The sequence below is a fragment of the Streptomyces galbus genome (assembly GCF_005280195.1).
GTDB lineage: Bacteria > Actinomycetota > Actinomycetes > Streptomycetales > Streptomycetaceae > Streptomyces > Streptomyces galbus.
In genome coordinates this window covers 57,415-114,871 of the sequence record NZ_SZPR01000008.1, presented here as the reverse complement: position 1 = coordinate 114,871, position 57,457 = coordinate 57,415, and the positions used below count along the sequence as shown (strand labels likewise).

The 57,457-nt window shown below is 73.3% G+C and carries 48 protein-coding genes (1 of these 48 cut by a window edge); 27 read left to right on the top strand and 21 right to left on the bottom strand.

Annotated features, from left to right (window positions below):
- Nucleotides 1-168 precede the first annotated feature (168 nt).
- Nucleotides 169-1,242 carry a zinc metalloprotease gene (locus E4U92_RS36515; protein WP_229861984.1) on the top strand — a complete coding sequence of 358 codons (1,074 nt, stop codon included), beginning with the start codon at nucleotides 169-171 and terminating at the stop codon, nucleotides 1,240-1,242.
- 9 nt (nucleotides 1,243-1,251) lie between these two features.
- Complete coding sequence (locus E4U92_RS04975; protein ID WP_229861989.1) at nucleotides 1,252-1,653, top strand: DUF6281 family protein; 402 nt, start codon at nucleotides 1,252-1,254, stop codon at nucleotides 1,651-1,653.
- Nucleotides 1,654-2,094: 441 nt separating this feature from the next.
- On the opposite strand, the gene E4U92_RS04970 is transcribed toward E4U92_RS04975, so the two are convergent.
- The gene (locus E4U92_RS04970; protein WP_137299023.1) at nucleotides 2,095-3,888 is read right to left on the bottom strand and encodes a thiamine pyrophosphate-requiring protein; all 1,794 of its coding nucleotides are present in this window, start codon (nucleotides 3,886-3,888) and stop codon (nucleotides 2,095-2,097) included.
- A 277-nt stretch (nucleotides 3,889-4,165) separates the two neighbouring features.
- Here E4U92_RS04970 and E4U92_RS04965 point away from each other — a divergent pair, with 277 nt between their 5' ends.
- From E4U92_RS04965 to E4U92_RS04950, 4 genes are all read left to right on the top strand, one after another.
- Complete coding sequence (locus tag E4U92_RS04965) at nucleotides 4,166-4,978, top strand: SigB/SigF/SigG family RNA polymerase sigma factor (RefSeq protein WP_137299022.1); 813 nt, start codon at nucleotides 4,166-4,168, stop codon at nucleotides 4,976-4,978.
- Nucleotides 4,979-5,218: 240 nt separating this feature from the next.
- A complete protein-coding gene (locus E4U92_RS04960; RefSeq protein WP_137299021.1) occupies nucleotides 5,219-6,304 on the top strand; it encodes a hypothetical protein in 1,086 nt (361 codons plus the stop codon).
- Nucleotides 6,305-6,458: 154 nt separating this feature from the next.
- Nucleotides 6,459-7,703, top strand: coding sequence for an aminotransferase class I/II-fold pyridoxal phosphate-dependent enzyme (locus E4U92_RS04955; protein WP_137299020.1), 1,245 nt, complete (start codon nucleotides 6,459-6,461; stop codon nucleotides 7,701-7,703).
- A complete protein-coding gene (locus E4U92_RS04950) occupies nucleotides 7,700-8,920 on the top strand; it encodes an MBL fold metallo-hydrolase (RefSeq protein ID WP_137299019.1) in 1,221 nt (406 codons plus the stop codon). Before E4U92_RS04955 ends, E4U92_RS04950 begins: the two co-directional genes overlap by 4 nt.
- 164 nt (nucleotides 8,921-9,084) lie before the next feature.
- Here the strand turns inward: E4U92_RS04950 and E4U92_RS04945 are convergent, their stop codons facing one another.
- Complete coding sequence (locus tag E4U92_RS04945) at nucleotides 9,085-9,708, bottom strand: DedA family protein (protein WP_137299018.1); 624 nt, start codon at nucleotides 9,706-9,708, stop codon at nucleotides 9,085-9,087.
- Nucleotides 9,705-10,478, bottom strand: coding sequence for an MBL fold metallo-hydrolase (locus E4U92_RS04940; protein ID WP_168725032.1), 774 nt, complete (start codon nucleotides 10,476-10,478; stop codon nucleotides 9,705-9,707). Before E4U92_RS04940 ends, E4U92_RS04945 begins: the two co-directional genes overlap by 4 nt.
- Before the next feature lie 83 nt (nucleotides 10,479-10,561).
- Between E4U92_RS04940 and E4U92_RS04935 the strand changes: the two genes are divergently transcribed.
- The 6 genes from E4U92_RS04935 (at nucleotide 10,562) to dnaK (ending at nucleotide 18,765) form a co-directional block, all read left to right on the top strand.
- Entirely contained in the window at nucleotides 10,562-10,963 is a 402-nt protein-coding gene (locus E4U92_RS04935; protein ID WP_137299017.1) for a hypothetical protein, read from the top strand.
- Nucleotides 10,964-11,102: 139 nt separating this feature from the next.
- Nucleotides 11,103-13,214 (top strand): phage holin family protein, encoded by a 2,112-nt coding sequence (locus E4U92_RS04930; RefSeq protein WP_137299016.1) that lies wholly within the window; start codon nucleotides 11,103-11,105, stop codon nucleotides 13,212-13,214.
- 114 nt (nucleotides 13,215-13,328) lie between these two features.
- The gene (locus E4U92_RS04925) at nucleotides 13,329-14,390 is read left to right on the top strand and encodes an ATP-binding protein (protein ID WP_137299015.1); all 1,062 of its coding nucleotides are present in this window, start codon (nucleotides 13,329-13,331) and stop codon (nucleotides 14,388-14,390) included.
- Nucleotides 14,387-16,186 (top strand): vWA domain-containing protein, encoded by a 1,800-nt coding sequence (locus E4U92_RS04920; RefSeq protein ID WP_137299014.1) that lies wholly within the window; start codon nucleotides 14,387-14,389, stop codon nucleotides 16,184-16,186. The genes E4U92_RS04925 and E4U92_RS04920 overlap by 4 nt, the downstream gene beginning before the upstream one ends.
- A gap of 140 nt (nucleotides 16,187-16,326) precedes the next feature.
- Nucleotides 16,327-16,755, top strand: a complete 429-nt coding sequence (locus E4U92_RS04915; protein WP_137299013.1) for an OsmC family protein — start codon at nucleotides 16,327-16,329, stop codon at nucleotides 16,753-16,755.
- Between the two features lie 129 nt (nucleotides 16,756-16,884).
- Nucleotides 16,885-18,765: a molecular chaperone DnaK gene (gene dnaK, locus E4U92_RS04910; protein WP_137299012.1), complete on the top strand. Its 1,881-nt coding sequence runs from the start codon at nucleotides 16,885-16,887 to the stop codon at nucleotides 18,763-18,765.
- On the opposite strand, the gene E4U92_RS04905 is transcribed toward dnaK, so the two are convergent.
- The 6 genes from E4U92_RS04905 to E4U92_RS04880 all read right to left on the bottom strand — a co-directional run bounded on the left by E4U92_RS04905 (nucleotide 18,762) and on the right by E4U92_RS04880 (nucleotide 24,117).
- A complete protein-coding gene (locus tag E4U92_RS04905) occupies nucleotides 18,762-19,973 on the bottom strand; it encodes an SGNH/GDSL hydrolase family protein (RefSeq protein WP_137299011.1) in 1,212 nt (403 codons plus the stop codon). The two genes, dnaK and E4U92_RS04905, sit on opposite strands and share 4 nt — an antisense overlap.
- A gap of 86 nt (nucleotides 19,974-20,059) precedes the next feature.
- Entirely contained in the window at nucleotides 20,060-20,638 is a 579-nt protein-coding gene (locus E4U92_RS04900) for a TetR/AcrR family transcriptional regulator (RefSeq protein ID WP_137299010.1), read from the bottom strand.
- Nucleotides 20,639-20,756: 118 nt separating this feature from the next.
- Nucleotides 20,757-21,251: a nitrate reductase molybdenum cofactor assembly chaperone gene (gene narJ, locus E4U92_RS04895; RefSeq protein WP_137299009.1), complete on the bottom strand. Its 495-nt coding sequence runs from the start codon at nucleotides 21,249-21,251 to the stop codon at nucleotides 20,757-20,759.
- 119 nt (nucleotides 21,252-21,370) lie between these two features.
- On the bottom strand, nucleotides 21,371-22,186 hold the full coding sequence (locus E4U92_RS04890; RefSeq protein ID WP_137299008.1) for an SAM-dependent methyltransferase: 816 nt from the start codon (nucleotides 22,184-22,186) through the stop codon (nucleotides 21,371-21,373).
- 64 nt (nucleotides 22,187-22,250) lie between these two features.
- Nucleotides 22,251-23,114, bottom strand: a complete 864-nt coding sequence (locus E4U92_RS04885; protein WP_137299007.1) for a helix-turn-helix domain-containing protein — start codon at nucleotides 23,112-23,114, stop codon at nucleotides 22,251-22,253.
- A gap of 109 nt (nucleotides 23,115-23,223) precedes the next feature.
- A complete protein-coding gene (locus tag E4U92_RS04880) occupies nucleotides 23,224-24,117 on the bottom strand; it encodes a helix-turn-helix domain-containing protein (RefSeq protein ID WP_137299006.1) in 894 nt (297 codons plus the stop codon).
- Nucleotides 24,118-24,291: 174 nt separating this feature from the next.
- Between E4U92_RS04880 and E4U92_RS04875 the strand changes: the two genes are divergently transcribed.
- On the top strand, nucleotides 24,292-24,597 hold the full coding sequence (locus E4U92_RS04875; protein ID WP_137299005.1) for a 4a-hydroxytetrahydrobiopterin dehydratase: 306 nt from the start codon (nucleotides 24,292-24,294) through the stop codon (nucleotides 24,595-24,597).
- Between the two features lie 33 nt (nucleotides 24,598-24,630).
- A complete protein-coding gene (locus E4U92_RS04870; protein WP_137299004.1) occupies nucleotides 24,631-25,410 on the top strand; it encodes a class I SAM-dependent methyltransferase in 780 nt (259 codons plus the stop codon).
- Here E4U92_RS04870 and E4U92_RS04865 read toward each other — a convergent pair.
- Both E4U92_RS04865 and E4U92_RS04860 read right to left on the bottom strand, forming a co-directional pair.
- Complete coding sequence (locus tag E4U92_RS04865) at nucleotides 25,400-25,855, bottom strand: hypothetical protein (RefSeq protein ID WP_137299003.1); 456 nt, start codon at nucleotides 25,853-25,855, stop codon at nucleotides 25,400-25,402. The two genes, E4U92_RS04870 and E4U92_RS04865, sit on opposite strands and share 11 nt — an antisense overlap.
- Nucleotides 25,852-26,331, bottom strand: a complete 480-nt coding sequence (locus E4U92_RS04860; protein ID WP_137299002.1) for a hypothetical protein — start codon at nucleotides 26,329-26,331, stop codon at nucleotides 25,852-25,854. The genes E4U92_RS04865 and E4U92_RS04860 overlap by 4 nt, the downstream gene beginning before the upstream one ends.
- A 40-nt stretch (nucleotides 26,332-26,371) precedes the next feature.
- Here E4U92_RS04860 and E4U92_RS04855 point away from each other — a divergent pair, with 40 nt between their 5' ends.
- Nucleotides 26,372-27,328 carry a helix-turn-helix transcriptional regulator gene (locus E4U92_RS04855; RefSeq protein ID WP_137299001.1) on the top strand — a complete coding sequence of 319 codons (957 nt, stop codon included), beginning with the start codon at nucleotides 26,372-26,374 and terminating at the stop codon, nucleotides 27,326-27,328.
- A gap of 65 nt (nucleotides 27,329-27,393) precedes the next feature.
- On the opposite strand, the gene E4U92_RS04850 is transcribed toward E4U92_RS04855, so the two are convergent.
- Nucleotides 27,394-30,066 (bottom strand): cellulose binding domain-containing protein, encoded by a 2,673-nt coding sequence (locus tag E4U92_RS04850; protein ID WP_137299000.1) that lies wholly within the window; start codon nucleotides 30,064-30,066, stop codon nucleotides 27,394-27,396.
- A gap of 155 nt (nucleotides 30,067-30,221) precedes the next feature.
- Nucleotides 30,222-33,137: a glycoside hydrolase family 48 protein gene (locus E4U92_RS04845; protein ID WP_137298999.1), complete on the bottom strand. Its 2,916-nt coding sequence runs from the start codon at nucleotides 33,135-33,137 to the stop codon at nucleotides 30,222-30,224.
- A gap of 263 nt (nucleotides 33,138-33,400) precedes the next feature.
- Here E4U92_RS04845 and E4U92_RS04840 point away from each other — a divergent pair, with 263 nt between their 5' ends.
- From E4U92_RS04840 to E4U92_RS04825, 4 genes are all read left to right on the top strand, one after another.
- Complete coding sequence (locus E4U92_RS04840) at nucleotides 33,401-34,927, top strand: cellulose binding domain-containing protein (RefSeq protein WP_137298998.1); 1,527 nt, start codon at nucleotides 33,401-33,403, stop codon at nucleotides 34,925-34,927.
- 39 nt (nucleotides 34,928-34,966) lie between these two features.
- On the top strand, nucleotides 34,967-36,730 hold the full coding sequence (locus E4U92_RS04835; RefSeq protein ID WP_137298997.1) for a glycoside hydrolase family 6 protein: 1,764 nt from the start codon (nucleotides 34,967-34,969) through the stop codon (nucleotides 36,728-36,730).
- Nucleotides 36,731-37,003: 273 nt separating this feature from the next.
- Nucleotides 37,004-37,945, top strand: coding sequence for a class I SAM-dependent methyltransferase (locus tag E4U92_RS04830; protein ID WP_137298996.1), 942 nt, complete (start codon nucleotides 37,004-37,006; stop codon nucleotides 37,943-37,945).
- 106 nt (nucleotides 37,946-38,051) lie between these two features.
- A complete protein-coding gene (locus E4U92_RS04825) occupies nucleotides 38,052-38,756 on the top strand; it encodes an SDR family oxidoreductase (RefSeq protein WP_137298995.1) in 705 nt (234 codons plus the stop codon).
- A gap of 91 nt (nucleotides 38,757-38,847) precedes the next feature.
- Here E4U92_RS04825 and E4U92_RS04820 read toward each other — a convergent pair whose 3' ends face one another.
- The 3 genes from E4U92_RS04820 to E4U92_RS04810 all read right to left on the bottom strand — a co-directional run bounded on the left by E4U92_RS04820 (nucleotide 38,848) and on the right by E4U92_RS04810 (nucleotide 43,415).
- Entirely contained in the window at nucleotides 38,848-39,684 is an 837-nt protein-coding gene (locus tag E4U92_RS04820; protein ID WP_137298994.1) for an aldo/keto reductase, read from the bottom strand.
- A 123-nt stretch (nucleotides 39,685-39,807) separates the two neighbouring features.
- Entirely contained in the window at nucleotides 39,808-41,637 is a 1,830-nt protein-coding gene (locus E4U92_RS04815) for an AMP-dependent synthetase/ligase (RefSeq protein ID WP_137298993.1), read from the bottom strand.
- A gap of 278 nt (nucleotides 41,638-41,915) precedes the next feature.
- On the bottom strand, nucleotides 41,916-43,415 hold the full coding sequence (locus tag E4U92_RS04810) for an MFS transporter (RefSeq protein WP_137298992.1): 1,500 nt from the start codon (nucleotides 43,413-43,415) through the stop codon (nucleotides 41,916-41,918).
- 139 nt (nucleotides 43,416-43,554) lie between these two features.
- Here E4U92_RS04810 and E4U92_RS04805 point away from each other — a divergent pair, with 139 nt between their 5' ends.
- On the top strand, nucleotides 43,555-44,571 hold the full coding sequence (locus E4U92_RS04805; RefSeq protein WP_137298991.1) for an Lrp/AsnC family transcriptional regulator: 1,017 nt from the start codon (nucleotides 43,555-43,557) through the stop codon (nucleotides 44,569-44,571).
- 15 nt (nucleotides 44,572-44,586) lie between these two features.
- Here E4U92_RS04805 and E4U92_RS04800 read toward each other — a convergent pair whose 3' ends face one another.
- The gene (locus E4U92_RS04800) at nucleotides 44,587-46,047 is read right to left on the bottom strand and encodes an MFS transporter (protein ID WP_137298990.1); all 1,461 of its coding nucleotides are present in this window, start codon (nucleotides 46,045-46,047) and stop codon (nucleotides 44,587-44,589) included.
- Between the two features lie 175 nt (nucleotides 46,048-46,222).
- Between E4U92_RS04800 and E4U92_RS04795 the strand changes: the two genes are divergently transcribed.
- The gene (locus tag E4U92_RS04795) at nucleotides 46,223-46,873 is read left to right on the top strand and encodes a TetR/AcrR family transcriptional regulator (protein WP_137299481.1); all 651 of its coding nucleotides are present in this window, start codon (nucleotides 46,223-46,225) and stop codon (nucleotides 46,871-46,873) included.
- A gap of 42 nt (nucleotides 46,874-46,915) precedes the next feature.
- On the opposite strand, the gene E4U92_RS04790 is transcribed toward E4U92_RS04795, so the two are convergent.
- Nucleotides 46,916-47,779 carry a LysR substrate-binding domain-containing protein gene (locus E4U92_RS04790; protein WP_137298989.1) on the bottom strand — a complete coding sequence of 288 codons (864 nt, stop codon included), beginning with the start codon at nucleotides 47,777-47,779 and terminating at the stop codon, nucleotides 46,916-46,918.
- A 186-nt stretch (nucleotides 47,780-47,965) separates the two neighbouring features.
- Here E4U92_RS04790 and E4U92_RS04785 point away from each other — a divergent pair, with 186 nt between their 5' ends.
- Together E4U92_RS04785 and E4U92_RS04780 are read left to right on the top strand one after the other, a co-directional pair.
- Nucleotides 47,966-49,006, top strand: coding sequence for a bile acid:sodium symporter family protein (locus E4U92_RS04785; protein WP_137298988.1), 1,041 nt, complete (start codon nucleotides 47,966-47,968; stop codon nucleotides 49,004-49,006).
- Nucleotides 49,003-49,539 (top strand): isochorismatase family protein, encoded by a 537-nt coding sequence (locus E4U92_RS04780; RefSeq protein ID WP_137298987.1) that lies wholly within the window; start codon nucleotides 49,003-49,005, stop codon nucleotides 49,537-49,539. The genes E4U92_RS04785 and E4U92_RS04780 overlap by 4 nt, the downstream gene beginning before the upstream one ends.
- 52 nt (nucleotides 49,540-49,591) lie before the next feature.
- Here the strand turns inward: E4U92_RS04780 and E4U92_RS04775 are convergent, their stop codons facing one another.
- Nucleotides 49,592-50,311 carry an SDR family oxidoreductase gene (locus tag E4U92_RS04775; RefSeq protein WP_137298986.1) on the bottom strand — a complete coding sequence of 240 codons (720 nt, stop codon included), beginning with the start codon at nucleotides 50,309-50,311 and terminating at the stop codon, nucleotides 49,592-49,594.
- Nucleotides 50,312-50,443: 132 nt separating this feature from the next.
- On the opposite strand from E4U92_RS04775, the gene E4U92_RS04770 reads away from it, so the two are divergent.
- Entirely contained in the window at nucleotides 50,444-51,358 is a 915-nt protein-coding gene (locus tag E4U92_RS04770; protein ID WP_137298985.1) for a LysR family transcriptional regulator, read from the top strand.
- Nucleotides 51,359-51,382: 24 nt separating this feature from the next.
- Here the strand turns inward: E4U92_RS04770 and fdhD are convergent, their stop codons facing one another.
- A complete protein-coding gene (gene fdhD, locus E4U92_RS04765) occupies nucleotides 51,383-52,231 on the bottom strand; it encodes a formate dehydrogenase accessory sulfurtransferase FdhD (protein WP_137298984.1) in 849 nt (282 codons plus the stop codon).
- Between the two features lie 307 nt (nucleotides 52,232-52,538).
- Between fdhD and E4U92_RS04760 the strand changes: the two genes are divergently transcribed.
- Nucleotides 52,539-53,486, top strand: coding sequence for a beta-ketoacyl-ACP synthase III (locus tag E4U92_RS04760; protein ID WP_137298983.1), 948 nt, complete (start codon nucleotides 52,539-52,541; stop codon nucleotides 53,484-53,486).
- A 282-nt stretch (nucleotides 53,487-53,768) separates the two neighbouring features.
- Here E4U92_RS04760 and E4U92_RS04755 read toward each other — a convergent pair whose 3' ends face one another.
- Nucleotides 53,769-54,242 carry a DUF4231 domain-containing protein gene (locus tag E4U92_RS04755; protein ID WP_137298982.1) on the bottom strand — a complete coding sequence of 158 codons (474 nt, stop codon included), beginning with the start codon at nucleotides 54,240-54,242 and terminating at the stop codon, nucleotides 53,769-53,771.
- Nucleotides 54,243-54,483: 241 nt separating this feature from the next.
- On the opposite strand from E4U92_RS04755, the gene E4U92_RS04750 reads away from it, so the two are divergent.
- Both E4U92_RS04750 and E4U92_RS04745 read left to right on the top strand, forming a co-directional pair.
- Complete coding sequence (locus E4U92_RS04750; RefSeq protein ID WP_137298981.1) at nucleotides 54,484-55,665, top strand: ROK family transcriptional regulator; 1,182 nt, start codon at nucleotides 54,484-54,486, stop codon at nucleotides 55,663-55,665.
- A gap of 272 nt (nucleotides 55,666-55,937) precedes the next feature.
- On the top strand, nucleotides 55,938-57,457 hold the 5' portion of the coding sequence (locus tag E4U92_RS04745; protein WP_137298980.1) for a sugar ABC transporter ATP-binding protein. Its footprint extends 4 nt past the window's final position; only the first 1,520 of its 1,524 coding nucleotides appear in the window; it begins with the start codon at nucleotides 55,938-55,940; its stop codon lies off the right edge, out of view.

The window sequence follows — 57,457 nt, the reverse complement described above, 5'->3', positions numbered from 1 at the left end:
ACGGCTCGGCACGCGGGAAATCACGCCTGTGCCGATCCGGATCACTGACCGGAAATCACCTTATTGGGATCCGATCTCGCGATGCGAGAATGCCTGTTCGATCACCGTCCCGTGCAAGGGGACTGAATCACAGGGGGTGGGGGAGTGGCTGGACGCCGTCCAGGACTCGTGGGAAGAACCAGCGCAGCGCTCGCGTTGACCGCATCGCTCGCTGTCGCCGGGAGCAACGCACAGGCCGACGCGAGCGCCATACCGATATGTCCGACCGCGGAAGAGTTGTCGGTATACGAATTGCCGACCGGCCTGAACGTGCATAGCTGCGATGTGGAGGGTCTCGTCGTCACCTATGACGGCACCGGAATAGAGATACCGGAGGCCGACACCGCGGTAAGTGTCGACGTGCTGGCCGAAGACGGTACGGAGCACGGATTCACGCTGACCGTCACCTCGGACGGCAAGGTCTCCTATGACCTGTCCGAGGCCAACACGGAGTCGCCCACCGCAGGCGAGGACCGTGCCGATGTCGTGAGCCCGCGGCTGACGGCGGGCGATCTGACGCAGGAGTCGGACTCACCGGTGTCCGAGCCGCCCGCACCCGACGGCCTCGAAGTGGCCGAGACGGACGCCGCGAGCTCCCCCGGCGAGTGCCAGGACGGCGCATACTCGACATTGGACCGGAAAGAGTACGGCATCTACAACTGGTACTTGGGGGACGGCGCCTATCCAGCGGGTATGACGCATTCTCAAGCGCTGGAGTACTTCGAAGGTTCGATCGGACGGATCACGGCCAGCACCAATAACTGTGGCCTGGCCGATCAAGTGCCCGCCAAGAGTCACTACGCGGGTACGACCACGTATGAAGCGGACGTGAGCGCCAACGGGACGTGCACCGCCCGGGATGGCAAGAGCACGTGGGACGCCGGTGACCTGGCCGCCGGGACCGTCGCCTCGACATGCGCATGGACATGGCCCAACCCGGTCGGCAAGAACGACCTCCGGGAAGCGGACGTGAGGTTCAACATCGCGGACTTCGACTTCACGAGGAATCCGACGAGCACCTGCAACGGCCTGTACCACGATGTGCTCAACACCGGCACGCACGAGGCCGGTCACGTCTTCGGGCTGGGCCACGTGGGTTCCGGGCACGCGAATCTCACCATGTACACCAAGGCGGACCGCTGCGAAGTGAAGAAGAGGACACTCGGTAAGGGCGACGTCATGGGGCTTCGCAGCATTTATTAGGAGGACTCCGTGAGCTGGGTCGGATCACGTGCGATCGCGGTGGGGCTGACAGCCGTGGCGTTCACCGCGGTCGGGTGTGGGTCAAAAGGGTCCGAAGGTGTCGGCGCGAACAGCGAGAGTGTGTGCGCGAGCGACGTCATCTACGAAGGTCGCACGTACATCAGGCTCTCGGATGTCGAGTTCACGGCCGGACAGAAGCTCGGTACCGCCACGAGTCCGCCGTGCCGTGACACCAATGACCAGGGCGCCGAAGTGCCGGAGACCTCGGAGAACGCCTATGCGGTGAGCGGCATCTCCCCGGACCTGGCCATAGCGATCGGGTCATCTCCCGAACAGGCGGAAGTTTTCAGGGTCCTCCGCTCCGACAAACGGATCCCCCCCGAGGTGCAAGAGCTGATCGACGGGTCGTGAGGTGAGGTGCGTGAACGGGCTTCGCCCGGCCCGCGCCTCCCTGTCACGGTTCCCCCCCCACGGAGCGCGTCAAGCCGACCTCCACAGCGACGCCGGAACCTGTTCCGGCGGGCGCTGGCCGATTTGTCGATGTGAAGCCCCGGGGCGAGTGTCCCGGGGCTTTTCCCTGTGCGGCGCACATCTCCCTCACCCGTACTTACCCAGCTCTCCCGCGTGATCGGGATCTGTCCGGATGCATTCGGCGAGACCGAGGGACGGTCAGGGGTCTTCCGCCCGTACGCGCGGTCGCAGCGCCTGGGTTGAAGGAGCTCGTCGGGGACGTGCTCGACCGAGGGGATCGTTTCCAGCACGCCGTCCCGTAACCCACCACCCACCTCACACCAACAGAGCCGGGCGACTGTCGTCGCCCGGCTCCGCGTTGCTCCGTTCTCCCCGGCCTACTTACTTGTCCCGCCCCGGCAGGAACTCCTGGACCTTGGCCTTGATGCCCTGCTTCATCAGGTGGGCGCTCTCCGGGTCGCCCTTGAGGATCGCCTCGGCCGTCGACTCCATCTGGTCCCAGGAGGCGTGCGGGGGGATCGGGGGGACCGACGGGTCGGTGAGGAACTCCAGGACCACCGGGCCGTTCGCGGCCAGCGCCGAGCGCCAGCCGGCCTCGACGTCCTCCGGCTTCTCGACCCGGATGCCCGTCAGGCCGAGCGAGCGTGCGAAGTCGGCGTAGCGCACGTCGGGCAGTTCCTGCGACGGCAGGAAGGACGGGGCGCCGCCCATCGCGCGCAGCTCCCAAGTGACCTGGTTGAGGTCGCGGTTGTTCCACACTGCCACGACGAGCCGCTTGTCCTCCCACCGGTCGGCGTACTTCGCCGCCGTGATCATCTCCGCCAGGCCGTTCATCTGCATCGCCCCGTCGCCGACCAGCGCGATCACCGGCCGGTCCGGGTGCGCGAACTTCGCGCCGATCGCGTACGGCACACCGCAGCCCATCGTCGCCAGCGTCCCGGACAGCGACCCGCGCATCCCCGGCTTGAACGTCAGGTGCCGGGCGTACCAGTTGGCCACCGAACCCGAGTCCGACGTGACGATCGCGTCGGCCGGCAGCAGCGGGTCCAGGGCGCGGGCCACGTACTCCGGGTTGATCGGGTCGGCCGACACGTTCGCCCGCCGGTCCATCACGTCGCGCCAGCGGCTGACGTTGTCGCACACCGTCTCGTACCACTCGCGCCCGCGCTCCTCGCCCCGGATCTTCGGGATCAGCCGGCGCAGCGTCTCCTTGGCGTCGCCCACGAGGTTCACCTCGTACGGGTACCGCATCCCCACCATGTGCGGGTCGATGTCGATCTGCACGCCCCGCGCCTTGCCGAACTCCGGCAGGAACTGCGTGTACGGGAAGGACGACCCGATCGTCAGCAAGGTGTCGCAGTCCCGCATCAGCTCGTACGACGGGCGCGTGCCCAGCAGCCCGATCGACCCGGTGACGTACGGCAGTTCGTCGCTCAGCACGTCCTTGCCGAGCAGGGCCTTGGCCACCCCGGCGCCCAGCGTCTCGGCGAGCGTCTCGACCTCCTCGCGGGCCCCGGCCGCGCCCTGCCCGACCAGGATCGCCACCTTGTCACCGGAGTTGAGCACCTCGGCCGCCCGCTCCACCGACTCCTGCGAGGGGACCGCGGTGTACTCCTCGGTGCCCAGGCTGGAGGGCACCATCTTGAACGCGTGCGTGGGCGGCGAGTAGTCCAGCTCCTGCACGTCGCCCGGGACGATGATCGCGGTCGGGCAGCGGCGCGCGTACGCCGTGCGGATCGCCCGGTCCAGCACGTTCGGCAGCTGCTCCGGGACGGTCACCGTCTCCACGAACTCCGAGGCCACGTCCTTGAACAGGCTGTGCAGGTCGACCTCCTGCTGGTACGACCCGCCCATCGCCGTACGGTGCGTCTGCCCCACGATCGCCAGCACCGGCACGTGGTCCAGCTTCGCGTCGTACAGGCCGTTCAGGAGGTGGATGGCGCCGGGCCCAGAGGTGGCCACGCACACGCCGAGCCGGCCGCTGAACTTCGCATAGCCGACGGCCTGGAACGCCGCCATCTCCTCGTGCCGGGCCTGCACGAAACGCGGCTGGTCCTCGGCCCGGCCCCACGCGGCCAGCAGACCGTTGATGCCGTCGCCGGGGTAGCCGAAGACCTGGTCCACCCCCCACTCGCGCAGCCGCTGGAGGATGTGGTCGGCGACCTTCGTGCTCATGTGTGGCCTCCCGGTGGTGGGGAACGTCTGGGGCTACGGCGGCAGGGCGTGGTCGGGTACGCGTCCGCCCTTCACGTGTCACCCCGCGGGCCCCGCGAAAACCTCCGGCCGTGTTTGGGCACCGGGCTCAGGGGGACGCGGAGAGCCGGTGCTTCGGACCGGAGGCACGTCCGTGGAGACCGCCCACACGGCCCTACGGCCACCTCGCGTCCGGCCGCTCTGCGCTCCCCACGCAACCGTCCGGCCCGGAGCATGTCCGAGGGAGTTGCGACGCACCATGCGAGACGGAGCGAGCCCGAGACACCACCCCCACCACGACGCCCCCGACACGGCGGACCGGTTCCGCAGGCTGGCCGCACTGCCGCCGGGACCCGAGCGCGAGGCCCTGCGCAGCGAACTCGTCGAGGCGTGGCTGCCCATGGCCGACCGGATCGCCGGGCGCTTCCGCGACCGCGGCGAGAGTTTGGACGACCTGCGCCAGGTCGCCGCCCTCGGCCTCGTCAAGGCCGTCGACCGCTACGACCCCGACCGCGGCCACGCCTTCGAGAGCTACGCCGTGCCCACCGTCACCGGCGAGATCAAACGCCACTTCCGCGACCACCTGTGGACCCTGCACGTCCCGCGCCGGGTCCAGGAGCTGCGCAACCGGGTCCGCGCCGCCGGCCAGGAACTCGCCGGCACCGCGGGCGGGCAGCGGCCCACCGTCGCCGACCTCGCCGCGCAGGCCCACCTGAGCGAGGACGACGTACGGGCCGGCCTGGAGGCGCTGGAGAGCTTCGCCGCGCTCTCGCTGGACGCCGGAATGCCGGGCAGCGAGGACGGCTACAGCCTGGCGGACGCGCTCGGCTCGCCGGACCCCGCCCTCGACACGGTCGTGGACCGCGAGGCCGTCAAGCCCCGGCTCGCCGCGCTGCCCGAACGCGAGCGGGCGATCCTGTACCTGCGCTTCTTCGGCGACATGACCCAGAGCCGGATCGCCGAACAGCTGGGCATCTCGCAGATGCACGTCTCCCGCCTGATCATCCGCTGCTGCGGTCGCCTGCGCGACGAGATCCTGCGGGACGAGATCCTGCGGGACGAGGCGCCGTAGGGGGACGAGGCGCCGCCGAGGGGCGAGGCGCCGCCGGGCCGCGTGCTCCGGGACGTGGCGGAGCGCGACCGAGCCGTGCGGGGCACCTCCTAGGGGGTGTCTCGCCCCGGCCGTCACCCGGACGGACGGCCCGGTGCCGCCAATGGGGGGCCGTCGCGCGCGTGGCTCCACGCGCCGGGCTGTGATGGGCCCTGGGGCACCACTCCCCGTCCCGCAGCCGTCGGCCGAAGGAGCCCTCCCATGGTGCGCACCGCACACGTCCTGTCCGTTGCCGCGCTGACCGGCGCCGTCCTCGTCGCCGGTCCCACCGCGCGGGCGGACCCGGCGGTGGAGGTCGGCCCGGCGAGCGTCGACGCGGGCGGCACGGTGACCGTCTCCGTCACCTGCGACCCCCTGGGCGCCCCGGCCCCGCAGACGCTGGACGCCACGTCGGACGCGTTCGCCGACGGCACCGCACACCTGCGCAAGGTGAGCGGGGACGGCGACGAGCTGTCCGGGCCCGCCTACCGCGGCACGGCCCGCGTTTCCGCCCCGGCGGAGGAGGACCTCGACGACGCGGGGGACGTGGGGGACCCGGGGGACGAGAGCGACCCGGACGACACGGACGACACGGGGGACACCGGCGTCGGTGACGCCGCCGAGGAACCCGGTGCCACCGGCGCGGACGCCGCCTGGACCGTCGACGGCACCTGCCCGGCGCCGCCCGGCGGCCGGCCGAGCCCCTGGAGCGCCCCCCTGCACGTCACCGCCCCCGGCGCGGGCGACGCGTCCCCGTGCGCCCACCCGGCCGCCGGCGCCGGACATCCGTGCGGCGGGGTCACCCCGACCGCCGGGCCCGTCCCACCCCCCCCGCACCCCGTGCCGACCCCCTGCGGCCACCGAGCCGACCCCGTGGAGCCCGGGACGGGCAAGGAGCGGGGGGCAGCGGCCGGGGGGCCGGGAGGCGCCGCCAGGGGGCCCGGGGCCGCGGAGGAGGAGCCGGGCGACACCGCACCGGACCTCGCGGAGTCCCTGGGCCCCGTGCCGCCCGCCGAGCCCCCCGTGCCGGTCGAGCCGCCCGAGCGGGTCGCGCCTCCCGAGCCGGTCGAGCCCGTCCGGCCGGGCCGGCAGACCGAGCCCGTCACGCCGGTCGGCCCCGAGGCACCCGCGACCGGCTGGGACAGCTCCTGCGGCGACGCCCCCGTCCAGCACGGCGTACGCGGCGGACAGGGCGGTGCCTTCACCGACTCGGTGCCCGCCCTGGCCGCCGGCGGACTACTGATCGCGGGCGCCCTGGGCGCCGCCGTCCACCGGGTGCGGCGGCGCGGCGGCACCGGCCGTATGTGATCACGTTCCGGGCCATGGACGGCGGCCGCACGGGGTACTCACAGTGCGTGGGGCACAACAGGCCCCGTACGAGACACCGGACACCACGGACCCCGTGCGCCACGGTCGGCGGCGGCACCCGACAGCACCACGGACGGACTGCGCGGAGGACCCGATGCGGCGGACGCGAGCGGAAGGGCACGGCCCCGTCCGCTATGGGCCGCCGCTGCCCGCCGACGGCCTCCCGGTGCTCCCCGAACTCGCCGACGTGCTCGCCCGCGCCGCGCACCGCGCCGACGCGGAGCCGGTCGGCGGGGGACCGGCCCTGCTGGACGCGGCCCGCGGCTACTGGGAGCGGCGCGGTCTGCCCGCCGGTGCCGACCGGGTCGTCGCGGGACCCGGCGCCCCCGCCCTGCTGCTCGCGCTGACCGCCGTGCTCGGCGGCGACCTGCTGGTGCCGCGCCCGTGCGCCGCCTGGTGGGCGCCGTACGCGCGGGCGCTGGGCCGGCCCGTCTTCCACGTCGCCACCCCCGCCGAGTGCGGCGGCGTGCCCGACCCGTACGCCCTGCTGGAGACCGTGCGCCGGGTGCGCGACGAGGGCGGCGACCCGCGCCTGCTGGTGCTGTCCGTCGCCGACGACCCCACCGCCACCGTCGCCCCGCCCGAGGTGCTGCACGAGGCCGTCGAGGCCGCGGCCGGCGCGGGACTGCACCTGGTGAGCGACGAGACCTGGCGCGACACCCTGCACGACGTCCACGACACCGTGCCGCTCAGCCCCGCCGAGATGCTGCCCGAGCACGTCACCGTCGTCACCGACCTGGCCGGCGCGCTGCTGCCGCCCGGCTGGCCCGCCGCCGTCGCCCGCTTCCCCGCGGGCCCGGCCGGTGACGGCCTGCACGCGCGCGTGCTCGACGTCCTCACCGCGCTCGGCGCGCGCGTCGCGGCCCCCGTCGCCGCGGCCGCCGCCCACGCCCTGGACGAGCCCGGGCCCGTCACCGCGCGCGTGGCCACCGCCGTACGTCTGCACGCGCGCGTGGCCGAGGCCGTGCACGGCGCGGTCGTCGGCGCGGGCGCGCTGGCCCTCCCGCCGCGCGCCGGCCGTCACGTGTACGTCGACCTCGGGCCGCTGCGTCCCGCGCTGTCCGCGCAGGGCGTCGGCGACGCCCAGGACCTGGAGGACCTCCTCGGCGCCCGGCTCGGCATGCCCGCGCCGGGCGGCCACCGCTTCGGGGACGACCTCGGGGCGCTGCGGGTACGGCTGTCCACCGGTCCGCTGCTCGGCACCACGGACACCGAGCGCACGGAATGCCTCATGTCCCCCGCACCGTTGGAACTGCCACACGTGCACCGCGCGTTGTTCCACCTGAGGTCGGTCTTCGACGATCTCCGCGACGCTCAGCGATGGGAGCCTCCTCGATGACGCAGCAGTCCGAGACGACCACCCCCCAGCCGGCCGCACCGGAAGCCGCCCCCACGTCGGCCGCTGCCACACCGGCCGCGGCGACGGTCACCACGGCGGCCACCGCTGTCGACACCGCCGCCACCGGGACCGCCCCCGGCACCGGCCTCGTCCCGGACACCCCTTCCGGCAGCCCCCTCGCGCCCCTCGACGCCCCCGGCACCGACGCTCCGGCCGCCCCCGCCGCGGGGCCGCTCGCGCAGCCCTTCCCGCCGCTCGCCGAGCCCCGCCCGCTGGGCGAGCGACGGGTGTGGCCGCGCACCTTCCACGACCGGCTGACCGCCCCGCTGCCCGGCCTCAAGGCCATCGCCCGGTTCGCCCGCGAGGGCTCCGTACGCCCCGGCAAGGACGGCCTGGCCGACATCCCCCGGCTGCCGTACGCGCCCGCGCCGCTGCCCCGCGTCGACGCCCGCACGGTCGCCGTCACCTGGGCCGGGCACGCCAGTTGGGTGCTGCGCGTCGGCGGCCTGACCGTGCTGACCGATCCCGTCTGGTCGCGCCGCATCCTCGGCACGCCCGCGCGCATCACACCGGTCGGCGTGCCCTGGGAGTCGCTGCCGCCCATCGACGCGGTCGTCATCAGCCACAACCACTACGACCACCTGGACGCCCCCACGCTGCGCCGACTCCCGCGCGACACCCCGGTGTTCGTGCCGGCCGGGCTCGGCGGCTGGTTCCAGCGGCGCCGGTTCACCCGCGTCACCGAGCTGGACTGGTGGGAGGCGGCCGAACTGTCCGGCGTCCGCTTCGACTTCGTGCCGGCCCACCACTGGTCCAAGCGCAGCCTCACCGACACCTGCCGCAGCCTGTGGGGCGGCTGGGTGCTGACCGCACCGGACGGCCGGCGCGTGTACTTCGCGGGCGACACGGGATACGGCCACTGGTTCTCCCGCATCGGCCGCCGCTATCCCGGGATCGACCTGGCGCTGCTGCCCATCGGCGCCTACGACCCCCGCTGGTGGCTCAGCGACGTCCACTGCGACCCCGAGGAGGCGGTCCGCGCGGCGCAGGACCTTGGCGCCCGCCGGATGGCGCCGATGCACTGGGGGACGTTCGTCCTGTCGGCCGAGCCGGTCCTGGAGCCCCTGACCCGGGTGCGTACGGCCTGGGCGCAGGCGGGCCTGGCCCGCGAGGACCTGTGGGACCTGCCGGTGGGCGCTTCCCGCGTACTGGAGTGACCCAGGTCCGGCGCCGCACCACCGCGACGCCTGCAGCCGTCGGTCCGGCCCCGGGCCCTCGCGGTCCTGCAGCCGTCGGACCGGCCCCTGACCCTCGCGGTCCCGGAGCCGTCAGACCGGTCCCTGACCACCGCGAGCCCCGCAACCGCCGCACCGGCCCCGCGCTACCGCGACGCCCCCCGCAGCCGTCGGACCACCCCAGGCACCGCGCTGACCACCACGGTCAGCGCGATCGCCGCCACCACGCCCTCCCACGGCTCCGGGAACAGCGAACCGCCGAGTATCCCGATCACCTGGTACGTCACCGCCCAGGCCAGGCACGCGGGCAGGTTCCCCCGCGAGAACCGCCGCAGCGGCCACTCGGCCATCAGACAGGCCAGCATCACGGGTATGCGCCCGGCGGGCACCAGCCGGGACAGCACCAGCACCGCCACCCCGTGCTCGGCCAGCTTCTCCTGGGACTGTTCCAGCCGGTCCTCGGGCGCGCGGGAGCGTATCGCCTCCAGCCAGCGCGAGCCGTTCTTCGACTTCATCCCGCGCCGCCCCAGCCAGTACAGCGTGGCGTCCCCGAGGAACGCCGCGAGCGACGCCGTCACGAACACCAGCGCCAGCGAGAACGGCGCGGTCTGGTGGAACGCCACCACCGCCGCGGAACTCACCAGCGCGCCCGTCGGCACGACCGGCACCAGCGCCCCGAACAGCACCAGCAGGAACAACGAGGGGTAGCCGAGCGCCTGCTGCGTGGACTGGGTCGGCAGGGTCGTCGCGGTGACGGCCAGCCAGTTCACCGGGCGACCTCCAGGCGCACGCTCTCCCCGTGCCCGAGCCGGTGCACGTCCACCTGCGGCGCCAGCGACGCGGCGTGCCGGACGAAGTCGTCACCGGGCGCGTGGAACTCGTGGGGGCGCACCCCGTCCATCCCGATCGGCCAGTACGTGCCGTAGTGCACCGGCACCGCGCTGCGCGGCGCCAGCCGGGCGAGCGCCCGGGCGGCGCGCTCGGCGTCGAGGTGCCCCTCGCCGAGGTGCGGGCCCCAGCCGCCCACCGGCAGCAGCGCCACGTCGACCGGTCCGACCTCGTCGGCCATGGTGTCGAACAGGCCCGTGTCCCCGGCGAAGTAGGTGCGGGCCTCGCCCTGCAGGACGTAGCCGAGGGCGGGGGAGCGGTGCGGTCCGAACGGCAGCCGGCGCCCGTCGTGCCGCGCGGGCACCACGCGGATGCGCAGGTCGCCCACGGACGTCTCGTCGCCCGGGACCACCTCGGTCAGGTCCAGGTGCGCCAGGCGCCTCAGGCCGGGGACGGCGCGCGGCGCGCCCCGGGGCACCAGCACGCGCGTGCCGGGCGCGAGGCGCGCCAGCGAGGGCACGTGGAGGTGGTCGGCGTGCAGGTGGGAGACGAGCGTGAGGTCGGCCCGCCAGGCGGCGGGCGGGGGGAGTTCGCCGCGGCGGCGGCGCAGGTGGGCGAGGCGGCGGGCGAACAGGGGATCGGTGAGCACACGTATGTTCGAGTCCTCGACCGTGGCGGTGGCGTGCCCCCACCAGGTGATCTCCACCGGCACCTCTTTGCCTCCTTCGCGCGACTCCCCGAAGCCTACGGGCAGGAGTAGGGTCGCTGGCGAAACCCGGAGGTGAGGGGGACGCCATGGGACCGGTCCGCGTCACGGCGATCGCGAGTCTGACGCCGTTGCAGGAGCTGGACGCCGATCCCTTCCTGGTGGACTCCCGCACCCAGCACGCGATGTGCGCGCGGTGGGCGCAGGAGCAGGGCTACGTCGTCGCGCGGGAACTGGTGGTCTGCGCGCTGCGGCCGGACCACTGCGTGCTCTGGGACGGCGTGCGGCCCGGCGTCGACCTGTTCGTCGCGCCCAGCCGGCGGGTGCTGGAGAGCGCGCTGTCGTCGGTGGACGACTTCACGGCCGAGTGCGCCCGGCGGGGCGTGCGGGTGGAGACCGTGGGCGGCGCGGAACCGGCGTACGACGCGCAGATGAAGGCCCGGGTGCACCGCAGGCTGTCGATGCCGACGGCCGGCTACGACGGCCGCTGAGGCCGCGCCGGCGCCGTGGGAGCCCCGGTCGCCCAGGAGGGCCGCGGTGCCCGGCGGCCGGCGGCCGGTGTGACAGTCTGGGGGCGATGAACAGGCCCCCCTCCACGGGCGGGCCGGGGACGTGCGAGGTGGGCAGGGCGTGCTTGGAGGGCGGTGGCGGCGGGCCGTGTCCCAGATCGGGCGGAGCGCCGCGGTGTGGGGCGTCTCGACGGTCACGATGCTCGTGCTGGCGGGCATCCTGCCGGACTTCCGGCTGCAGTCCGCCGACGGCGACAGCGCCACCACCATAGCCGTGACGGCCGCCGTCGCCGCCGGTGTCTTCGGTCTGCTGTCGGCGCTCGTCTGGCCGCTGCTCGTGCGGTTCCTGCTACTGGTCCCGGCCCTCGTGCTGGGCCTGCTGGTGTTCTTCCTCAACGGCTCCCTGCTGCTCGTCGCGCTGCGCCTGAACCCGTCCGGACAGAGCGAGGCGGCGCCGGAGACCGCCGTGATCGTCGCCGCCGTCATGTCCGCCGTGGCCTCCGCGACCGGCGGTGCGCTGGTCGTGCGCGACGACGACGCCTACCGGCGCCGCCTGTACCGCCTCGCCGACCGCCGCCGGCGCACCGCGCCGACCTGCCCGCCCACCCACGGCACCCTGTTCCTCCAGCTCGACGGCGTCGGCCACGACGTCCTGCTCACCGCCGTCGGCAAGGGCCTGATGCCCACCGTCGCCCGCTGGCTCGGCCACCCCGACGGGCCCGTGCGGCGGCAGCCCGGGGCCACCCACCGGCTCACGCCCTGGCGCACCGACTGGTCCAGCCAGACCGGCGCCAGCCAGCTCGGCATCCTGCACGGCTCCAACCACGACGTCCCCGCCTTCCGCTGGTACGAGAAGGACCGCGGCGAGGTGATGGTCTGCAACCGGCCGACCGGCGCCGCCGAGCTGCAACGCCGCGCCACGGCGCACACCGGCGACGGCGGACTGCTGACCGCGGACGGCGCCAGCCGCGGCAACCTCTTCGGCGGCGGCGCCGACGAGCAGGCCCTCGTGCTGTCCATCGCCATCGGCCGCCGCGGACGCGACACCCGCTCCCGGGCCGGGTACTTCGCCTACTTCTCCGACCCGGCCAACGCCGTGCGCACCGCGCTGTCCTTCGTCGCCGAGGTCGCCCGCGAGATCGGCCAGTCCACCCGCGCCCGCCTGGAGAAGCGCCGCCCGCGGGTCTCCCGCGCCGGCCTCTACCCGCTGGTCCGGGCCTTCGCGACCGTCGTCGAGCGGGACGTCGTGGTGGCCGCCGTCATGGGCGACCTGCTCGCCGGCCGCACCGCCGTCTACGCCGACCTGGTCGCCTACGACGAGGTCGCCCACCACTCCGGACCGCTCAGCCGGGACGCCGAGAGGGTCCTCGCCCGCCTCGACCGCTCGCTCGCCCTCATCGAGAAGGTCGCCGAGCACGCGCCCCGCCCGTACCGCGTCGTCGTGCTGTCCGACCACGGGCAGAGCCCGGGCGAGACCTTCCGCTCCCGCTACGGCCTGACCCTCGGCGACCTGGTGCGGGCCGGCTGCGGACTGCCCGTGCCGCGCCGGGCCGAGCGCACCCGCAGCGGCACCGAGGCCCGCGCCGCCGTCCGCGCCGCCCTGCGCCGGTGGCCCGTCAAGGACCGCGAGGAGCGCCACCGGCTCTCCCGCCGCTCCGAGCCCGTCGTGCTGGCCTCCGGCAACCTCGGCCTGGTGTCCTTCCCGGACGTGCCGCACCGCATGAGCAAGGAGGAGATCGACGCCCGCCACCCCGCGCTGCTCACCACCCTCGCCCACCACCCCGGCATCGGCTTCCTGCTGGTGCGCAGCGAGGTGCACGGCGGGCTGGTGCTGGGCGCGCACGGCGCGCAGATCCCGGTGGCCGACCTGGAGGACGGGCAGGGGCCCCTCGCGCCGTTCGGGCCGGGCGCCGCCGACGCGGTGCGCCGTACGCACTCCTTCCCGCACACCGCCGACATCATGATCAACTCCTTCTACGACCCGGCCGACGGCGAGGTCCTGGCGTTCGAGGAGCAGATCGGCTCCCACGGCGGCCTCGGCGGCGCCCAGGCCCGCCCCTTCCTGCTCTCCCCGCTGGAGCTGTCCGCGCCGGTGGCCGACGGGGAGGAGCTGGCCGGGGCCGAGCAGGTCCACCGCGTGCTGCGCCGCTGGCTGCGCGAGTCGAACGGGCCGCAGGTGCCGGTGCAACCGGTGCGGGAGGCGGAGACGGAGCGGGAGGAGCACGCGGCCTGAGCGAGGCCGGCCCGGCTTCCGTGCCGCCGCCCGAAATTCGGCTGCGCCCGCCAGGACCCGCGCACACACTGGTCCGGAACGAACGTCGCCGAACCCCAGCAAGGAGCACCTGCGTTGCAGGCCGCCGTCACCGTCACGCCCTCCCGCATGCCCGAACTCCTCCTCGGCCTCGCCACCGTGCGGCCGGTGTTCGTGTGGGGAGCCCCCGGGATCGGGAAGTCCTCCCTGGTGCGGGAGTTCGCCGAGTCGCTGGGCCTGGAGTGCGTGAGCCTGCTGGGCACGCAGCTCGCCCCCGAGGACCTGATCGGCGTGCCGCAGATCCGCGACGGGCGCTCGGTGTTCTGCCCGCCCGAGGCCATCGCCCGCGACGAGCCGTACTGCCTGTTCCTGGACGAGCTGAACGCGGCCACGCCCGACGTGCAGAAGGCGTTCTACTCCCTGATCCTCGACCGCCGCATCGGCAGCTACGAACTGCCGAAGGGCTCCATCGTCATCGGCGCGGGCAACCGCGCCACCGACAACGCCCTCGCCCGCCCCCTGGCCTCCGCCCTGGTCAACCGGCTCACCCACGTCCACCTGGAGGCGTCCCCCCAGGACTGGCTCGCGTGGGCCGCGGCCAACGGCATCCACCCGTGGGTCGTGGACCACCTCACCGACCGCCCCGACCACCTGTGGTCCAAGCCGCCCAAGACCGAGGAGCCGTTCTCCACGCCCCGCTCCTGGCACATGCTCTCCGACGCGCTGCACTCCTTCGGCCCGGACCTCGACGAGGACACCCTCAAGGTCCTCGCGCACGGCACGCTGACCCCCGCCCACGCCTCCGCGTTCTGCGGCTACGTCAAGATCGTGCGCAGCCGGTTCGGCATCGAGGCCGTCCTGCGCGGCGACGCCCGCTGGCCGCACCGCCTGGAGGACCGTGACCTGCTGTACTACCTCGCGGACTCCTTCCGCGGCCGGCTGGTCAAGGAACTGCCCGCCGACAAGGAGCACATGTCGGCGAACGGCCGCCAGGTCGCCCACCGCGCCAAGTCGTTGCTGGTGCAGCTCGCCGAGATCTCCGTCGAGGTCGCCCAGACCGTGATCGCCTCCGACGCCGACGGCAACCCCGTGCTGCCCGCCTGGTTCCTGGTTGAGGCCGCCCGGGACATGCCCCGCCTGGTGGAGGCCCGCCGGTGAGCCCCGCCCCGGCGAAGAAGGGCAAGAAGCGGGACGTCGCAGCCGAGGCGTTCGCCGAGGGCCTGCGGCTGGTGCGGGCCAACCCGGCGCTGGCAGCTGTGGAGTTCGGCACCTGCCGCGCCGAGGGGTGCGAACTCGCCCCGCGCGACGGCCTGGTCGTCGTCGACTCCGACGGCACCCTGCACGCCCACCCGGACCGTCTCGCCGACCCGGCCGCCTGGGCCTGGGCCCTCGCCCACGCCGTGCTCCACCTGGGCTTCGGCCACGTCCCGTCCGCCCGGGGCCGGCGCGTCCAGCCCGACCGCGCCGACCTGGCCGCCCGCTGCGCCGTCGTCAACCGCTTCCTGCTGGGCTTCCCCGTCGGCCGCGCCCCCGACCACCTGCCGACGGGCTACCCCGACGGCGACGAGGAGCGCCTCGCCGCCCGCTGGCGGCGCGACGGCGTCCCGTCCGCGTACGAACGCTGCGGCACCGCCGGGAGCGCACCCGACCAGGTGCTCCTCGAGTGGCTGCCGTGGCGGGGCGCACTGCCCGACTGGCAGCTCGCGTTCGCCGCCGCGCTCACCCGCACGGTGTCCGCCGCGATGGACATGGCGGGCGGGCGGCGTACGTCGCTCGACGGCGAGGAGCCGGAACAGCGGCCCTGGCAGCGGGCGTTGAGCTGGGTCGTCTCCTCGTACCCCCTGCTCGGCGGCATCGCGGCCGGGATCACCCTGGTCGCCGACGCCGAACTCGCCCGCGCCCACGGCATCTCCGTCGCCGCCGTGAACCCGGAGGCCGGCGAGATCTACGTCAACCCGCTGCGCACCCTGGACGACGAGGAGTGGCGGTTCGTCCTCGCCCACGAGATGCTGCACGCCGCCCTGCGCCACGGCGACCGCTGCGGCACCCGCGACCCGTACCTCTTCAACGTCGCGTGCGACTACGTCGTCAACGGCTGGCTGCGCGAGATGCAGGTCGGCACGATGCCGGAGGGGCTGCTGCACGACCCGGAGCTGGCCGGGCTGTCCGCCGAGGAGGTCTACGACCGCATCGCCGGCGACCTGCGCCGCCTGCGGCGCCTGGCCACTCTGCGCGGCAGGGGCCTGGGCGACGTCCTCGGTGCCCCGCTCGGCGCGCCCCGCGACTACGTCGACCTCGACGGCTTCTACCGCCGCGGCCTCGCCCAGGGCCTGGACCTCCACCAGCACCACGAGCGCGGCCTGCTCCCCGCCGGCCTGGTCGAGGAGATCCGCGCCCTGGACCACCCGCCCCTGCCGTGGGACGCGCAACTCGCCCGCTGGTTCGACGAGTTCGTCCCCCGCCCGGAGGCCCTACGGTCCTACGCGCGTCCCTCGCGCCGGCAGGCCGCCACGCCCGGCATCCCGCGCGCCGGACGGTACTTCCCGCCCGAGGAGGTCGCCCGGTGCACCTTCGGCGTCGTCCTGGACACCTCCGGTTCCATGGACCGGACGCTGCTCGGCAAGGCGCTCGGCGCGATCGCCTCCTACGCCGCCGCCCGCGACGTCCCGGCCGCCCGGGTGGTGTTCTGCGACGCCGCGCCGCACGACGCCGGCTACCTGCCGGTCACCGAGATCGCGGGCCGGGTCCGGGTGCACGGGCGCGGCGGTACGGTCCTGCAGCCCGGGATCGACCTGCTGCAGCGCGCGGACGACTTCCCGCCCGGCGCGCCCGTCCTGGTGATCACGGACGGCTGGTGCGACACGCTCCGGGTGCGGCGCGAGCACGCCTACCTCGTCCCGCAGGGCCGCCTGCTGCCCTTCACCCCGCGCGGGCCGGTGTTCCGGGTCCGGTGAGGCGGGCGGCACGGCCACCGGACCGACGGCCGGCTGTTCGCCGTACGGGGGCCCGGATGTGATCGGATGGGGTACGGGTCCCGACGACGGGACCCGGAGACCGACCGACGACCGACGATCCAGGGAAAGAAGGAAGAATCGTGGCTACCACGCGCTCCGCACACACCGTCTGGGAAGGCGACCTGCTCGAGGGCAACGGCGTCGTCACCTTCGACTCCTCCGGCGCCATCGGCGAGCAGCCGGTCACCTGGGCCTCCCGCGCCCAGGACGCGAACGGCAGGACCAGCCCCGAGGAGCTGATCGCGGCCGCCCACTCGAGCTGCTTCTCCATGGCCTTCTCCAACATGCTCGCCAAGGCCGGCACCCCGCCCACCCGGCTGGTCACCTCCGCCGACGTGACGTTCCAGCCGGGCGAGGGCATCACCGGCATCCACCTCACCGTCGAGGGCACCGTCCCCGGCATCGACGGCGACACCTTCGCCTCCGTCGCCGAGGAGGCCAAGACGGGCTGCCCGGTCAGCCAGGCCCTCAAGGCCGTCCCGATCACGCTGTCGGCGAAGCTGGCCTGAACCGCGTCTTCGCGGGCCGTCCCCCGGGGGCGGCCCGCGGCGGGCCGGCCGTCCCATTGACAAGCACCCCCGCGCGTCCTGTGCTGGAACGGGAAGCTGTCTGGTCGGCCCGGGCGGAAGGGGACAGCGATGGGACGCGCGGTCGGGATCGATCTGGGGACCACCAACTCGGTGGTGGCCGTCCTGGAGGGCGGCGAACCCACCGTGATCGCCAACGCGGAGGGCGCGCGGACCACCCCGTCCGTCGTCGCCTTCGCCAAGAACGGCGACGTGCTGGTCGGGGAGGTCGCCAAGCGGCAGGCGGTCACCAACGTCGACCGCACGGCCCGCTCCGTCAAGCGCCACATGGGCGACGCGCACTGGCGCTTCCCCGAGCGGGAGCCGGCCGACGGCACCCGCTACCGCGCCCAGGAACTGTCGGCCCGGGTCCTGCAGAAGCTCAAGCGGGACGCCGAGTCCTACCTCGGCGAGGACGTCACGGACGCCGTGATCACCGTGCCCGCCTACTTCGACGACACCCAGCGCCAGGCCACCAAGGAGGCCGGTGAGATCGCCGGCCTGAACGTGCTGCGCATCATCAACGAACCGACGGCCGCCGCCCTCGCCTACGGCCTGGACCGCGGCGAGGAGCAGACCGTCCTGGTCTTCGACCTCGGCGGCGGCACGTTCGACGTGTCGCTGCTGGAGATCGGCGACGGCGTCATCGAGGTCAAGGCGACCAACGGCGACACCCACCTCGGCGGCGACGACTGGGACCAGCGGATCGTCGAGCACCTCGTGCAGCGCTTCGAGGCGCAGTACGGCATCGACCTGGCCGGCGACCGGATGGCCGTGCAGCGGCTGCGCGAGGCCGCCGAGAAGGCCAAGATCGAGCTGTCCTCGTCCTCCGAGACCGCGATCAACCTGCCGTACGTCACCGCCTCCGCCGAGGGACCGCTGCACCTGGACGAGAAGCTGACCCGCGCCCGGTTCCAGGAGCTGACCGCCGACCTGCTGGACCGCTGCCGGACGCCGTTCCACCAAGCGGTCCAGGACGCCGGAGTGAAGGTGTCCGCGGTCGACCACGTGATCCTGGTCGGCGGCTCCACCAGGATGCCGGCGGTGACCGACCTGGTGCGCGAACTCACCGGCAAGGACCCGCACAAGGGCGTCAACCCCGACGAGGTGGTGGCCGTCGGCGCCGCCCTCCAGGCCGGGGTGATCCGCGGCGACGTCAAGGACGTGCTGCTGCTCGACGTCACCCCGCTGTCCCTGGGCATCGAGACCAAGGGCGGCATCATGACCAAGCTGATCGAGCGCAACACCACGATCCCCACGCGCCGTTCGGAGATCTTCACCACCGCCGCCGACAACCAGCCCTCGGTCGGCATCCAGGTGTACCAGGGCGAACGCGAGATCGCCGCGTACAACAAGAAGCTCGGCGTCTTCGACCTCACCGGTCTGCCGCCCGCCCCGCGCGGGGTCCCGCAGATCGAGGTGGCCTTCGACATCGACGCCAACGGCATCATGCACGTCTCCGCCAAGGACCTCGCCACCGGCCGCGAGCAGAAGATGACCGTCACCGGCGGCTCCGCCCTGCCCAAGCAGGACATCGACCGCATGATGCGCGAGGCCGAGCAGTACGCCGAGGAGGACCGCAGGCGCCGCGAGGCCGCCGAGACCCGCAACCAGGGCGAGCAACTCGTCCACCAGACCGAGAAGTTCCTGGGCGAGAACGCCGAGCGGGTCCCGGCCGACACCCGCGCCGAGGTCGAGTCGGCGCTCACCGACCTCAAGGCCCTGCTCGAACGCGACGCGGACACCGGCGAGTTGCGCGCCGGGGTCGACCGGCTCGCCGCCGTCAGCCAGAAGATGGGACAGGCGCTGTACGCACAGGCCCAGCAGACCCCGCCCGGCGACGGCGCGTCGGCCGCCGCGGGACAGGGCGCCGCGCCCGGCCGGGACGAGGAGGGCGTGGTCGACGCGGAGATCGTCGACGACGACCGTGACACCCGCGGAGGGGTCGTCTAATCTCGCGCCCCACCGCCCGACCCGTCGGACCGCGCGACGTGCCGACCGGCGAACGGCCCGTCGGTGAAGACCCGCTCGGCGAAGCGTTCACCGATGCGCAGGTGGGTCTCGGCGTCCGGGTGCAGCTCGTCCGGCAGCGGCAGCTCGGCGGCGTCGGCCTCGCCGTACAGCTCACGCCCGTCCAGGTGGTGCAGGTGCGGGTCCTCGGCCGACCGCTCCGCCACGATCCGGGCCAGCTCCTCCCGTACGACGGTCAGCGTCAGCTTCCCGGCGGCACGCTCGGCCGGGTCCCCGGCGGCCCGGAACCGCAGGCGCCCCTCGGCCAGCGCGGAGAAGTCGTACGCGGTGGGCCCCGGAGTGTCCTCGTGGATGGGGCACAGCAGCGGCGAGACCACCAGCAGCGGGGTGTCCGGGTGGCCGTCGCGGAGCGTGTCGAGGAAGCCGTGCACGGCCGGGCCGAAGGCGCGCAGCCGCATCAGGTCGGTGTTGACCACGTTGATGCCGATCTTGACGCTGATCAGGTCGGCCGGGGTGTCGCGCATCGCCCGCGCGGTGAACGGGTCGAGCAGGGCGCTGCCGGCGAACCCCAGGTTGACCAGCTCCACGCCGCCGAGCCGGGCGGCCAGGGCGGGCCAGGTGGTGCTCGGGCTCGCCGCGTCGGAGCCGTGGCTGATGGAACTGCCGTGGTGCAGCCAGACCGGGCGCCCGTCCGCGGGCGCCGGCTCGACGGGGGCGTCGGAGCGCAGCGCGACCAGCCGGGTGATCTCGTTGTGCGGCAGCCAGATCTCCACCGTCTTGTCCTCGGCGGGCAGGCCCGTGAAGCGGGCGGTGCCGACCTCGCCGCGGCGGTACGCGGTGGCCCCGCTGGTCAGGTCCACGGTCAGGGTGTCGCCCCCGGCCACCGTGGCCCGCCCGGCGGGCCGGCCGTCGACCAGCAGGTCGTAGACGCCGTCGGGGCGGGCCGGCGCGCCGTCGTAGGCGCGCTTGGTGGGCAGGGTGTCCAGCTCGACCGCGGTGGCCCGGGTGCGGAACACCAGCCGCACGCCGGAGGGCTGCTGCTCGGCCAGGCCGAGCTGGGGGTCCGCGGCCTGCGCGCGGGCCCGGGCGGGCAGCCGGTGCGGCAGCAGGCCGAACTCGGTGTCCTCCAGGTCGAGGGCGCCGCGCAGCAGGTCGGCGGTGAGGGGCGTGGTGATCCAGTCGGTGGGCATGTCGATTCGATCCGTTGACGAAGGGGCCACGGGGGAGTGGACCCGGGCGGGTGGCTCGGGGGCCAGGAGGGGGCGCGGGACACCCCCTAGGAGCCGGTGGGCTCCGGCCAGTTGCGCAGCAGCGCGTCGAGCGCGTCCAGGACACGGGTCCAGGTCTGCTGGCTGTCGGGGGCGCTGTGGCTGAAGCCGCCCCCCAGCTCCAGGCTGACGTAGCCGTGGAAGACGCTGCCCAGCAGCCGCACGGCGTGGGTCTGGTCGGGTTCGGTCAGGTCGTAGCCGCGCAGCAGCGCGCGGGTCATCTGCGTGTGCCGCACGCCCGCGCTCGCGGCGGCGGTCTCCGGATCGAGCCGCAGTTGCGCCGCCGCGTACCGGCCGGGGTGTTCCCGGGCGTAGTCGCGGTACACGTTGGCGAGCGCGGTCAGGGCGTCCTTCCCCGCCCGGCCGGCGAGCGCGTCGGCCGCGCGGTCGGCGAGTTCCTCCAGGGCGAGCAGGGCGATCCGGGTCCGCAGGTCCTGCGAGCTGCGCACGTGCGCGTACAGGCTCGCCGCCTTGACGTCGAAGCGCCGGGCGAGCGCGGACACGGTGACCTGGTCGAAGCCGACCTCGTCCGCGAGTTCCGCACCCGCCCGGGCGAGCCGCTCCGGGGTGAGTCCGACGCGCGCCATGGGCTTCCTCTCTCGATCGCGTGCCTGTCTGCCTGAAGACAGTGTGCATCTTCCTACAGGTTATAGGCAAATAGTCGAGAGGCGTAGGAAGTGAGAGGGGGGTTCCGCCGGGGTGTGGTCATAGGGGGCCGTCGGTGCCTACGGCCGGCAGTGTGGCGCACACCGCGTCCAGGACGGACGCGTACGGGGTGCCGTCCTCGGTCAGCCGGGTGCGGAGCCCGCGCACGGAGTCCCGGTACTCGGTGAGAAGCTGTGTGTCCCCCGTGCGGGCCGTGAACTCCAGCACCGCGGGCAGGTAGTCCGGCAGCTCCTCGCCGCTGAACTCCAGGCCGTACGCCCGGTATGCCTCTGTGCAGCGCTCCAGCGGCGTCCCGCGCCCTGGGGCGTCTGGGTCCCGCCACCGGCTCAGGTGCAGGCCGTGCCGGTTCCTGACGTCGAAGACCTCCACGTAGTGCGCGGCCAGCTCCCGCGGTGGGGTGACGGCCGCGTGGTCGGTGAACTCCCGGAGCTGGGGCGCCGCTTCGCGCACCAGGGGGAGCCGTGCGTGGAAGTCCTCGTCCGGGTAGGTCAGACACAACGCGGCGGCCTGGTACAGCACCTGGTCCGAGGGCATCACGGCTCCTTGCTGTCGTCGGGTACCTGCGCTCCCTCGCCCCCTGCCCAGCCAACCTAGGGGCGGGCGCGGGAGCGCACCCGTTCACGGCACCCGTACGGGTACCCGGCGCAGACGGGTCAGGGCTTGCGCGCGACCCCCGCGTACACGGGCACGATGCCCTCCGCCTGGATCGCGACGTCCACCGGCTCCGGGCGCCAGCCCGACACCGGGATCACCCCCGGGCCGAGCAGTTCCAGACCCGCGAAGAACCGGGAGAACTCGCTCAGCGAGCGCGGGTGGAACGGCGTCCCGGACGCGCGGAAGCTGTTCGCCGCCTTCTCGATCGCCTCCGGGCTGAGGTCGGGGGTGACCTGGGACAGGATCAGGTAGCTGCCGGGGGCGAGCGCGTCCACGTACCGGCCGAGCAGCCCGTACACGTCGTCCCCCTCCGGGTCGTCCCCCAGGTAGTGGGTCAGGGCCACCAGGGACAGCGCGACGGGGCGGTCCAGGTCCAGCGAACCGGCGGCCCGCGACAGCAGCGTGTCGATGTCGCGGACGTCGGCGTGCACGTACTGGGTGGACCCCTCCGGCGTGCCGCGCAGCAGGGCCTCCGCGTGGCGCAGCACGATCGGGTCGTTGTCCGCGTACACCACCTTCGCCTCGGGGGTGACGCCCTGTGCCACCTGGTGCAGGTTCGGCTCGGTGGGGATGCCCGTGCCGATGTCGAGGAACTGGCGGATCCCGGCCTCCGCGACGGTGCGCACCGCGCGCTGCATGAAGCGCCGGTTGGCGCGGGCCCCGCGCAGCACGGTGCCGTCGACGGCGAGGATGCGGCGGGCCAGCTCCTCGTCCACGGGGTAGTTGTCCTTGCCGCCGAGCCACCAGTCGTACACCCGGGCCGGGTGCGGTCGGCTGGTGTCGACGGCCGGCTGCGCGGCGTCGGTTCCGGACATACGCGGTTCACTCCTGGGGTCGGCTCGGGTCGGGCGGGGTCGGGCCGGCTGCGGCCGGCCGGCGTCAGAAGTCGGCGCGGAACTTGCGCAGGACGTCCTTGGTGCGCTGCGCCGACGCGGCGTGGGTCGTCATGTGGTCGAGGACCTCCAGGTGCGCGGAGACCTCCTTGCGCGAGTCCAGGTACAGCGCGCCCGTCAGGTACTCGGTGACCACCATGTCGGGCAGTTCGGGCTCGGCGAAGCGGAACAGGGAGAACGGCGCGGACGTCCCCGGGTGCGGGCCGTCGTCGAACTCGGCGACCTGCAGGGTGATCCGGTCCCGCTCGCTCAGCTCCAGCAGCCGGTCCAACTGGTCGCGCATCACCGCGGCGTCCATGCTCACCGGGCGGCGCAGCACCGTCTCGTCCATCACCACCCACAGGTGCGGCGGGGAGGGCCCGTCCAGCAGCCGCTGGCGCGCCATGCGCAGCGTGACGTGCCGCTCGATCGCCTCGGGGGTGGTCTGCCCGATGGTGCCCGCCTCCAGGACGGCCCGCGCGTACGCCGGGGTCTGCAGCAGCCCGGGCACGAAGTGCGGCTCGTAGGAGCGGATGAGCCGGGCCGCGCCCTCCAGGCTCACGTACAGGCTGAACCACTCAGGCAGGACGTCGTGGAACCGCTGCCACCAGCCCGGCTTGTTGGCCTCCTCGACGAGCTCCACGAAGGCGGCCGCCTCGTCGTCGGACACGCCGTACGTCTCCAGCAGCACCTGCACGTACGGGACCTTCAGCGCGACGTCGGCTGTCTCCATGCGGCGGACCGTCGCGGGCGCCACGCGCAGCGCCGCGGCCGCCTCCTCGCGGCCCAGGCCGGCCGCCTCGCGCAACTCCTGCAGTCGCCTGCCCAGGACCACCTGGCCCACGGTGGGTGCGGGCCGCCGTTCACTCACGCCACGTCTCCCCTACGCGTCGGGACACGCCAGCAGTGTGTCATGTTCCCCTGGCAGTCTCACAGGTCCGAAGGACGGCCACCGGATCACCTCCGCTCGTGACATGCCGTCAGCGCTCCAGCTCGCGCAGGTACTTCACCGTGGCCGGGTCGGCCGGCAGGAACGTCTCGATGGCCAGCTCGGCGACGGTGACGTCCATGGGTGTGTTGAACGTGGAGATCGACGACACGAACGACAGTGTCCGGCCCCTGTGCTCGATCACCATCGGCAGGGCGAAGTACGCCACCGGTTCGTCGGGTTCCTCGCCCGGCCGGGGCTCGGGCACCGGGTAGGCCGCCACCTCCTCGTACAGCGCCCGCAGTTCGGGCGAGCGGTGCAGCGCGATCTGCCGCTCCATCTGGTGCAGCAGGTGCCCGCGCCAGGCCCGCAGGTTGCGGATGCGGGGCGCCAGGCCCTCGGGGTGCAGCGTCAGGCGCATCGCGTTGAGCGGGGGCCGCAGCAGGGACTCGGGCACGCCCTCCAGCAGCAGGGCGATGCCCCGGTTGGCGGCCAGCACGTCGTACAGCCGGTCGACGACGAGCGCCGGGTAGGGCTCGTAGCCCCGGATCAGCCGCTCCATGCCCGCGCGCAGCGCGTCCAGCGCCGGGTCGTCCAGCGGGGTCTGCGGGTAGTGCGGGGCGTAACCCGCCGCCAGCAGCAGGGCGTTGCGCTCGCGGACCGGCACGTCCAGGTGCTCGGCCAGCCGCAGCACCATCTCCTCACTGGGCCGGGAGCGGCCGGTCTCGACGAAGCTGATGTGCCGGGCCGAGGAGTCCGCCCGCAGCGCCAACTCCAGCTGGCTGAGCCGCCGCCGCTCCCGCCAGGCCCGCAGCAGCGGACCCACGCCCTGCCCGGCGGGGGCTGACCCGGGCGGGGCGGCGGGCGCGGGGACACGGGCGGCGGAGCGGACGGTGCCGGGGTCCGGGGTGCCGGGGGCGGTCGTGCCGGTCGCGACGGTGGTCATGGGGACGACGGTAGTGCGTGCCCCGCGCCCTCGCCGCCCGCCGTGCCCACGGCCCGCCGCACCCGTACCGCAACCCGCTCCCGCCCTGCGCCGCCCCCCGAACCGACCAGGACCGCGGCGTCCCGCCTGTGGCACGCTGGTGCGGTACGCGACACCCGGGAAGGGAGCCTGCCCATGACCGTCGAACCGCTGTCCGAGAAGGAGATCGAGGACCGGCTCGCCGCACTGCCCGGCTGGTCCGTCGACGGCGGCCGCCTCACCCGCGCGTACCGCCTCGGTTCCCACTTCGCCGCCACGGCCCTGGTCGTCCACATCGCGCAGGTGCAGGACGCGCTCGACCACCACTCCGACCTGACCCTCGGCTACGACACCGTCACGCTCGCCGTGCACACCCACAGCGCCGGAGGCGCCCTGACCGAACGGGACTTCGAGCTCGCCCGCCGGGTCGCCGCCCTGGCCCCGGGCCACGGCGCGGAGTGACCCGGCGGGCCGGCGCCGGACGGGGGAGCCAGGGTGCTCGACTACGACGAGGAAGCCGCGGCCTACGACGAGCTGCGCGGCGGTGAGCCCCGGGCCGAGGCGGCCGCCGCGGCCGTACTGGGCCTGGTGCCGCACGACGCGCGCCGCCTGCTGGACCTCGCGTGCGGCACCGGCATCGTCACCCGCAGGCTGGCGGCCGCCCGGCCCCTCGCCCGGGTGACCGGCGTCGACCTGTCGCCCGGCATGGCGCGCAAGGCCGCCGCCCGGCTGCCGGGCGCGGTCGTGGTCGCCGACAGCCGCCGGCTGCCCTTCCCCGACGGCGTGTTCGACGCGGTCAGCAGCGTGTGGCTGCTGCACCTGTTCGACGACGCCCGCGATGTGCGGCGCGTGGTCGCCGAGTGCGCCCGCGTGCTGCGGCCCGGCGGTGTCTACGTCACCACCGTCGACAAGGGCGCCTCGCACAACGTGGGCAGCGACATCGATGTCGTCCTGGCCGGCCGCCCGCCCCGGGAGGCGTCCGACGCGGCGGCGCTCGTCGAGGCGTACGGCGCGGAGTGCGGGCTGCGGCCGGCGGGACGGGCCCGGTTCACCGGCCGGGGGCAGGGCCGCAGTCCCCGGCGGACCATCGCCGACCTGCGGCGCGGCTGGTTCGTGACGCTGCCGCCCGGCCACCCCCTGGCCGACGGCTTCGCCGCGCGCCTCGCGGCCCTGCCCGACCAGGACCGGCCCCGGCCGGACCCGGTGTTCAGGCTCCTGGCGTTCCGCAAGCCGGCCGCGGGGTGTGCTGGGCCGACCGGACCGGCTACCGGGTGAACTCCATGATCCAGTTGGTCACCCAGGTCGTGCCGTCGTCCACCGAGAAGGCCTGCTCCCAGCGGGCCGTGGTGGGGGAGGCGCCCGACCACACGTACCGGACGCGCACGTCCTCGCCGTCGTGGACGTCCTCGCCGTGGAACTCGCCGCGCCCGTCCGCGAAGCGTCCCTTGACGGGCGGGTAGAGCAGACCGGTGCCGCTGGAGGCCCAGTACAGCGACCACTGCCGGGCCGCCGGGTCGAACAGCCGCAGGGTGGCGCCCCGCCGGCCGAGGTGCGGCATGTCGATCTCGTCGATGTTCGCCGCCCCGCCGAACAGCGGCCGGCACCGGGTCGTGCCCGGGAACTCCTCCCAGGCGCTGTCCGGGTCGAGGAAGTCGGCGCGGCGGCGGTTGCGGACCTGCCAGTCGCCGTGGAGGAAGTCGAAGTCGTGCGGGCTGCTCACGCGCGGTCTCCCGTCGTGCCCTCGGGCAGGCTGTCGATGAGGTAGGCGTCCAGGTCGGGGGCGTCGGGGGCGAGCAGGTGACGCACCCAGGCGTCGCGCTCGTGCCGGATCGGCGGCAGCTCCCACACACAGCCGATCCAGGGGCGCTCCACGGGGACGAAGTGGGTGGGGTCGCGGTCCGGGCAGCCGAGCACGGGCTGCCCGGCCGCCGCACCCCTGAAGTGCAGGACGTTGTCCCACACCCAGCTGTAGACGTTGAGGTAGGCGCCGTCGTCGCCCCCGCGGTGCAGGACGACGAACGCCGCCGGCGGGGTGTCGTCCGGGACCGGGAGCAGGGTCGGCAGGATGCCGTATGCGGCATCCTGCACAGCGGGTGCGATACCCGCCGGGTCGGCGGTGACGTGGTAGCGCTTGACGTGCCGCCCGGCCACCCGGATCAGCGGTGGCACGGTCAGCAGTTTCTCCGAGAAGGCCATGACCGCGACGCTAGGGCGACTTCACTGACACCATGTGTCAGTGAAGTCCAGCCGGCTCGTCTCGATCCTCCTGCTGCTCCAGACCCGCGGCCGGATGACCGCCGCCCAGCTCGCCGAGGAGCTGGAGGTCTCCGTGCGCACCGTGTACCGGGACGTCGAGGCGCTGGGCGCCGCAGGGGTGCCGTTGTACGGCGACGCCGGCCACGCCGGCGGCTACCGGCTGCTCGACGGCTACCGCACCCGGCTGACCGGACTGACCGCCGACGAGGCCGAGGCCCTGTTCCTGTCCGGCGCCCCCGGCCCCGCCGCCCAGCTCGGCCTCGGGCCGGTCCTGGCCGCCGCCCAGCTCAAGGTGCGCGCCGCGCTGCCGCCCGAGCTGCGCGCCCACACCGACCGGATCAGCGGCCGCTTCCACCTGGACGCGCCCGGCTGGTACACCGACGCCGACCTCGCCCCCCACCTGCCCGCCGTCGCCGACGCCGTCTGGAACGGCCGCGTCCTGCACGTCACCTACCGGCGCTGGCGCGAGCCCACCGACGTACGGCGGCGGTGGGAGCCGTACGGGCTGGTGCTCAAGGCGGGCCGCTGGTACGTCGTCGCCGGCCCCGGACCGCGCACCTACCGCGTCGACCAGGTCCTCGAACTTACGGCCACCGACGAGGAGTTCACCCGGCCCGACACCTTCGACCTGGCCGCCTACTGGGCGGGCCACCAGCGCGACTTCCACGACCGGCTGTACCGCTCGCACGCCCGGGTCCGGCTCGCCCCGGGCGTGCGGCTGACCGGTCCCGCGCAGGCCGCGGTCCGCGCCCACGGGCGGACGGACGCCGACGGCTGGACCGTCGCCGAGGTGCCCATCGAGTCCGTCGACCACGCCCACGGCGAGTTCCTGCGCCTGGGTGCGGACGTCGAGGTCCTCGGACCGCCGGAGCTGCGCGAGCGGATCGCCCGCACCGCGGCCGAACTGGCCCGCCGCTACGGAGAGTCGGCGTCGTAGCAACGCCGAGGGCGCGTGCCGTCGGCGGCACGCGCCCTCCCCCCCCGTCGGGGCGGTCCCGGTGGTCAGCCGGTGGCGCAGGTCCGGTCGCCCAGGGTGAACGCCGTCGGTTTCGTGTTGGTCCCCGACCAGCTTGCCGTGAAGCCGAAGCTCACCGAGGAGCCGGCCGCCACGGTGGCGTTCCAGCCGACGTTCCTCACGGTCACCGCCGCACCCGACTGGGTGTGCTCGGCGTTCCAGACCTGGGAGACCTTCTGGCCGTCCGCGAAGGTCCAGCCCAGCGACCAGCCGGTCCACGCACCCGACCCGGAGTTGGTCAGCCGCACGTCGGCCTGGAAGCCGCCCGACCACTGGTTGGTGACCTTGTACGTCACGGTGCAGGCACCCGTCGGGACGGGCGTCGGGTCCGTGCCGCCGCCCCCGCCGGAGCCGCCCCCGGTGTCGGAGGTGTCGCCGTAGACGATCCCGCGGCCGTTGGTCGCGACGTACACCCGGCCGTAGACCCGCGGGTCGCCGGTGATGGCCCCGCCGGTCCAGCCCCACTGGTGGGCGTCGTCGTTGACGCGGGTCCAGCTCGCGCCCTTGTCGGTCGAGCGGAAGATGCCCCGGACCCCGCCGATCCTCGCGCTGGTGAACAGGGTCTGGTACGAGGCGCCCGGCGCGGCCTTGCCGAAGCCGATCGTGTCGGCCTGCTCGACGCCGGGCAGCTTGGCGAAGGTCGCGCCCGAGTCCGTGGAGTGCCACAGCCCGTACGCCCCGTCGCTCGCGCCGCCCGCCAGCCAGACGTCGCCCTTGGCGCCGGGCAGCGCCTTGAAGCGGACGCTGTCGCCACTGGGCAGCCCGGTCGCCGCGGACGCGGTGAACGTCGCACCGCCGTCCGAACTGACGTAGAACTTGCCCGACTTGAAGCCGTAGAACGTCTTCGGGTCGACGCGGTCGGACTCCACGACCGCACCCGCCGGGATGCCGCTCGACGCCGACCAGGACGAGCCGAAGCCCGTCGTGTACTGCACGCCGGCGCCCTGCGGGCTCCACACGAACCGGCTGCCGTCGGCCGCCGCGGCCACCGTGCCGCCGCCGCTGACACCCGACGGGTCGGTGCCGGCGAACCAGTGGGCGCCGTTGTCCGTGGAGAAGGCCACGTGCGGCCCCGAGTCCTGGTCGCCGGCCCGCACCACCGTGTTCGGGTCCTTCTCGGCGTAGTCCAGGCTGGTGGTCGTGGTGAAGTTCGGCGAGGTGTACATCATCGCGGGGACCTTCGTCAGGTCCGTGTGCCGGAACCCGCCGATGTCACCGAGCGCGCTGAGCAGCGGGGCGCCCGACGGGGGCGAGGCGAGGTCGTTGACCGCGGTCTCCTCCAGGCCCTGCACCACGGGCCGGACGGTGAACTTGGCCCCGCTGTCCCACTTGGTCAGGTCCTCGGTGCCGTAGATCGTCGCGCCCGTGCCGTACATCATACGGTCGGAGTCGAACGGGTCGATCTCCAACGCCTCGGTCATCCAACCGAGTTTGGGTGTCTGCTCGGGCGGTGCCGGGTCGGCGCCCCAGGTGAGCCAGGGCACCGAGGAGACGTCCATGGTGTAACGGTTGTCGCGGGTGGGGTAGGAGGAGTAGTCCCACGCCTTCGTCCAGGTGGTGCCGCTGTTCGTCGAGCGGAAGATCTGGGTGTCCGGCCACCAGGAGCTGTACGCGCTCGCCATCACGGTCCCCGGGTGCTGCCGGTCCACCGTCAGCCCGCTGAAGCCGTAGTAGGTGTCGGCCTCGGCCACCGGGCTGATGTCGGTCCAGGCGCCGGTCGCCGTCGCGTAGCGGTACAGCCGGCCCTTGCCGCCGTCGTAGGGGCCGCCCTTGTCGCTGTAGGCGAGGTACAGGTAGCCGTTGACGGCGTCCAGCACGCCCTTGTGCGCCAGGTATCCGGTCGGCTGCCCGGCGAGGCGCTGCCAGGTGGCGCCCGCGTCCGTCGAGCGGTACACCGCGTTGCCCTGGTCGGCGACCCCGACGTAGATCGTCTTCGTGGCGGTGCCGGCGGTGCCCGTCGACTCGTCGAAGGTGACCCACACGATGCCCTGGTTGTCCGAGGCGTAGCCGCTCGTGTCGCTGGGATCCTGCACGTACGTCCTGACGTTGGGGAAGTTCGCCACCTGCGACCAGGTCACGCCCGAGTCCGTCGACCGCCACAGGCCCTTGCCGCTCGGCGCGCCCAGGTACAGCACGCTGTCCTTGTTCGGGTCGACGGCGAGGCGCTCGCCCATGCCCCGGCCCGGCATGTTGCCGCCCAGCTTGAACGGCAGGTCCGTCTTCTGCCAGCTCGCGCCCCGGTCCGCGGAGCGCAGCACCGCCCCGTCGGTGGGGTCCCAGCTGTTGGTGTACGTGCCGACCGCCGCGAACACCTTGTCCGGGTCGACGGGGTCCGAGGCGAGGCTCACCACGCCCGTGTGGCCCCACTCGTTCCAGCCGACCGAGTCCAGCAGCGGGGTCCACGTCCTGCTCGACTCCTGCCACCGGTAGGCGCCGCCGATGTCGGTGCGGGCGTAGGCGAGGTTCTTCTCCTTGCGGTTGAACACGATGCCGGGGACGAAACCGCCGCCGTCGATGCGGGCGTTGCGCCAGGTGTACGACTCGGCGGCGAGCGGCGCCGGCGCCGCGGGGGCGTCGGCGGTGGCCAGTGCGGGTGGGGTGCCCGCGAGCAGTCCGGCGGCGAGCGCCACGACTGCCGTCAGGAGGCGGGTTCTTCGCACGGTGGGGTCCTTCCTCGTGAACCAAGGGGAGGGGATGAGGGAGGGACGAGCGCATGAGAAAGAGGGGGATGCGTGCGGGGCCGGGCGTGACGACCGGGCGGTCCCCACAGCGGGAGGGGGACCGCCCGGCGCCCCACGCGGAGCGAGAGCGGGGCCTACTCGAGGAGCTCCGCGTACGAGCCCATGGCGAGGGCGATGTCCGCCTGGGCCCAGAACCGGTGGTACGTGAACACGGGCGCGGCACCGCCCGCGAGGTAGCTCTCGATCTTCGACCAGGCCGGGTCGTTCTTGTAGAAGGACCGCAGCGAGGCGAAGGTCGAGGAGGAGCTGATCGCGTCACCGTTGGGCATGGTGCCGGTCCAGCCGCTCGGGACGTACACGGCGTCGTCGAAGCGGTTGTAGTCGGTGCGCGTCTCCGGGACCGCGATGCCGAGCGCGTCCTGGTCGTTGTTCCACATGCCGTCCAGGAGCGCCTTCGCCGTGGTCTTCGCCTCCGTGTCACCGGACTTGGCGGCGTAGTACGTCAGGGTCTTGGCGTACGCGGCGGCCACGCCGACGTCGTTGGTGTAGTCCGCGACCGTGACGTGCAGGCCGGAGTTGGCACCCGGGGTGGTCGCGTTCCAGGTGTCGGGCTGGCCCGACCACTGGAGCGTGGAGGGGATCAGGAAGGTGCCGTCCGGGTTGATCGTGGTCTTGGACAGCGCCCAGTCGACCCACTTGTCGAGGACCTGCTTCGCCAGGGCGTTGCCGGTCTGCTGGTAGTACTCGGCCACCCGCTCCATCGACCACGCCTGGAAGCCGAACCACTGGTTGGACGGCGGGTCGTGGTAGACGGGTGCCGGGTCGTAGTACATGCCGTAGAAGGTCGACGTGCCCGACGGGGGCGTGGCGTACCGGCCCGCCCAGCTGTTGGTGGCGCCGCCCGCGATGCCGCCCTCGTTGGACTGCAGCCAGCGGTAGAACTCGAGCTGGCGCTGGAGCGACTTGGCCCAGTCCGCCTGTCCCGTCGCCGACTTGGGCTTCAGGTCGGCATTGTTGCTGAGGGCGTAGGCGGCCAGCGGGTTCTGGTAGCCGCCGTGGGTGTGGCTGGAGCCGATGCGCCAGGCCCAGCCGGCGCTGGTGTCGGTGGCACCGCCCCAGGCGTAGTACCAGGAGAGCAGGTAGTGCGAGGCGTCCTTGCCGGTGCCGGCCGGGCAGGTGCTCGGACCGACGCAGTTGCCGATCTTCTTGAAGTACTTGTCGTACATCGCGTACCGCAGGTAGTCGCCCATCTTCGCGGCCTTGGCGACCGTGGCGGAGACGTCGGACCCCTTGCCCTGCTGCCTGGCCCACAGGTCGGCCCAGTACGCCGCCTGCACCGCCCGCGCGTCGGCGTCCGGCGCGTTGGTGAACTTCCACTGCTTGGCGTAGGAGGAGTCACCCGTGAACAGGTCCAGGTAGCCGTTCTTGCCGCCGTACTTGAAGGCGTCGCAGGTCGGCTGCGGCACGGTCTCCCACACCGACTCCTGCACGCCGCGCTGGAAGGTGTTGATGTACGACGGGCCGGTGGCCGTCGGGCCGGCCTCGCACTTGCCCGGCTCGTTGCCGTAGCCGTAGACGTTGTCCACGTCCTGCAGCCAGTGCATACCGTAGATGTCGTCCGTGCCGTAGGCGCTCTTAAGCTCGGAGGCGATCGGGTCGGGACCCACCGACACCCCGCTGTCCAGCTTGGCCGGGTACTCGTTCGGCGTGTCCAGCTCCGGCGCGTAGGTCGCCGGCTTGGACGCGTTGTAGAAGGAGTTCGTCGGCTGGTCGGCGTGCGTCGGGATCATGTACTTCTCCATGATCCCCCACGCGCCGTTGAACTTGGACCAGTCGCCCGTGACCTTGCCGTACATGGCCTGCAGCCACAGCAGGTAGCTGTACGCCTCCGACGTCGTCTCGTGTCCCTGGTCCGGCGCCTCGACGATCAGCGTCTCCACCGAGTGGTACGGGATGCCCTCGGGGGAGAAGTAGCCGTTCGCCGGGTTGGTGATCTTGCCGTAGAGGTCCAGGAAGCGGGCGTCGTAGGTCTTGGTCGCCGCGATCTGGGTGACCGTGACCGTCGCCTTCGCCAGGCCCGGGGCGGTCGACTCGAAGGTGGCCGCGCCGGTCCCGGAGGCGTCGGCGGCGATGGTCACCTTCTGGGCGGTGTTCCAGTTCGACGGGGTGAAGGTCAGGCTCGCCCCGCCGCTCACCGACAGGCCGGTGTTGCCGCCGGTGCGCGCCGTGGTGACCGTCACGCTGGCAGACGGCTGCGTGGAGAGCTTCACGTCATAGGTGGCCGACTTGCCCTGCTGGACGGCGAGTTGGTTGGTCGACGCCACCACGGACGGACCCGCGGCGACGGTGATGCCGACCGGTGTGGACTCCGCCGACGCGCCCAGGCTGTCGTACGCCTTCGCCAGCAGCGAATGACTGCCCACGGTCAACCCGGAGGCCGACAGGGTGTACGGCGCGCTGGTGTCGGTGCCCAGCAGCGTGGTGTTGTCGTAGAACTCCACCTTGCTGACGGTGGCGTTGTCCGCGGCCGCGGCGGTCGCCGCGAGCGGCACCGGGTCGCCCTGCGTGTAGACCGCGCCCGCGGTGGGGCTGGTCAGCACGGTGACCGGCGGCTGGTGCGCGCCGTTGCACGGGGTGCCGTTGACCGAGAACGAGGCCGGGGCCGCGTTGGTCCCGCTGTAGGTGAACTGCGCACCGGTGCTGACCGCCGCGCCGGCGGCGATCGTGCCGTTGTACGAGGCGTTCTTCACCGTGATGCCGGTACCGGACTGCGACCAGCTGCCGTTCCAGCCGTTGGAGAGCTTCTGGTTGCCGGTGTACGCGTAGGTCAGGGTCCAGCCGTTGATGGCGTCGGTGCCCCGGTTGGTGAGGGTGAGGTCCGCGGTGAAGCCGGAGCCCCAGTCGTTGGTCTTGTAGTCCACGCTGCACTGGAGTGCCGCCGCCGAGGCGGGGGCGGACGTGGTGCTGAGCATGGCCAGGGGGAGCGCGAGGGCCGCCACTGCGGCGGTCCACAGGCGCCGCGTCCCGCGGCGTCTGCGTGGGGGATGCATGTGCTGGTTCCTCCTTGCGGCTCGGGAGATGGGGGGAGGAGCAACAAGCCTTGAACCAGTGGGAGCGCTCCCATAGTGAGGATGGGGGTACGGACGGTCAAGGTGTGCGCAGGATCGAAATGATTCGACGCCGGAAGTTGAAGCAATGTCAGTTGCTCTCTTGTTCTTTGCCGAGGCTTGCCGCTAGCTTCATGGACACCAGTGGGAGCGGTTCCATCAGTCGACGCGTCCGTCACGGCGCGCTGATCTGCAAGGAGTCGCTCATGCGACACCCCCCGCGTTCAGTACTTTTAGCCGTGGCCGGCTCGGTCGCCCTCGTTGCGGGCGCCCTGTTGCCGGTCGTCACGGCTCAGGGAGCAGCACCCCTCTGCACGGTGGAGTACTCCGTCACCGGGCAGTGGGACGCCGGCTTCCAGGGCGCCGTACGGATCACCAACAACTCGGCAGCGCTGAGCAGTTGGACCCTGACCTTCGACTTCGCGAGCGGACAGAAGGTCACCCAGGGCTGGAACGCCAAGTGGTCCCAGTCCGGGACGACCGTCACCGCGGTCAACGAGAACTACAACGGTGCGCTCGGCACCGGCGCGAGCGTCAGCGCCGGCTTCCTCGCGTCCCGGTCCGGCACCGACACCGCGCCGACGGCGTTCCGGCTCAACGGCACCACCTGCAACGTCGACAGCACCACCACGCCCACCCCGACGGTGACCCCGACGGTCACCGCCACGCCCACCCCGACGCCCACCCCCACCCCGACCGGTCCACCGGACGGCGGGGGCGCGCCGCCCGCACTGCACGTCGCGGGCAACCGGCTGGTGGACGCCGGCGGCACCGCCCGCCGTCTGCTCGGCGTGAACCGCTCCGGCGGCGAGTTCATGTGCGTGCAGGGCCGCGGCATCTGGGACGGTCCTGTCGACGACGCCGCGATCGGGGCGATCGCCGACTGGAAGGCCGACGCGGTCCGCATCCCGCTGAACGAGGAGTGCTGGCTCGGCCTGTCCGGCGTCAAGCCGGAGTACGGCGGCGCGAACTACGTGAACGCCGTCAAGGACCTGGTGGCGCGCGTCGAGGCGCACGGCATGACGCCGGTCGTCGAACTGCACTGGACCTACGGCCAGTACACCGGGAACTCGGCCGGCTGCACCGACGTGCACGCCACCTGCCAGAAGCCCATGCCCGACCAGCAGTACGCACCGGCCTTCTGGTCGTCGGTGGCCGGCACCTTCAAGAGCGACCCGGCCGTCGTGTTCGACCTGTTCAACGAGCCCTACCCGGACCGGGCCACCGCCACGACCACCCAGGCGTGGCAGTGCTGGCGCGACGGCGGCACCTGCCCCGGCATCGGGTACGAGGTCGCCGGTATGCAGGATCTCGTCGACGCCGTCCGGGCGACCGGCGCGCGCAACGTGGTCCTGGCCGGCGGGCTCGCGTACTCCAACGACCTGAGCCAGTGGCTGACCCACCGCCCCACCGACCCGGCCGGAAATCTGGCCGCCGCCTACCACGTCTACAACTTCAACTCCTGTGCGAGCGAGAGCTGCTGGAACTCCACCCTCGTCCCCGTCGCGGCCCAGGTGCCGCTGGTCGCCGGGGAGATCGGGGAGAACACCTGCTCGCACGGATTCGTCGACCAGGTCATGAAGTGGTTCGACGACCACGGACTGTCGTACCTGGGCTGGACCTGGAACACCTGGGACTGCTCCTCGGGCCCGTCCCTGATCAGCAGTTACGACGGGACACCCACCGCGTACGGCACCGGGCTGCGCGATCACCTGCGCGCCCTGAACGGATGACCCCACCACCCGCACCGGAAAAGAAGGAAACCCGCACTCATGAGCCGTAGCAGAACAGCGATTCTCGCTGCCCTGGCGCTGGTCGCCGGGGCCTCGGGGACGGCGCTCGCCGTGGTCCCCGGAAGCTCGGGCATCGCCGCGATCCCCTGCACCGTGGACTACAAGGTGCAGAACCAGTGGGACTCCGGTTTCACGACCGCTGTGACCATCACCAACAACTCGGCCGCCAAGACGAGTTGGTCGCTGAAGTGGTCCTACGCCGGGAACCAGCGTGTCACCAACGGCTGGAACGCGAAGGTCACCCAGTCCGGCACGGCCGTCACCGCCGCCAACGAGAGCTACAACGGCGCGCTGGCGACGGGCGGTTCGGTCAGCTTCGGGTTCCAGGGCTCCTACAGCGGCAGCAACGCGCTGCCCACGGCGTTCACCCTGGACGGGGTCGCCTGCAACGTCGACAACGGCTCCGGCACCCCGACCGACCCGGGCACGCCCACCGACCCGGGGACCCCCACCGACCCGGGCACCCCGACCGACCCCGGCACCCCGTCCGGCAAGGTCGACAACCCCTTCGTGGGCGCCAAGGGCTACGTGAACCCCGAGTGGTCGGCCCACGCCGCCGCCGAGCCGGGCGGCAGCAAGGTCGCCAACCAGTCCACCGCGGTCTGGCTGGACCGGATCGCCGCCATCAACGGCGTCAACGGCGGCATGGGCCTGCGCGCCCACCTCGACGAGGCGCTGAAGCAGAAGGGCTCCGGCCAGCTCGTCATCCAGCTCGTCATCTACGACCTGCCCGGACGTGACTGCGCGGCCCTCGCCTCCAACGGCGAGCTCGGCCCGACCGAGATCGACAAGTACAAGTCGCAGTACATCGACCCGATCGCGTCGATCCTGGCCGACTCCAAGTACGCGGGCCTGCGCATCGCCACCGTCATCGAGCCGGACTCGCTGCCCAACCTCGTCACCAACGCCGGCGGCACCGCGGGCAGCACCGACGCCTGCGCCACCATGAAGGCCAACGGCAACTACGAGAAGGGCGTGAGCTACGCCCTCGACAAGCTGGGCGCCATCTCCAACGTCTACAACTACATCGACGCCGGCCACCACGCCTGGCTGGGCTGGGACAGCAACTTCGACCCGACCGTCCAGGAGTTCTACAAGGTCGCGACCACCAACGGCGCGAGCGTGAACGACGTCACCGGCTTCATCGTCAACACGGCCAACTACGGCGCCACCACGGAGCCGTACGTCAAGATCACCGACTCGGTGAACGGCCAGACGGTTCGCCAGTCCAAGTGGATCGACTGGAACTGGTACGTGGACGAGCAGTCCTTCGCGCAGGCCCTGCGCACCAAGCTCGTCGCGGCCGGCTTCAACTCCGGTCTGGGCATGCTGGTCGACACCTCCCGCAACGGCTGGGGCGGCTCGGCGCGGCCCACCGCCGCCGGTCCGACGACCTCGGTCGACGCCTACGTCAACGGCGGCCGCATCGACCGGCGCATCCACGCCGGCAACTGGTGCAACCAGAGCGGCGCGGGTCTCGGTGAGCGGCCGAAGTCGGCTCCGGCCGCCGGTATCGACGCCTACGTGTGGGTGAAGCCCCCGGGGGAGTCGGACGGTGCCAGCTCGGCCATCCCGAACGACGAGGGCAAGGGCTTCGACCGGATGTGCGACCCGACGTACGGTGGCAACGCCCGCAACGGCAACAACCCCACCGGGGCGCTGCCGAACTCGCCGCTGGCCGGCAAGTGGTTCTCCGCCCAGTTCCAGCAGCTCCTGCAGAACGCCTACCCGCCCGTGTCCTGACCCGGGGGACCGGCCGGCCCGCCGTGCGCGGCCCGGCCGGTCCGCCGGACGCGCCGGTCCGGTCCACCGGGCCGGCGCGCCCGGCGCACCGAACCCGCGATCCGCCGGGGTGTCACCGACGCCCCGCCACGAGCCCCGGCGGATCGCGCCTTCGGTGTTCCCGCCGTTCCGCCGTTCCGCCGTTCCCTCTTTTTGCCGTCCCCGCAACAGCGGTGGCCCCCGCCCGGTGCGTCGGCGCACTCTGTCGGCACACCGGAGGAGAGGCTGACCACCATGGCGCAGGAACAGCACGAGCCCCGCGAGCCGCGGGACCAGCACGATCAGCGGACAGGGCACCACGGCCACCACCCCACGCACGGCCACGGCCACGGCACCGACATCGACTGGGCCGAGATGGCACACCACCTGGAGTCCCAGGCCGAGCTGTTCACCCCCCTGTACGAGCGGGCACTGGCCTGGCTGGGCAAGGAGGTGACCGAGCCGGGGCTCATCGTGGACGTGGGCAGCGGTCCGGGGGTGGTGTCCTGTCTGTTCGCCGAGATGTTCCCCGGCGCCCGGGTGGTCGCGGCCGACGGGTCCGAGCCGCTGCTCGGGTGGGCCCGCGAGCGGGCCGGGCGGCTCGGATACGCGGACCGCTTCGGCACTCTGCTCGGTGAACTCCCGGGGTCCTTGCAGGAGTTGGACTATCCGGCCGACCTGATGTGGGCCGGCCGCAGCCTGCACCACCTGGGCGACCAGCGTGCCGCGCTCGCCGCCTTCGCCGAGCGGCTCGCGCCCGGCGGCACGCTGGCGATCATGGAGGGCGGACTGCCGCCCCGTTTCCTGCCCCGTGACCTCGGCTTCGGCCGCCCGGGCATCGAGGCACGCCTGGACGCCCTGGAGACGGAGTGGTTCGCCCGGATGCGGGCCGAGCTGCCGGACGCGGTCGCCGAGACCGAGGACTGGGCCGCGCTGCTGACCTCCGCCGGGCTGAAGCACGCCCGCAGCCGCAGCTTCCTCCTCGACCTGCCGGCCCCCGCCCCGGACCGGGCCCGCGCCTATGTCGCCGCCTCCCTGGGCCGGATGCGCGACACCGTCGGCGAGGACCTGGACGCCGAGGACCGCGCGACCCTCGACCGTCTGCTGGACCCGCGGGACGAGGCGAGCGTGCACCGGCGCCCGGACGTCTTCGTCCTGGCCGCCCACACCGTGCACACGGCGGTCCGTCCGCAGTAGACGCCCGTCCGCCCGGACGCCCGGCCAGGACGCACGGACTTGACTTCGTGAGCGCTCGAAGTGATGGACTCCCGGTCGTCCGATTCGACGCGAGGGGGAGACCGTCATGAGCACGAGCAGTCCGGTCGCACTGATCACCGGCGGCGGCAGCGGCATCGGCGCCGCCGTCGCCCGGCAGCTCCTGGAATCGGGGTACCGGGTCACCGTCACCGGGCGCGGCGAGGCGCGTCTGCGGGCCTTCGCGGCGGAGCTCGGCGACCCGAAGGAGCTGCTGACGATCGTCGGCAGCGCGTCCGACCACGACCACGTACAGTCGGCGGTCGACCGTACGCTGGAGGCCCACGGCCGACTGGACACCGTCGTCGCCAACGCCGGCACCGCCACCCACGACACCGTCGCCACGGGTGACCCGGCGGGCTGGCGGGACATGGTCCTCACCAACGTCCTCGGGCCCGCGCTGCTGATCCGCGCCTCGGTGGAGGCGCTGAAGGCGACGCGGGGGCGGATCGTGCTGGTGGGCAGCGTGGCCGGCTTCGTGCACACCCCGGGCAACCTCTACGGCGCGACCAAGTGGGCCGTCACCGGGCTCGCCGAGAACACGCGGCGCGAGGTCACCGAGTTCGGGATCGGCGTCACGCTCATCGCGCCCGGCCGGGTCGAGACGCCGTTCTGGGACGGCCACGGCAGCCTGCCGCCCGGGCACCTGCTGACGGCGGATCAGATCGCCGACTCGGTGGTCTGGGCGATCCGTCAGCCCGAGGGCGTCGACATCAACACCGTGATCGTCCGGCCCCTCGGGCAGCCGAACTGACGGCACCCCGGACCGACGGGGGACACGAACGGGGCGCGGCCACCGCGGCCGCGCCCCGTCCTGCTCCGTGTGCCGGTGACCCCGGGGGGCCTCAGGCGACGTCGAACGTCGCCGGGTCCGGGCCCAGCCGCCGGTCCTCGTTCAGCGCGCTGATCGCCGCGAGGTCCTCGTCGTCCAGGGAGAAGTCGAACACGTCGATGTTCTCCTCGATCCGCGACGGCGTCACGGACTTCGGGATGACGACGTTGCCGAGCTGGAGGTGCCAGCGCAGCACCACCTGGGCGGGGGTGCGCCCGTGCTTGCGCGCGACGGCGACGATCGCCGGGACCTCCAGCAGGCCCTTGCCCTGGCCCAGCGGCGACCAGGCCTCGGTGGCGATGCCCCGCTCGGCGTGGAACGCGCGCGCCGCCTCCTGCTGGAGGTGCGGGTGCAGCTCGATCTGGTTGACCGCGGGGACCACCGAGGTCTCCGAGAGGAGCCGCTCGAGGTGCTCGGGCAGGAAGTTCGACACGCCGATGGCCCGTGCGCGGCCGTCGGCCTGGAGCTTCTCGAACGCCTTGTAGGTGTCCACGAAGGTGTCGCGCTGCGGCAGCGGCCAGTGGATGAGGTACAGGTCGACGTAGTCCAGGCCCAGCTTCTGCAGCGAGGTGTCGAAGGCGCGCAGCGTCGCGTCGTGGCCCTGGTCGCCGTTCCACAGCTTGGTGGTGACGAAGACGTCCTCGCGCGCCAGGCCGGACGCGGCGATGGCCCGGCCGGTGCCCTCCTCGTTGCCGTAGATCGCCGCTGTGTCGATGCTGCGGTACCCGGCCTCGAGCGCGGTGGTGACCGCCCGCTCCGCCTCGTCGTCCGCCACCTGCCAGACTCCGAAGCCCAGCTGGGGCATCTCGACGCCGTTGTTGAGGGTGATCGTGGGGACCTTGCTGCTCACGAGCTCTTGATCCTTCGGTTGTCCGTCGGGTTGTCCGTCCATGGTGAACGATCAAAGGGCCCCGTGCATTCCTGGCCCGACGAACCCGTCGTCTGCGTCGCCTGCCGCTCCGGGAGAGCGTGCTCAGGTGCGGTACAGCGCCTCGACCTCGTGGGAGTAGGCGTTCTCGATGGCCTTGCGCTTCAGTTTCAGCGACGGGGTCAGCAGGCCGTGCTCCTCGGTGAAGGGCTGCGCGAGGATCCGGAAGGTGCGGATCGACTCGGCCTGCGACACCAGGGTGTTGGCGGCGACCACGGCCCGGCGGATCTCGGTCTCCAGGTCGGCGTCGCGCACCAGCTCGGCCGGGGTCATCCGGGGCTTGTTGCGCATGGTGAGCCAGTGCTCGACGGCCTCCTGGTCGAGGGTGACCAGCGCGGCGACGAACGGCCGGTCGTTGCCGACGACGATGCACTGGTGCACCAGCGGGTGCTCACGGACCCGCTCCTCCAGCGCCCCCGGTGAGACGCTCTTGCCGCCGGAGGTCACCAGGATCTCCTTCTTGCGGCCGGTGATGGTCAGGTAGCCGTCCTCGTCGAGGGCGCCGAGGTCCCCGGTGGCGAGCCAGCCGTCGTGCAGGGCCTGGTCGGTGGCCTTCGGGTTGTTCAGGTAGCCCTGGAAGACGTTGTCACCGCGCAGCCACACCTCGCCGTCGTCCGCGATGTGCACGGTCATGCCGGGGATGGGCTGCCCGACGGTGCCGTACCGGGTCCGGCCGGGCGGGTTGGCGGTCGCCGCGGCCGTCGACTCCGTCAGCCCGTAGCCCTCGTAGACCTGGACCCCGGCGCCCGCGAAGAACAGGCCGAGCCGGCGGTCCATCGCGGAGCCGCCCGACATCGCGTGCCGCACGCGGCCGCCCATCGCCGCGCGCACCTTGGAGTAGACAACCTTGTCGAAGAACTGGTGCTGCATCCGCAGCCCCGCCGACGGCCCCGGTCCGGTGCCCCACGCCTTCGCCTCCAGCGCGTCCGCGTAGGCGACGGCGACCTCGACCGCCTTCTCGAAGGGACCCGCCCGGCCCTCCCGCTCCGCCTTGCGGCGCGCGGCGTTGAACACCTTCTCGAAGATGTACGGCACGGCCAGGAAGAACGTCGGCCGGAACGCGGCCAGGTCGGGCAGCAGCGCCGCCGCGTTGAGCTGGGGCTGGTGGCCGAAGCGCACCCGGCCGCGGACGGCGGCGACCTCCACCATCCGCCCGAAGACGTGCGCGAGGGGCAGGAACAGCAGGGTCGCCGCCTCGTCGCCCTTCTTCGAGTGGAACACCGGCTCCCAGCGCTCGATGACCGTGTCCGCCTCGTACATGAAGTTGCCGTGGGTCAGGACACAGCCCTTGGGGCGGCCGGTGGTGCCCGAGGTGTAGATGACGGTGGCGACCGAGTCGGGCGTGACCGCCTCGCGGTGGCGGTGCACCACGTCGTCGTCGAGGTGGGCGCCCGCGTCGTACAGCTCCTGCACGGCGCCGGCGTCGAGCTGCCACAGCCGGCGCAGCGCCGGGAGCCGGTCGATGACCGTGGCGATGGTCATGGCGTGGTCCTCGTGCTCCACGACCGCGGCGGTGACCTCCGCGTCGTACAGCATCCAGAAGCACTGTTCCGCCGACGACGTCGGGTAGACGGGCACCACCTGCGCGCCGATGGTCCACAGCGCGAAGTCGAACAGCGTCCACTCGTAGCGGGTGCGGGCCATGATGGCGACCCGGTCGCCGAACCGGACGCCGTCCGCGAGCAGCCCCTTGGCCAGCGAGAGCACCTCGTCGCGGAACTCGGCGGCCGTCACGTCCCGCCAGCGGCCCGCCTCGTCCTTGCGGCCGAGCGCCACCCGGGTCGGGTCGTCCAGGGCGTGCTGGAAGACGACGTCGGCCAGACCGCCCACCGGCGGCGGCGACGACGCCAACGGCGGACTGGTGAACTCGCGCAAACCCGCTCCCCGCTCCTTAGGCGCACAGCGCCGTGAAAGCTACCCCACGGGCGGACGGGGCGGGAGGGGGTGCAAAAGCGAGCGATGCTCTCGTCCGTGCTGGTCAGGGGAGGAAAATGGGCGCACATGCGGAAGGGTCGGACACAAAACTGACGGATGAGTAAGGTTCGGTGCCGTAATCTCCACCGAATCTGCCCGCCCCCCGCACGCCACCCCGGCACCGGTGCGGACCGGGGCACGACGGGCGTCCGTCCGCTCCCGCACCGGCGCCGTGGGGCTCACCGGTGCGAGGTGGCCGTCCCTTCCTCCAGCGTCCCGGCACCCGATTCCGTCACACCGGCCGGTCCTGCCGTCTGCGTCCTGACCAGGGCCAGGACCAGCGCGCCGGCCACGACACCCACACAGCCCGCCGTCACCAGCGCCGTGTCGAGGCCCGAGGCGAACACCGCGCGCAGTGTGTGCTCGGGGACCGAGCCGCGCAGCGCGTCCGCCCCGCCGCCCGCCAGGGCGTGCGCCGCCGCGCCGGGCAGGTCGCCTTGCATCCGCGAGGTCAGCACCGTGCCGAAGACGGCCACCCCGAAGGCGTACCCGAGCTGCCGGAACGTGTTCACCGCACCGCCCGCCATGCCGGCCCGCTCCTGCGGCACGGCCGCCAGGGCCGCGCCCGCGATCGCCGGGGACACCAGCCCGGTGCCCACGCCGACCAGCACCAGGCCCGGCGCCAGCGCCCGCCAGTCGGAACCCGCGCCCAGGACGGCCTGGCAGAACGACCCGGTGCCGATCAGCAGCAGCCCGCCGCCGATGGTCAGCCGCGCGGGCGCCCCGTGCAGCAGCCGCCCGCCCAGGACCGCCACCACCACCGACGCGCCGGTCAGCGGCAGCAGGGTCAGCCCGCCGCGCACCGGCGTCATCCCGAGCAGCGTCTGCATCCAGATCGACAGGTACGGGATCACCCCGAACGCCACCCCGTTGAAGGCGAGCGCCCCCACCAGCACGCCCACGAACGCGGGCCGGCGCAGCAGCGCGAGGTCCAGCAGGGGGTGCGCGACCCGCCGTTCCACCAGCACGAAGCCGAGGAGCGCGACCGCCGCCCCGGCGAACCAGCCCAGCGTCGTGCCGGAGGTCCAGCCGTCCTCACCGGCCCGCACCACGGCGTACGTCGTGCCGCCCGCGCACGCCGCGAACGTCACCGTGCCCGCCCAGTCCACCCGCACCGCGCGGGGGCTGCGCGACTCCGGCACCAGCCGCAGCGTCAGCCAGACGCCCAGCACACTGATCGGCAGGTTCACGAAGAAGATCCACCGCCAGCCCGGCCCCGCGGTGAGCAGCCCGCCGAGCACCGGACCGACAGCCGCCGCCGCGCCGCTGACCGCGCCGAACACCCCGAGCGCCACCGACCGCTGCCGGCCCCGGTACACCGAGCCGAGCAGGGGCAGCGTCGTGGCGAACATCGCCGCCGCGCCCACGCCCTGCACCGCCCGCGCCGCCACCAGCTCGCCCGGCCCCCGGGTCAGCCCGCACAGCAGCGACGCCACCGCGAACAGCACCAGCCCCACCACGTACACACGCCGCCGGCCCAGGATGTCGGCCGCCGCCCCGGCGCCGAGCAGCACCGCGGCCAGCGTCAGCGCGTACCCGTCGATCACCCACTGCAGATCGCTCAGCGAGGCGTGCAGCGCCCCCGCCATGTCCGGCAGCGCGACGATCGCGATCGTCACGTCCAGCAACAACATGAACGTCCCCACGCACACCGCCGTCAGCGGTCCCCAGCCACGCATCGTCCCCACTCCTCGTCCGCTCCCGGGCCGGTCCGGCCGGCCCCGCGTTCGGTTGTCCGTCCCCGTACGATGGCCGGGGCGCGGCCGAACCCGGCCGTCAGCGGTCCCGGAGTGACGGAATCCGACGGGAGTGAGCCGGATGAAGCGGGAATCCTCCACCGCACCCGGGCAGTACGACGCGCTGGACGTGGCGGTGTTGTCCGCGCTGGAGGTCGACGCCCGGGCCTCGTTCAGCCGGATCGGCGCGGTGCTCGGCGTGTCCGAGCAGACCGTCGCCCGCCGCTACCGCCGGCTGTGCGCCGAGGGCGGCCTGCGCGTGGTCGCCGTGCGCGACGCCGAGCGGCTCGGGCAGGACCAGTGGATGCTGCGCGTGCGCTGCGCGCCCGACAGCGCCCCGGTGATCGCCGACGCCCTCGCCAAGCGTCCCGACACCCACTGGATCGCCCTGGCCTCGGGCGGCACCGAGGTGGTCTGCGGCACCCGCTCGCACCACCCCGGCGACCACGACGACCTGCTGCTCGGCAAGCTCCCGCGCACCCCCAGCGTGGTGGAGATCCGCGCCCACCAGTTGCTGCACCGCTTCTTCGGCGGCCCGACGGGCTGGCTGCGCAAGCTCCGTGTCCTCACCGACGACCACATCGCGGCCCTGCGGCCCGAGGCGGAGCCCGACCCGGGTCCGGCCCGCATCGACCCCGAGGACGAACCGCTGGTCGCCGCCCTGGAGGCCGACGGCCGCGCCACCTACCCCGAGCTGCGGCGCGCCACGGGCCGCTCCGAGTCCGCCGTCCGGCGCCGCCTGGCCACCCTGGTCGGCTCCGGCGCGATCCACCTCGACGTGGAGTACGACCCCGGCCGGCTCGGCCACCCCTTCAGTTCGGCCCTGTGGATCACGGCCGCGCCGGCCGCGCTGCACGCGGTGGGCGAGGCCCTGGCCGACCACGAGGAGATCGCCTACTGCACCGCCACCGCGGGCCCCTCCAACCTGATGGCCACCACCGTCACCCGCGACAGCGCCCACCTCTACCGCTACCTCAGCGGACCCCTGGGCCGGCTGGAGGGCGTCCAGCACGTGGAGGCCACGCCGTTCCTGCGCCGGGTCAAGCAACTGACGTACCGCCAGGGGCGGGGCACCGGGGCCGCCGGTGGGAGGCGTTAGGGAGTCACCGATCGCTCAGGCCGGCTCCTCGACGGAGTGGGAGTCGGTGAGCGTGAGCGCACCGCCCGTCGCGATCAGGCCGACGAGCACCGCGAGCACGGCGTACGTGATCCGCTCGCCGTGGAAGAAGGACCGCACGAGGTCGCTGCTCCACACGCCCGCGGGCAGCCGGGTGGTGACCAGTGCCGCGATCAGGGTGCCGACGACGGCGGTGCCGACGCTGGTCCCGACCTCCTGGGCGGTGTCGTTGAGGGCGGTGCCGATCGACGTGCGGTTGGCCGGCATCGCGTCGACCAGGGCGATCGCGCAGATCGTCATCACGGTGCGCAGCCCGATCGTCATCACGACCATGCAGACGGCGATGGCGGCGTACCCGTGGTCGACGCCCCAGGCGAGACCGGCCAGGGCGGCGGCCAGACAGGCCGCGCCGACCAGGCAGGCGACCCGGTGCCCGAACCGCTTGCCGAGCCACTCCGACAGCGGCGTCGCGACGATCATGGTCACGATGACCGGCAGGTTCGCGAGGCCCGCGCGCACGGGGCTCCAGCCGTAGGCGTACTGGAAGTGGAGGATCAGCCCGAACATCACGCCGGCCATCGCGACGGACGTGCCGATCTGGGCGATGGCCGCGCCGCGGACGGTGCCGCCGGAGAAGAGCCCCAGGTCGAGCATGGGTACGGCGCTGCGGCGCTCGTGCCACACGAACGCGACGCCCGCCGCCACGGCGCAGAGGACCGACGTGACGGTGGCCGGGGAGAGCCAGCCGTGCTCGACACCGCTGGTCAGGGAGTAGCAGGCCAGGCCGATGGTCAGGACGCTCAGGACGGCGCCCGGCAGGTCGAGCCGGTCCTCGGTCAGGTCCTCGGGCCGGTCGGCGGCCACCCCGAGGCGCACGCCGACGGCCGCGACCAGCGCGATCGGGGCGTTGACCACGAGCAGCCACTCCCAGCGCACGTGGGCGAGGGCCGTGCCGCCCAGCAGCGGGCCGAGGACGAAGCCGGACATGCCGACGACGATCATCAGGGTCATCGCCCGCATGCGCAGCGCCTGGTCGTCGAAGAGCCGGAAGACGAGGGAGTTGGTGATGGGCGCCATGGCGGCGGCGGCGATGCCGAGCCCGGCGCGCAGCGTGATGAGCTGCGCCGCGGAGTCGACGGCGACGACGCAGAGGCTGATCAGCCCGAACGCGGCGAGCCCGACGAGCAGCACGCGCCGCCGCCCGAGCCGGTCGGCGAGCGACCCCGCCGTGAGGAGGAGGCCGCCGAAGGTCAGCGAGTAGGCGCCGGTGACCCATTGCAGGGCGGTCGTGCCGCTGCCGAGGTCGCGGCCGATGGTGGGCAGCGCGACGGAGAGCAGCGTGTTGTCGACCATCTCGACGAAGAAGGCCAGGCAGAGCGCGGCCAGGGGGATCCACGCCGCGCGCAACGACGGATAGGTGCGGCTGGACGGTGGAGCGGAATCGGTGACGGCGGTCATGGCCGGCCCCCTCTCTCGGAACGCCTGACGAACGACGTTCGATGTTGGAACGAGGTTCGATACTAGAACGACGTTCGATCCGGGGGCAAGCTGTGATTGGATGGATGCCATGACAGGCCCGCGCACCCTCCCCACCCAAGGCGCTCCCCGCGGGCGCAAGCGTGCTTCGCACTCGCTGGAGGCCGTCCTCGGAGCCGCCGTGGCCCTGCTCGACGAGGCCGGCGCGCCGGCACTGACGTTCCGCGCGCTCGCCGCCCGTCTCGGCACCGGCGTCGGCACCATCTACTGGTACGTCTCGAACAAGGACGAACTGCTCGACCGCGCCACCGACCACGCGATCGGCGGGGTCCTGGCCCTCGTTGAGGGGCAGCCGCAGAGCGACGACCCGATCGCCGACCTCCGCGCCATGGCCATCGCGCTCTTCGACGCGATCGTCGACCGGCCCTGGCTGTCGGCCTACTTCATGCGCAACACCGACGTACAGGGCAACTCGCTGCGCCTGTACGAGAAGCTCGGCCAGCCCACCCTCCGTCTCGACCTCACGCCGCGGCAGCGTTTCCACGCGGTGTCGGCGATCACCAGCGTCGTCGTCGGCACGGCCGCCGACCTGGGGGCGGAGATCCCGCCGGAGATCCTCGACGGCACCATGGACCGCGACGCGTACCTCGCTCGCTTCGCCGAGCAGTGGCGGTCCCTCGACAGCGCCGAATTCCCGTTCGTGCAGGAGATCGTCGACGAATTCGCGGGGCACGACGACCGGGACCAGTTCCTCGCCGCGCTGGAGCTGACCCTGTCAGGCCTCCGCCTTCAGGCCGGGGCCGGGTGAGCGCCGGAGCGGGCCTGCTCGCTCAGGGCTGAGCGGCCCGGCTCAACGGCGGTGCAGCCGGTCGCCGCCCGCGAGGATCGCCGTGGCCAGGGCGTGCGCCGGGCCCCGGGCCGCCGTGCGGCGGTCGCCGTGGGCGAGGACGAAGTCCACCTGGCCCAGCTCGGGCAGCCCCACCCGGTCGGGGACGCGGACCAGGCCGGGCGGGATCAGCCCGCGTGAGTGGGCCATGACGCCCAGCCCCGCCCGGGCCGCGGCGATCAGCCCGTTGAGGCTGCCGCTGGTGCACACGATCCGCCAGGCCCGGCCCTGCCGCTCCAGCGCCTGAAGGGCGCGGGCCCGGGTGATGCCCGGCGGCGGGTAGACGATCAGCGGCACCGGCCGGTCGGGGTCCGGGCGCCAGCGCTCCCCGGCGATCCACACGAGCTGGTCGTGGCGCACCAGTTCCCCGCGCGGGTCCTCGGGGCGCCGCTTGGCTAGCACCAGGTCCAGCTTCCCGGCGGCCAGTTGCTCGTGGAGCGTGCCGGACAGCTCCACGGTCAGCTCCAGGTCGACCTCGGGGTGCTCGTACCGGAAGCCCTCCAGGATCTCCGGGAGCCGGGTCAGCACGAAGTCCTCCGAGGCGCCGAAGCGCAGCCGCCCGCGCACCCGCGTGCCGGTGAAGAACGCCGTGGCCTGCTCGTGGACCTCCAGGATGCGGCGGGCGAAGCCCAGCATCGCCTCGCCGTCCTCGGTCAGCGCCACGGAGTGGGTGTCCCGTGCGAACAGCGTCCGCCCGGTGGCGTCCTCCAGCCGCCGCACGTGCTGGCTCACCGTGGACTGGCGCAGCCCGAGCCGGCGCGCGGCCTGGGTGAAGCTCAGCGTCTGGGCCACCGCGAGGAAGGTGCGCAGGTGAGACGGGTCGTACATACCGGCCACCGTATCCCGCCTATCGCATACCGTGATGACAGTCAGTGCGGTGTGCCGGATTCCCGATCACGCGGTGACGAAGGACGATGGGGAGGCGACGAGGGGGACCCGTTACCTGACCGGCCACCCCGACGCCCCTCCCGGAGCCCGTGGCACGACCGTCGACGAGAAAGAACGTGGAGCACCGTGAAACGCCTTCGCCGGCCGAGCCGGCTGTCGATCGACCCCTACCTCGTGCTGCTGCTCGGCACGGTGGGCCTCGCAGCCCTGTTCCCGGCGCGCGGCACGGCCGCCGACGTCTCCTCCGGCGCCTCCACCGCCGCGATCGCCCTGCTGTTCTTCCTCTACGGCGCCCGGCTGTCCACCCGCGAGGCCCTCGACGGACTGCGCCACTGGCGGCTCCACCTCACCGTCCTGGCCTGCACCTTCCTGATCTTCCCGGCGCTGGGCCTGGCCGCCCGCGGCCTGGTGCCCGTCGTCCTCACCCACCCCCTGTACCAGGGCCTGCTGTTCCTCACGCTCGTGCCGTCGACCGTGCAGTCGTCGATCGCGTTCACCTCCATCGCCCGCGGCAACGTGCCCGCGGCGATCTGCGCGGGCTCGTTCTCCTCCCTGGTCGGGATCGTCGCCACCCCGCTGCTCGCGGCGGCGCTGCTGGGCAGCGGCGGGGGCGGCTTCTCCGGCGACTCGCTGGTGCAGATCGCGCTGCAACTGCTGGCGCCGTTCCTGGCCGGACAGGTGCTGCGGCACTGGATCGGCGGCTTCGTCGCCCGGCACAAGAAGGTCCTCGGCTACGTCGACCGGGGCTCCATCCTGCTCGTCGTCTACACGGCGTTCAGTGAAGGCATGGTGCAGGGCGTCTGGCACCGGGTGAGCCCCGCCCGGCTGGGCGGACTGCTCGTCGTGGAGGCCGTGCTGCTCGCCGTGATGCTCCTGCTCACCTGGTACGGCGCGAAGGCGCTGCACTTCGGCCGGGAGGACCGCATCACCATCCAGTTCGCCGGGTCCAAGAAGTCCCTCGCCTCCGGACTGCCCATGGCGAGCGTGCTCTTCGGCGCGCACGCCTCGCTGGCGGTGCTGCCGCTGATGCTCTTCCACCAGATGCAGCTCATGGTCTGCGCGGTCATCGCCCGCCGCCGCGCACAGGACCCCCTGCCCGAGCGGGACCGCCCTGTTGATCCGGATCCCCGGTACGGACGGCTGCCGGGGGATAACGTTCCGTCATGAGCCGACCCGACGCACCCGACGCCCTCGACCCCGCCCGCACCGCACTGGTCCTCGTCGACCTGATGGACCGGATCGTCGCGCTGCCCCTGGAGCCCCACAAGGGCACCGACGTGCTCGCCACGGCCGAGGCGCTGGCCGGCACGTTCCGTGCGGCCGGCGCCCCCGTCGTCCTGGTCCGGGTGGAACGCCCCGGCGTCACCGAGCAGCCGCCCGGCAGCGCCCTCGTCGCGGGCCTGCCGCGCGCGGGGGACGTCGAGATCGTCAAGCGCACCGTCGGCGCCTTCCAGGGCACCGGCCTCGACGACGTGCTGCGCGGGCGGGGGGTCACCACGCTGGTGTTCGGCGGCATCGCCACCAACCTCGGCGTGGAGTCCACCGCCCGCGCCGCCGCCGACCTCGGTTACGGCCTGGTCTTCGTCGAGGACGCGATGACCGCGCTGACCCGCGCCGAGCACGAGGCGTCGGTACGGCTCGACTTCCCACGGCTCGGCACGGTCGTCCGGGCGGCGGAGGTGTCGTTCGCCCGGACCTGACGGGCACCGGGGCACGGCCCGCGCGCAGGGCGTCGTCGGGCCGCCCGGCTCGTCACACCAGCAGGCCGCCGCCGTCCACCACCACGACCGAACCGGTGCTGTAGCCGCCCCGCATCAGGTACAGGTACGCCTCGGCCACGTCCGCGGGCTCGCCGACCCGGCCGACGGGAAGCGAACCGGCCGAGGACCGGAACAGGCCCTCCCGGTCCGTCTCGTCCAGGTCGCGCCACAGGTCGGTGCGCACCACGCCCGGCGACACCACGTTCACCCGCAGCGGCGCCAGCTCCAGCGCCAGCGCCCGGGTGAGCGACTCCATCGCCCCGCACAGGCTCGCCGCGACCGTCGTCCCCGGCAGCGGCCGGCGGGCCGCCGTGCCGGTGGTCAGCACGACTGAACCGCCCGGCCGGATCGACCCGGCGCCCAGCCGCACGGCCGAGTACGCGCCCCACAGCCGGGTGTCCAGGAACCGCCGGGCCCGGTCCAGGTCCTGCTCGGCGAGGCTCTCCATCAGCAGCGACTCGCCCGCCGTGTAGACGAGGTGGTCGAAGGCGCCGACCTCGGCGAAGAACGCCCGGAGCGCCTCCTCGTCGGTGGCGTCCAGGACGTGGCCGCGGGCGCCGTCCGGCAACCGCTCCAGTGCGCCGGACACGCTCTCCTGGCGCCGTGAGGCGACGACGACCTCGGCGCCCTCGGCTGCGGCGGCCTCCGCGACGGCCAGTCCGATGCCGGACGTGCCGCCGATCACGACGATCCGCTGTTCACGCAGGCTCATGCCCACTCCTTCCGGGGGTCCAGTGGTGACGTCCTCCAGCCTGCTGCCGCCCCGCCGGGCCGTCCAAGACCTCTTTCGCCTGCGGCGATACCCTCGAGGTATCGCCGCAGACGCGGGCCCGGAAGGAGAGCCATGGATCTCGACCTGCGCAAGGTCCGCTACTTCGTCACGGTGGCCGAGCTGCTGCACTTCGGACGCGCGGCCGACCGCCTGCACATCGCCCAGCCGGTGCTGAGCCGTCAGATCCGGGCGCTGGAGAAGGACTTGGGTGCCGACCTCTTCGTCCGGGACAGCCGGGGCGTGGCGTTGACGGATGCCGGGCGGCAACTCCTGGAGGACGGAAGCCGGTTGCTCGACGCCGCCGAGGGGGCGCGACGCCGGGTCCGGCGCGCTGCCCTCGGCCCGCGCCGGCTCGTCGTGGGCTTCCGGGCCGGCGTGGTCGTCACGGCGGTGCTGCGGCAGTTCGCGGCCGCGCACCCGGACGTCGAGACCCACGCCCGCCGGGTCGAGTGGGACGACCAGGAGGACCTGCTGCGCGACGGCGGCGTCGACATCGCCTTCCTGCGCCGGCCCGTCCGCGACGAGGGCCTCACGCTGCTGCCGCTGCACCGCGAGACGCGGGTGGCGATGCTGCCCGCCGACCACCGCCTCGCCGGCAAGCAGGAGCTGGCCCTGGCCGACCTCGACGGCGAGACCTGGCTGCGCTACAACGACCCGCGCCCCGGTGACGTGCCGATCCGCACCATCGAGGAGAAGTTCGAGCGCGTGGCCGGCGGCGCCGGCATCACCCTGGTGCCGCGCTCGGTGGCCGAGCAGTACGCCCGTCCCGACATCACCTACGTGCCCGTTCCCGACGCCGAGCCCGACGAGGTGCTGCTCGCCTGGGACGCGAGCCGGGCCACGCCGCTGATCACCGCGTTCGTGGAGGTCGCGAGGCGCGCGGGAGCCGGTGCGACGGGGGCGCGGCCCGCCCGGGAAGGGGACAGGGACGGGACGGGTGACGAGGATGGGGACGGGACGGGTGACGGGGCCGGGAAGCGCACGTAGCTGAGGGTGCGGCGGGGTCCCGGGTCAGCCCTGCGCGGCCCCGGCCCGCAGGGCGACGCGCTCCTCACCCGCGTACACGTTCATGGAGGTGCCGCGCAGGAAGCCCACCAGGGTCAGGCCCGTCTCCGCGGCCAGGTCCACCGCCAGCGAGGACGGCGCCGAGACGGCCGCCAGCACCGGGATGCCGGCCATGACGGCCTTCTGGGCCAGCTCGAAGGACGCCCGGCCCGACACCAGCAGGACCGCGCGGGACAGCGGCAGGTCACCGCTCTGCAGGGCGCGGCCGACGAGCTTGTCGACCGCGTTGTGCCGGCCCACGTCCTCGCGGACGTCGAGCAGCTCGCCCTCCTCGCTGAACAGGGCCGCCGCGTGCAGGCCGCCGGTCCGGTCGAAGACCCGCTGGGCCGCGCGCAGCCGGTCGGGCAAGCTCGCGAGCAGCTCGGGAGCGACGCGCACCGGGGGAGTGTCGGCGATGGGCCAGCGGGCGGTCGTGCGCACGGCGTCCAGGCTGGCCTTGCCGCACAGACCGCAGGACGACGTCGTGTACACGTTCCGCTCGAGGGTGATGTCGGGCGGCGTCACGTGCGGGGCGGTCCGCACGTCGACGACGTTGTAGGTGTTGGAGCCGTCGGCGGTCGCCCCCGCGCAGTAGACGATGTTCTGCAGGTCGTCGTCGGTCGCCAGCACCCCCTCGCTGACCAGGAACCCGGCGGCCAGCGCGAAGTCGTCACCGGGCGTGCGCATGGTGATCGCGAGCGGTTTGCCGTTGAGGCGTATCTCCAGTGGTTCCTCGGCGACGAGGGTGTCCGGACGGGCGGAGACCGCCCCGTCCCGGATGCGGATCACCTTGCGACGTTCCGTGACGCGTCCCATGTCCTGATCAGCCCCGGTTCTGTAAGTGACCTCGACGGTGTCATTGTCCTGCACCGGGGGCGCCGGGTGGCGACCGCCTGCGCGGTGGGCGCGGACGGCGGTGGTCCCGTCCGGCGTGTCGTCCCGGGTACCCGCTGCGCACCCGTCGGACTCCTCGGGGTGTGCGACGGCTGTTCGGGCGTCCGAGGGTCTGCGGGAAGCCGACAATCCGGGCGGCTGTTTCCTGTCGTATCACCTGCCGCCGTACCCGTGAGTCACTCACCAGACTGGTGGATCCGCGACCCACGGCAACGAGGGGGACCACCCGATGAACGGCTCGCGCATCACCGCGGTCGGCCACTACCAGCCCGCCAAGGTGCTGACCAACGAGGACCTGGCGGCCCTGGTCGACACCAGCGACGAGTGGATCAGGAGCCGGGTGGGCATCCGCACCCGCCACATCGCCGGCCCCGACGAGCCGGTCGACGAGCTCGCCGCGCACGCCGCCGCCAAGGCGCTGGCCGGCGCCGGGACCGCGCCGGAGGACATCGACCTGGTGCTGGTGGCGACCTCCACGGCCGTGGACCGGTCGCCCAACATGGCGGCGCGGGTCGCCGCCCGCCTCGGCATCCCGCACCCCGCGGCGATGGACGTCAACGTGGTGTGCGCCGGGTTCACCCACGCGCTCGCCACCGCCGACCACACCGTGCGCGCCGGTGCCGCCCGCCGGGCCCTGGTCATCGGCGCCGACAAGATGTCCGAGGTGGCCGACTGGACCGACCGCAGCACCTGCGTCCTGGTGGGCGACGGCGCGGGGGCCGCCGTCGTCGAGGCCTGCCCGCCCGGCACGGGGCCCGGCATCGGGCCCGTGCTGTGGGGTTCGGTGCCGGAGATGGGGCACGCCGTGCGCATCGAGGGGCAGCCGGCGCGGTTCGCGCAGGAGGGGCAGAGCGTCTACCGGTGGGCCACCACCCACCTCCCGCCGCTCGCCCGGCAGGCCTGCGAGCGAGCCGGTCTGGCGCCCGAGGACCTCGCCGCGGTGGTGCTGCACCAGGCGAACCTGCGCATCATCGAGCCGCTCGCGGAGAAGCTCGGCGCCGTCAACGCCGTGGTCGCGCGGGATGTCACCGAGTCCGGGAACACGTCCGCCGCCAGCATCCCGCTCGCCCTGTCCAAGCTGGTCGAGCAGGGCGCGGTCTCAGGCGGCGACCCGGTGCTGCTGTTCGGGTTCGGCGGCAACCTGTCGTACGCCGGGCAGGTCGTACGGTGCCCGTGACCGGGGGAGCCGGCCGCGGTGACGCGTCGAGAGCGGACTCGCCGGGCACCTCGGTTTCTCCGGCCAGCCGGCCGGTGCGCGTGGCGCTGCATCGTGGGTCAGCGGGCATGTCGATGGAGTGGCCCGCTGGAGCGTCTGGGCAGCTCTTGTACTTCTACTTCTCATGTACCTTTTTTACGGCTCCATGTGGGTCAATGGATCTCTTCGCAAACGGAAGTGACCCGATGGACGCGGAGAGTGCGCGTGAGCCGGCCCTGCCGCTTCGCCCCGGTCCCGGTCCCCTCAGGGCGTGACCGGGGGCGGCTCCTCCCGGCCGCGGGTGCTGACCAGTTGGGACCAGGCGCTCATCTCGCCCTGCTCGATCCTGGTCACCGCCGCGGCCAGCGCCCGCTCGCGCGTGCTCTCGTCGTCGTAGGGCGCAGACCCCGTGCGGTACAGCCTGCGCTCCGCCTCGACCGCCTCCCGGGCCTGGCTGAACCGCAGGTAGTCGTCCTGCCAGTGGAACACCGAGCGCATACCGGTCAGGACCACCACGACCCCGCCGAGCAGCGCCGGCACCCGCGCCTCACCGGGGGCGAGCACCGCGGTCACGGGGATCGCGGCGGAGACCAGCAACTGGAGGGTCTCGGTGATCCGGTAGTAGCGGCGGGCCTTCGTCGCGGCCCGCTGGTACCAGGCGTAGGAGCGGTCGGCGAGGCCCATGGCGTAGTCCGGTCCGGACCCCGTGGCACCCGTCGCCGTCTGCGGTGTCGTCATGAACTCCCCCCGATCGCCGCGGCACGCGAGACCCCAGAGTAGGCCAAGTCGCCTGTCTCCCGGACTACTTGGTGTACCGGCCGGATCGCGACCCCACCGCCCCGCTCTTTGTCCTGAGAGTGGAAGAAGTCTGCGGCAATCCGTGCATGACTTCTTCCCAGGCTCGGCAGCCACTGCTACGTTCCCTTCGAAAGCCCGACATCGGTGGCCGGAACCAGGCGGGGAGGGGCACGTGAGACGCATGACGGCACGACCGGCGAACGCGCACCAGGCCCGCCTGCTCAAGCTGTTGCGGGACGGCGGCCCCAACTCCCGTGCCCAGCTCGGCGACCAGGTCGACCTCTCGCGGTCCAAGCTGGCCGTGGAGGTGGACCGCCTGCTGGAGACGGGGCTGGTGGTGGCCGACGGACTCGCCGCCTCACGCGGCGGGCGCCGCTCGCACAACGTCCGGCTCAACCCGGACCTGCGCTTCCTCGGCGTGGACATCGGCGCGACCTCGGTCGACGTCGCCGTCACCAACGCCGAACTGGAGATCCTCGGTCACCTCAACCAGCCCCTGGACGTGCGCGAGGGACCGGTCGCGGTCTTCGAGCAGGTCCTGTCCATGGCCGCCAAGTTGCGGGCGACCGGGCTGGCCGAAGGGTTCGACGGCGCCGGCATCGGCGTCCCCGGACCCGTCCGCTTCCCCGAGGGCGTCCCGGTCGCCCCGCCGATCATGCCGGGCTGGGACGGCTTCCCCGTGCGGGAGGCGCTCAGCCAGGAGCTGGGCTGCCCGGTCATGGTCGACAACGACGTGAACCTCATGGCGATGGGGGAGCAGCACGCCGGGGTCGCCCGGACCGTCGCCGACTACCTGTGCGTCAAGATCGGCACCGGTATCGGCTGCGGGATCGTCGTGGGCGGCCACGTCTACCGCGGCACCACCGGCAGCGCGGGCGACATCGGGCACATCCAGGCCGTACCCGACGGGCGTCCCTGCGCCTGCGGCAACCGGGGCTGCCTGGAAGCCCACTTCAGCGGCGCCGCACTGGCCCGCGACGCGGTGGAGGCGGCCCAGCAGGGCCTGTCGCCGGAGCTCGCGGTACGGCTGGAGACGCACGGCGCGCTCACCGCCGCCGATGTCGCCGCCGCGGCCGCCGCGGGTGACGCCACCTGCCTCGACCTGATCCGCGAGGGCGGCACCCGCACGGGCCAGGTCATCGCCGGACTCGTCTCCTTCTTCAACCCCGGCCTGGTGGTGATCGGCGGTGGGGTGACCGGCCTCGGCCACACCCTGCTCGCCGCGATCCGCACCCAGGTCTACCGCCAGTCGCTGCCGCTGGCCACCGGCAACCTGCCCATCGTCCTGGGGGAGTTGGGTCCCACCGCCGGTGTGATCGGCGGGGCCCGGCTGATCAGCGACCACCTGTTCTCACCCGCCTGACCCGGTAACCCGCGCGACCGGCACGGCGCACGGCGCTCGCTCCGGCCTGCCCTGCCCTGCCCGGCACGACCCTGCTCAGCTCGACTCCGCTCAGCGCACCCTGCCCGGCACGACCCTGCACAGCACAGCACAGCACAGTCCTGCCCAGTCCGGCCCCGGACCCACCGACCCACCCGCTTCCGCCCGACGTCACCCGGCTGCTCCCGCGCCACCGCCGCCGGGAGGGCGAGCACACCCTGAACCGGCCCGAACGCCCGCCGAGGGGAACCCACATGGCACCCGAACCACCGCTGCTCAGCATGTCCGGCATCACCAAGTCGTTCCCCGGCGTCCGGGCCCTGGACGGCGTCGACCTCGACGTCCAGGCCGGCGAAGTGCACTGCCTGCTCGGCCAGAACGGCGCCGGCAAGTCCACCCTCATCAAGGTGCTGGCCGGCGCCCACCAGCCGGACGACGGTGTCATCCGCTGGCGCGGCGAGCCGGTCACCCTGCGCTCCCCGATCGCCGCGATGCGCCTCGGCATCGCCACCATCTACCAGGAACTCGACCTGGTGGAACACCTGTCGGTGGCCGAGAACGTCCACCTGGGCCACGAGCCCACGACCGCCGGGTTCGTCGTGCGCGGCCGGGCCGCCAAGGAGGCCACCGGCCGCCTGCTGCGGCGGCTCGGGCACCCGGAGGTCGATCCCGGGCGTCTGGTGGGGGAGTTGTCGGCGGCCCAGCAGCAGATCGTGTCCATGGCGCGGGCGTTGTCGCACGACGTGCGGCTCATCGTGATGGACGAGCCGTCCGCCGCGCTCGACCCCGACGAGGTCGACAACCTGTTCCGCATCGTCGGCGGCCTGACCGCGGACGGCGTGGCCGTCGTGTACATCTCGCACCGGCTGGAGGAGATCCGCCGCATCGGCGACCGGGTGACCGTGCTGAAGGACGGACGCGCGGTGGCGGGCGGCCTGCCCGCGAAGTCGACGCCCACCCGCGAGGTCGTGGCGCTGATGACGGGCCGCACCGTCGAGTACGTCTTCCCCGAGCGGCCCGCCCCGCCGCCCGGCGACGGCGGCACTCCCGTCCTCCAGGTGCGCGGACTCGCCCGCGACGGCGAGTTCGAGCCCCTGGACCTCGAGGTGCGCGCCGGGGAGATCGTCGGATTGGCGGGACTGGTCGGGTCGGGGCGGTCCGAGATCCTGGAGACGGTGTACGGCGCGCGCAGGCCCACCGCCGGACAGGTGCTCGTCGACGGCCGGCCGCTGCGCCCCGGCAGCGTACGGGCCGCCGTCCGCGCCGGACTCGGCCTCGCCCCCGAGGAGCGCAAGGCCCAGGCGCTGCTGATGCTGGAGTCCGTCACCCGCAACGTCTCGGTCTCCTCCCTCTCCCGCTTCGCGCGGGCCGGCTGGATCGACCGCGGCGCCGAGCGGGCCGCCGCCCGCGCCGCCACCCGCGAGCTGTCGCTGCGGCCCGACAACCCGGCCGTGCCCGTGCGCACCCTGTCCGGCGGCAACCAGCAGAAGGCCGTCCTGGCCCGCTGGCTGCTGCGCGGCTGCCGGGTGCTGCTGCTCGACGAACCCACCCGCGGCGTCGACGTCGGCGCCCGCGCCGAACTGTATGCGGTCGTCCGGCGACTGGCCGACGAGGGACTCGCCGTCCTGCTGGTCTCCAGCGAGGTCCCCGAGGTCCTCGGCCTCGCCGACCGCGTGCTGGTGCTCCGCGAGGGGCGGGTGGTGCACACCGCGCCCGCCCCCGCACTCGACGAACACCGCGTCCTCGACCTCGTCATGGAAGGAAGCCAGGCGTC

Coding starts and splice junctions, on each gene's coding strand:
- E4U92_RS04900 (WP_137299010.1), bottom strand. CDS start 20,638: ATGGCGCGCGTCGGACTCACCCCGGAGCGGCTCGCCCGGGCGGGTGCG.
- fdhD (WP_137298984.1), bottom strand. CDS start 52,231: ATGGGACGCGTCACGGAACGTCGCAAGGTGATCCGCATCCGGGACGGG.
- E4U92_RS04905 (WP_137299011.1), bottom strand. CDS start 19,973: ATGCCCACCGACTGGATCACCACGCCCCTCACCGCCGACCTGCTGCGC.
- E4U92_RS04805 (WP_137298991.1), top strand. CDS start 43,555: ATGAAGCGGGAATCCTCCACCGCACCCGGGCAGTACGACGCGCTGGAC.
- dnaK (WP_137299012.1), top strand. CDS start 16,885: ATGGGACGCGCGGTCGGGATCGATCTGGGGACCACCAACTCGGTGGTG.
- E4U92_RS04825 (WP_137298995.1), top strand. CDS start 38,052: ATGAGCACGAGCAGTCCGGTCGCACTGATCACCGGCGGCGGCAGCGGC.
- E4U92_RS04950 (WP_137299019.1), top strand. CDS start 7,700: ATGACGCAGCAGTCCGAGACGACCACCCCCCAGCCGGCCGCACCGGAA.
- E4U92_RS04800 (WP_137298990.1), bottom strand. CDS start 46,047: ATGACCGCCGTCACCGATTCCGCTCCACCGTCCAGCCGCACCTATCCG.
- E4U92_RS04760 (WP_137298983.1), top strand. CDS start 52,539: ATGAACGGCTCGCGCATCACCGCGGTCGGCCACTACCAGCCCGCCAAG.
- E4U92_RS04810 (WP_137298992.1), bottom strand. CDS start 43,415: ATGCGTGGCTGGGGACCGCTGACGGCGGTGTGCGTGGGGACGTTCATG.
- E4U92_RS04750 (WP_137298981.1), top strand. CDS start 54,484: ATGACGGCACGACCGGCGAACGCGCACCAGGCCCGCCTGCTCAAGCTG.
- E4U92_RS04840 (WP_137298998.1), top strand. CDS start 33,401: ATGCGACACCCCCCGCGTTCAGTACTTTTAGCCGTGGCCGGCTCGGTC.
- E4U92_RS04830 (WP_137298996.1), top strand. CDS start 37,004: ATGGCGCAGGAACAGCACGAGCCCCGCGAGCCGCGGGACCAGCACGAT.
- E4U92_RS04770 (WP_137298985.1), top strand. CDS start 50,444: ATGGATCTCGACCTGCGCAAGGTCCGCTACTTCGTCACGGTGGCCGAG.
- narJ (WP_137299009.1), bottom strand. CDS start 21,251: ATGCCCTCGGACCAGGTGCTGTACCAGGCCGCCGCGTTGTGTCTGACC.
- E4U92_RS04875 (WP_137299005.1), top strand. CDS start 24,292: ATGACCGTCGAACCGCTGTCCGAGAAGGAGATCGAGGACCGGCTCGCC.
- E4U92_RS04860 (WP_137299002.1), bottom strand. CDS start 26,331: ATGGCCTTCTCGGAGAAACTGCTGACCGTGCCACCGCTGATCCGGGTG.
- E4U92_RS04835 (WP_137298997.1), top strand. CDS start 34,967: ATGAGCCGTAGCAGAACAGCGATTCTCGCTGCCCTGGCGCTGGTCGCC.
- E4U92_RS04775 (WP_137298986.1), bottom strand. CDS start 50,311: ATGAGCCTGCGTGAACAGCGGATCGTCGTGATCGGCGGCACGTCCGGC.
- E4U92_RS04935 (WP_137299017.1), top strand. CDS start 10,562: ATGGGACCGGTCCGCGTCACGGCGATCGCGAGTCTGACGCCGTTGCAG.
- E4U92_RS04965 (WP_137299022.1), top strand. CDS start 4,166: ATGCGAGACGGAGCGAGCCCGAGACACCACCCCCACCACGACGCCCCC.
- E4U92_RS04880 (WP_137299006.1), bottom strand. CDS start 24,117: ATGACCACCGTCGCGACCGGCACGACCGCCCCCGGCACCCCGGACCCC.
- E4U92_RS04960 (WP_137299021.1), top strand. CDS start 5,219: ATGGTGCGCACCGCACACGTCCTGTCCGTTGCCGCGCTGACCGGCGCC.
- E4U92_RS04890 (WP_137299008.1), bottom strand. CDS start 22,186: ATGTCCGGAACCGACGCCGCGCAGCCGGCCGTCGACACCAGCCGACCG.
- E4U92_RS04780 (WP_137298987.1), top strand. CDS start 49,003: ATGAGCCGACCCGACGCACCCGACGCCCTCGACCCCGCCCGCACCGCA.
- E4U92_RS04970 (WP_137299023.1), bottom strand. CDS start 3,888: ATGAGCACGAAGGTCGCCGACCACATCCTCCAGCGGCTGCGCGAGTGG.
- E4U92_RS04955 (WP_137299020.1), top strand. CDS start 6,459: ATGCGGCGGACGCGAGCGGAAGGGCACGGCCCCGTCCGCTATGGGCCG.
- E4U92_RS04845 (WP_137298999.1), bottom strand. CDS start 33,137: ATGCATCCCCCACGCAGACGCCGCGGGACGCGGCGCCTGTGGACCGCC.
- E4U92_RS04790 (WP_137298989.1), bottom strand. CDS start 47,779: ATGTACGACCCGTCTCACCTGCGCACCTTCCTCGCGGTGGCCCAGACG.
- E4U92_RS04755 (WP_137298982.1), bottom strand. CDS start 54,242: ATGACGACACCGCAGACGGCGACGGGTGCCACGGGGTCCGGACCGGAC.